The 56,203-nt window shown below is 70.6% G+C and carries 48 protein-coding genes and 4 pseudogenes (1 of these 52 running past the window's edge); 29 read left to right on the top strand and 23 right to left on the bottom strand.

The window, feature by feature from the left end; translation table 11 throughout:
• Positions 1-129: 129 nt before the first annotated feature.
• Together OG510_RS03100 and OG510_RS03095 are read left to right on the top strand one after the other, a co-directional pair.
• On the top strand, positions 130-348 hold the full coding sequence (locus OG510_RS03100; RefSeq protein WP_406135090.1) for a hypothetical protein: 219 nt from the start codon (positions 130-132) through the stop codon (positions 346-348).
• Positions 349-414: 66 nt separating this feature from the next.
• Complete coding sequence (locus OG510_RS03095; RefSeq protein ID WP_406135089.1) at positions 415-924, top strand: tetratricopeptide repeat protein; 510 nt, start codon at positions 415-417, stop codon at positions 922-924.
• A gap of 366 nt (positions 925-1,290) precedes the next feature.
• Here OG510_RS03095 and OG510_RS03090 read toward each other — a convergent pair whose 3' ends face one another.
• Entirely contained in the window at positions 1,291-2,286 is a 996-nt protein-coding gene (locus OG510_RS03090) for a zinc-dependent alcohol dehydrogenase family protein (protein WP_406135088.1), read from the bottom strand.
• A gap of 122 nt (positions 2,287-2,408) precedes the next feature.
• Between OG510_RS03090 and OG510_RS03085 the strand changes: the two genes are divergently transcribed.
• On the top strand, positions 2,409-3,020 hold the full coding sequence (locus OG510_RS03085) for a TetR/AcrR family transcriptional regulator (protein WP_406135087.1): 612 nt from the start codon (positions 2,409-2,411) through the stop codon (positions 3,018-3,020).
• Between the two features lie 140 nt (positions 3,021-3,160).
• Here the strand turns inward: OG510_RS03085 and OG510_RS03080 are convergent, their stop codons facing one another.
• Complete coding sequence (locus OG510_RS03080) at positions 3,161-4,936, bottom strand: hypothetical protein (RefSeq protein ID WP_406135086.1); 1,776 nt, start codon at positions 4,934-4,936, stop codon at positions 3,161-3,163.
• A gap of 877 nt (positions 4,937-5,813) precedes the next feature.
• Between OG510_RS03080 and OG510_RS03075 the strand changes: the two genes are divergently transcribed.
• Positions 5,814-7,244, top strand: coding sequence for an alpha/beta hydrolase (locus OG510_RS03075; protein ID WP_406142286.1), 1,431 nt, complete (start codon positions 5,814-5,816; stop codon positions 7,242-7,244).
• Positions 7,245-7,560: 316 nt separating this feature from the next.
• Here OG510_RS03075 and OG510_RS03070 read toward each other — a convergent pair whose 3' ends face one another.
• On the bottom strand, positions 7,561-8,076 hold the full coding sequence (locus OG510_RS03070; RefSeq protein WP_406135085.1) for a lytic polysaccharide monooxygenase auxiliary activity family 9 protein: 516 nt from the start codon (positions 8,074-8,076) through the stop codon (positions 7,561-7,563).
• 471 nt (positions 8,077-8,547) lie between these two features.
• On the opposite strand from OG510_RS03070, the gene OG510_RS03065 reads away from it, so the two are divergent.
• The 3 genes from OG510_RS03065 (at position 8,548) to OG510_RS03055 (ending at position 10,936) form a co-directional block, all read left to right on the top strand.
• Positions 8,548-9,360, top strand: coding sequence for an MIP/aquaporin family protein (locus OG510_RS03065; protein ID WP_406135084.1), 813 nt, complete (start codon positions 8,548-8,550; stop codon positions 9,358-9,360).
• A 294-nt stretch (positions 9,361-9,654) separates the two neighbouring features.
• A complete protein-coding gene (locus tag OG510_RS03060; protein WP_406135083.1) occupies positions 9,655-10,311 on the top strand; it encodes an ATP-dependent Clp protease proteolytic subunit in 657 nt (218 codons plus the stop codon).
• 22 nt (positions 10,312-10,333) lie between these two features.
• Positions 10,334-10,936, top strand: coding sequence for a ClpP family protease (locus OG510_RS03055; protein ID WP_164260611.1), 603 nt, complete (start codon positions 10,334-10,336; stop codon positions 10,934-10,936).
• Positions 10,937-11,314: 378 nt separating this feature from the next.
• Here the strand turns inward: OG510_RS03055 and OG510_RS03050 are convergent.
• Positions 11,315-11,689, bottom strand: a pseudogene (locus tag OG510_RS03050) (helix-turn-helix domain-containing protein); the annotation flags it as partial.
• Positions 11,690-11,890: 201 nt separating this feature from the next.
• Here OG510_RS03050 and OG510_RS03045 point away from each other — a divergent pair.
• On the top strand, positions 11,891-12,955 hold the full coding sequence (locus OG510_RS03045) for a cyclase family protein (protein WP_406135082.1): 1,065 nt from the start codon (positions 11,891-11,893) through the stop codon (positions 12,953-12,955).
• Between the two features lie 27 nt (positions 12,956-12,982).
• Here OG510_RS03045 and OG510_RS03040 read toward each other — a convergent pair whose 3' ends face one another.
• The 5 genes and pseudogenes from OG510_RS03040 to pcaH form a co-directional block, all read right to left on the bottom strand.
• Positions 12,983-14,158 carry a 4-hydroxybenzoate 3-monooxygenase gene (locus OG510_RS03040; RefSeq protein WP_406135080.1) on the bottom strand — a complete coding sequence of 392 codons (1,176 nt, stop codon included), beginning with the start codon at positions 14,156-14,158 and terminating at the stop codon, positions 12,983-12,985.
• Between the two features lie 50 nt (positions 14,159-14,208).
• Positions 14,209-15,369 (bottom strand): 4-carboxymuconolactone decarboxylase, encoded by a 1,161-nt coding sequence (gene pcaC / locus OG510_RS03035; RefSeq protein WP_406142285.1) that lies wholly within the window; start codon positions 15,367-15,369, stop codon positions 14,209-14,211.
• A gap of 90 nt (positions 15,370-15,459) precedes the next feature.
• A pseudogene (gene pcaB, locus OG510_RS03030) lies at positions 15,460-16,851 on the bottom strand (3-carboxy-cis,cis-muconate cycloisomerase); the annotation flags it as partial.
• 43 nt (positions 16,852-16,894) lie between these two features.
• Positions 16,895-17,455, bottom strand: coding sequence for a protocatechuate 3,4-dioxygenase subunit alpha (gene pcaG, locus OG510_RS03025; protein WP_406135079.1), 561 nt, complete (start codon positions 17,453-17,455; stop codon positions 16,895-16,897).
• Positions 17,452-18,204: a protocatechuate 3,4-dioxygenase subunit beta gene (gene pcaH / locus OG510_RS03020; protein ID WP_406135078.1), complete on the bottom strand. Its 753-nt coding sequence runs from the start codon at positions 18,202-18,204 to the stop codon at positions 17,452-17,454. The genes pcaG and pcaH overlap by 4 nt, the downstream gene beginning before the upstream one ends.
• A gap of 225 nt (positions 18,205-18,429) precedes the next feature.
• Between pcaH and OG510_RS03015 the strand changes: the two genes are divergently transcribed.
• The gene (locus tag OG510_RS03015) at positions 18,430-20,124 is read left to right on the top strand and encodes an IclR family transcriptional regulator C-terminal domain-containing protein (protein WP_406135077.1); all 1,695 of its coding nucleotides are present in this window, start codon (positions 18,430-18,432) and stop codon (positions 20,122-20,124) included.
• 88 nt (positions 20,125-20,212) lie between these two features.
• Here the strand turns inward: OG510_RS03015 and OG510_RS03010 are convergent, their stop codons facing one another.
• Both OG510_RS03010 and OG510_RS03005 read right to left on the bottom strand, forming a co-directional pair.
• Positions 20,213-22,468, bottom strand: coding sequence for a heavy metal translocating P-type ATPase (locus OG510_RS03010; RefSeq protein ID WP_406135076.1), 2,256 nt, complete (start codon positions 22,466-22,468; stop codon positions 20,213-20,215).
• A 455-nt stretch (positions 22,469-22,923) separates the two neighbouring features.
• A complete protein-coding gene (locus OG510_RS03005) occupies positions 22,924-23,778 on the bottom strand; it encodes a trypsin-like serine peptidase (RefSeq protein ID WP_406135075.1) in 855 nt (284 codons plus the stop codon).
• 353 nt (positions 23,779-24,131) lie between these two features.
• Here OG510_RS03005 and OG510_RS03000 point away from each other — a divergent pair, with 353 nt between their 5' ends.
• The 7 genes from OG510_RS03000 to OG510_RS02970 all read left to right on the top strand — a co-directional run bounded on the left by OG510_RS03000 (position 24,132) and on the right by OG510_RS02970 (position 32,661).
• Positions 24,132-24,974, top strand: a complete 843-nt coding sequence (locus OG510_RS03000) for a heparin lyase I family protein (protein ID WP_406135074.1) — start codon at positions 24,132-24,134, stop codon at positions 24,972-24,974.
• A gap of 36 nt (positions 24,975-25,010) precedes the next feature.
• A complete protein-coding gene (locus tag OG510_RS02995) occupies positions 25,011-27,032 on the top strand; it encodes a PQQ-binding-like beta-propeller repeat protein (protein WP_406135073.1) in 2,022 nt (673 codons plus the stop codon).
• 91 nt (positions 27,033-27,123) lie between these two features.
• Positions 27,124-28,257 (top strand): LacI family DNA-binding transcriptional regulator, encoded by a 1,134-nt coding sequence (locus tag OG510_RS02990; protein WP_406135072.1) that lies wholly within the window; start codon positions 27,124-27,126, stop codon positions 28,255-28,257.
• Between the two features lie 162 nt (positions 28,258-28,419).
• A complete protein-coding gene (locus OG510_RS02985) occupies positions 28,420-29,685 on the top strand; it encodes an ABC transporter substrate-binding protein (protein WP_406135071.1) in 1,266 nt (421 codons plus the stop codon).
• Positions 29,686-29,782: 97 nt separating this feature from the next.
• Positions 29,783-30,679, top strand: coding sequence for a carbohydrate ABC transporter permease (locus OG510_RS02980; RefSeq protein WP_406135070.1), 897 nt, complete (start codon positions 29,783-29,785; stop codon positions 30,677-30,679).
• Complete coding sequence (locus OG510_RS02975) at positions 30,676-31,629, top strand: carbohydrate ABC transporter permease (protein WP_406135069.1); 954 nt, start codon at positions 30,676-30,678, stop codon at positions 31,627-31,629. The genes OG510_RS02980 and OG510_RS02975 overlap by 4 nt, the downstream gene beginning before the upstream one ends.
• A gap of 9 nt (positions 31,630-31,638) precedes the next feature.
• On the top strand, positions 31,639-32,661 hold the full coding sequence (locus OG510_RS02970) for a hydroxyacid dehydrogenase (protein WP_406135068.1): 1,023 nt from the start codon (positions 31,639-31,641) through the stop codon (positions 32,659-32,661).
• Positions 32,662-32,718: 57 nt separating this feature from the next.
• Here OG510_RS02970 and OG510_RS02965 read toward each other — a convergent pair whose 3' ends face one another.
• On the bottom strand, positions 32,719-34,677 hold the full coding sequence (locus OG510_RS02965; protein ID WP_406135067.1) for an aconitate hydratase: 1,959 nt from the start codon (positions 34,675-34,677) through the stop codon (positions 32,719-32,721).
• A 574-nt stretch (positions 34,678-35,251) separates the two neighbouring features.
• A complete protein-coding gene (locus OG510_RS02960) occupies positions 35,252-37,240 on the bottom strand; it encodes a helix-turn-helix domain-containing protein (RefSeq protein ID WP_406135066.1) in 1,989 nt (662 codons plus the stop codon).
• A 318-nt stretch (positions 37,241-37,558) separates the two neighbouring features.
• Here OG510_RS02960 and OG510_RS02955 point away from each other — a divergent pair, with 318 nt between their 5' ends.
• Positions 37,559-37,777: a hypothetical protein gene (locus tag OG510_RS02955; protein WP_406135065.1), complete on the top strand. Its 219-nt coding sequence runs from the start codon at positions 37,559-37,561 to the stop codon at positions 37,775-37,777.
• Positions 37,778-37,839: 62 nt separating this feature from the next.
• Here OG510_RS02955 and OG510_RS02950 read toward each other — a convergent pair whose 3' ends face one another.
• Entirely contained in the window at positions 37,840-38,211 is a 372-nt protein-coding gene (locus OG510_RS02950) for a toxin Doc (protein ID WP_164263198.1), read from the bottom strand.
• 1 nt (position 38,212) lies between these two features.
• Positions 38,213-38,461 carry a ribbon-helix-helix protein, CopG family gene (locus tag OG510_RS02945; RefSeq protein ID WP_164263200.1) on the bottom strand — a complete coding sequence of 83 codons (249 nt, stop codon included), beginning with the start codon at positions 38,459-38,461 and terminating at the stop codon, positions 38,213-38,215.
• Positions 38,462-38,589: 128 nt separating this feature from the next.
• Between OG510_RS02945 and OG510_RS02940 the strand changes: the two genes are divergently transcribed.
• From OG510_RS02940 to OG510_RS02930, 3 genes are all read left to right on the top strand, one after another.
• On the top strand, positions 38,590-39,486 hold the full coding sequence (locus tag OG510_RS02940; RefSeq protein WP_406135063.1) for a helix-turn-helix domain-containing protein: 897 nt from the start codon (positions 38,590-38,592) through the stop codon (positions 39,484-39,486).
• A gap of 242 nt (positions 39,487-39,728) precedes the next feature.
• Positions 39,729-40,094 carry a peptidase M23 gene (locus OG510_RS02935; protein ID WP_164263202.1) on the top strand — a complete coding sequence of 122 codons (366 nt, stop codon included), beginning with the start codon at positions 39,729-39,731 and terminating at the stop codon, positions 40,092-40,094.
• A gap of 59 nt (positions 40,095-40,153) precedes the next feature.
• Entirely contained in the window at positions 40,154-40,501 is a 348-nt protein-coding gene (locus OG510_RS02930) for a peptidoglycan-binding protein (protein WP_406135062.1), read from the top strand.
• A 61-nt stretch (positions 40,502-40,562) separates the two neighbouring features.
• Here the strand turns inward: OG510_RS02930 and OG510_RS02925 are convergent, their stop codons facing one another.
• Positions 40,563-41,078, bottom strand: coding sequence for a nuclear transport factor 2 family protein (locus tag OG510_RS02925; RefSeq protein ID WP_406135061.1), 516 nt, complete (start codon positions 41,076-41,078; stop codon positions 40,563-40,565).
• A 100-nt stretch (positions 41,079-41,178) separates the two neighbouring features.
• Between OG510_RS02925 and OG510_RS02920 the strand changes: the two genes are divergently transcribed.
• Positions 41,179-41,871, top strand: coding sequence for a PhzF family phenazine biosynthesis protein (locus OG510_RS02920; RefSeq protein ID WP_406135060.1), 693 nt, complete (start codon positions 41,179-41,181; stop codon positions 41,869-41,871).
• 248 nt (positions 41,872-42,119) lie between these two features.
• A complete protein-coding gene (locus tag OG510_RS02915) occupies positions 42,120-42,758 on the top strand; it encodes a DUF1345 domain-containing protein (protein ID WP_406135059.1) in 639 nt (212 codons plus the stop codon).
• Here the strand turns inward: OG510_RS02915 and OG510_RS02910 are convergent.
• Positions 42,692-42,946 carry a hypothetical protein gene (locus tag OG510_RS02910; protein ID WP_406135058.1) on the bottom strand — a complete coding sequence of 85 codons (255 nt, stop codon included), beginning with the start codon at positions 42,944-42,946 and terminating at the stop codon, positions 42,692-42,694. The genes OG510_RS02915 and OG510_RS02910 overlap by 67 nt on opposite strands.
• A 399-nt stretch (positions 42,947-43,345) precedes the next feature.
• On the opposite strand from OG510_RS02910, the gene OG510_RS02905 reads away from it, so the two are divergent.
• The 3 genes from OG510_RS02905 (at position 43,346) to OG510_RS02895 (ending at position 45,822) form a co-directional block, all read left to right on the top strand.
• Complete coding sequence (locus OG510_RS02905) at positions 43,346-44,329, top strand: Dyp-type peroxidase (protein ID WP_406135057.1); 984 nt, start codon at positions 43,346-43,348, stop codon at positions 44,327-44,329.
• A gap of 4 nt (positions 44,330-44,333) precedes the next feature.
• Positions 44,334-45,149, top strand: a complete 816-nt coding sequence (locus tag OG510_RS02900) for a family 1 encapsulin nanocompartment shell protein (protein ID WP_406135056.1) — start codon at positions 44,334-44,336, stop codon at positions 45,147-45,149.
• A gap of 67 nt (positions 45,150-45,216) precedes the next feature.
• Complete coding sequence (locus OG510_RS02895) at positions 45,217-45,822, top strand: hypothetical protein (protein WP_406135055.1); 606 nt, start codon at positions 45,217-45,219, stop codon at positions 45,820-45,822.
• A gap of 52 nt (positions 45,823-45,874) precedes the next feature.
• Here the strand turns inward: OG510_RS02895 and OG510_RS02890 are convergent, their stop codons facing one another.
• A complete protein-coding gene (locus tag OG510_RS02890) occupies positions 45,875-48,070 on the bottom strand; it encodes an MGH1-like glycoside hydrolase domain-containing protein (protein WP_406135054.1) in 2,196 nt (731 codons plus the stop codon).
• Between the two features lie 279 nt (positions 48,071-48,349).
• On the opposite strand from OG510_RS02890, the gene OG510_RS02885 reads away from it, so the two are divergent.
• The 3 genes from OG510_RS02885 (at position 48,350) to OG510_RS02875 (ending at position 51,097) form a co-directional block, all read left to right on the top strand.
• Entirely contained in the window at positions 48,350-49,330 is a 981-nt protein-coding gene (locus tag OG510_RS02885; protein ID WP_406135053.1) for a TIGR03557 family F420-dependent LLM class oxidoreductase, read from the top strand.
• A 90-nt stretch (positions 49,331-49,420) separates the two neighbouring features.
• Positions 49,421-50,347: a phosphotransferase gene (locus tag OG510_RS02880; RefSeq protein ID WP_406135052.1), complete on the top strand. Its 927-nt coding sequence runs from the start codon at positions 49,421-49,423 to the stop codon at positions 50,345-50,347.
• Positions 50,348-50,575: 228 nt separating this feature from the next.
• Entirely contained in the window at positions 50,576-51,097 is a 522-nt protein-coding gene (locus OG510_RS02875; protein WP_406135051.1) for a hypothetical protein, read from the top strand.
• Positions 51,098-51,228: 131 nt separating this feature from the next.
• Here the strand turns inward: OG510_RS02875 and OG510_RS02870 are convergent, their stop codons facing one another.
• Both OG510_RS02870 and OG510_RS02865 read right to left on the bottom strand, forming a co-directional pair.
• Positions 51,229-51,528, bottom strand: a complete 300-nt coding sequence (locus OG510_RS02870) for a hypothetical protein (protein WP_406135050.1) — start codon at positions 51,526-51,528, stop codon at positions 51,229-51,231.
• Positions 51,529-51,619: 91 nt separating this feature from the next.
• A pseudogene (locus OG510_RS02865) lies at positions 51,620-52,237 on the bottom strand (zinc-binding alcohol dehydrogenase family protein); the annotation flags it as partial.
• Positions 52,238-52,496: 259 nt separating this feature from the next.
• On the opposite strand from OG510_RS02865, the gene OG510_RS02860 reads away from it, so the two are divergent.
• Complete coding sequence (locus tag OG510_RS02860) at positions 52,497-53,396, top strand: universal stress protein (RefSeq protein ID WP_406135049.1); 900 nt, start codon at positions 52,497-52,499, stop codon at positions 53,394-53,396.
• Here OG510_RS02860 and OG510_RS02855 read toward each other — a convergent pair.
• From OG510_RS02855 to OG510_RS02845, 3 genes and pseudogenes are all read right to left on the bottom strand, one after another.
• Positions 53,354-53,905: pseudogene (locus OG510_RS02855) on the bottom strand (ABC transporter permease); the annotation flags it as partial. The gene OG510_RS02860 and the pseudogene OG510_RS02855 sit on opposite strands and share 43 nt — an antisense overlap.
• A gap of 121 nt (positions 53,906-54,026) precedes the next feature.
• A complete protein-coding gene (locus OG510_RS02850) occupies positions 54,027-55,241 on the bottom strand; it encodes a cytochrome P450 (protein WP_406135048.1) in 1,215 nt (404 codons plus the stop codon).
• Positions 55,238-56,203: the 3' portion of an NAD(P)-binding domain-containing protein gene (locus OG510_RS02845; protein ID WP_406135047.1), read on the bottom strand. The gene runs 294 nt beyond the window's last position; the window shows 966 of its 1,260 coding nt (coding positions 295-1,260); the start codon falls outside the window, past its right edge; its stop codon occupies positions 55,238-55,240. The genes OG510_RS02850 and OG510_RS02845 overlap by 4 nt, the downstream gene beginning before the upstream one ends.

The following is a 56,203-nucleotide window of genomic DNA, read 5'->3' as shown; positions in this document are numbered from 1 at the left end:
CTGCGGCCGGACACGACTCCGGCCGACTGCGGGCCGATCCGATCCAGCAGCGCTCCGCGAGTAGCGGACCCGTGCGCCGCAGCGGCGCACACGCACCAATGAACGTACGCACGTAAAGGAGAGAAAAAAATGCGCAAGCTCCAGCGCGCAGCAGTCGCCGCCGCCGGCGTCCTGGCCTTCTCCGGCCTCCCCTATGTCGAAACGCAGGGCGACGCCGCGACGGACTGCTTCACCCAGGAGACCCAGCAGCAGATGGACCAGGGAGCGGGCCACCACGTCACGATCGTCCACCGCGAACGCGATTCCCAGAACCCGGGCAGCATGCTGGTCTTCGACTACCGGGGCTGAGTCACGGACGAGGCTGCGTTATGGTGAGCCGATTTTGGGACCCGCACGTATGGGGGCGCAGCAGGGATGACCGACGTGACGCCCGAACTGGCCGAGGCGATCCAGCGTGGCTACGACCGGCGCGACCGGGCGAACATGGCGCCGACGATCGCCTACTTCCAGACTCTGCTTGCCGAACACCCTGACCACCCAGTCCTCGTCTACGAGGTGGGTGGCGCCTACGACACGGCGGGCCAGGAGGAGACCGCCCGCGGCTACTACGAGCGGGCGCTCGCCCTCGGCCTCGACGGTGACGTGCTGCGCCGGTGCCTGTGCCAGTACGCCAGCACCCTGAGGTGGCTGGGCGAGCTGGGCGAGTCGCTGGCGGTACTCGACCGCGCCCGCAGGGAGTTCCCCGACTCGGACTCCGTACGCGTCTTCCGGGCGCTGACCCTCAACGACGCCCGGCAGTCGGACAAGGCGGTGGCCGAGTTGCTGACCGTTGTCACCGGGCACGCCGAGGTCACCGACCTCGGACGGTGGGCGGTCGGGCTGCGTGGCCTCGCCCAGTGGCTCGCCGACGGCCGGCCCGAGTAGGAAGCAGTTACCCCGTACCAGCCTGCGCGGAAGGGGCTTGGCCGGTGGGCGTGTCCGCGACCGGTATGGACACGGCAGTGTCCTATGGGCGATCGGTTTTCTGCGGCGATGAGCGTGGCTGTGAGGGCGAAAGCTTCTTTCGCACTCTGAGCAATGGTCGCTCCGCACGACGACGTGGCACACCCGAGGTGTCACACCGATCGTGCAGCCGTACGCGGCGGCGCACGGTGACCAAGTACGCCGACAACGCGGTCCTGAACCCCTGTGGCCGGTCCCAACGGGACCTGCACAAGCCGTGATGCCGTGATGCCGCGATGGCACCTGCGGGCAGTTGGAACGGTCCACTGCGAGCGGGCGTCCGGACGGTCAGGCAGCCGTGGCGGTGACTCCGACGATTTTCCCGAGAGCCTGTTGGCCGCTCTCCAGATACCGGTGAGCCTCGCCGATCTCGTCCAGCGCGAACACCTTGTCGACCGTGGGGTTCAGCGCACCGGTGCGGAGCCCGGCGAAGAGGAACGCCGCGATGCGCCGCACGGCCGCGGGGTCGAGGGTGTGCTCGAAGCTCATGTAGCGGTGGGTGGTGATCGCGTTCGACGGATAGGGGGCGGGGCGCGGGTCGAGCCAGCCGACGGTGACGAGGGTGCCGGTGATGCGCTTGGCGGCCTTGGCCAGGTCGGCGAGGCCGGGGCCCATGACGGAGTCGAGGATGATGTCGACGCCCGTGCCGTTGGTGTGCGAGTAGGCGGCCTCGGCGATCTTCTCCGAGTCGGTGGCGACAACGGCGTGGGCGCCCGCGGCAAGGAGTTCAGCCTTCTTCGCCGTGTGCCGGGTCACCGCGATGGGCACGGCGCCGATCTGGTTGGCGATCTGGATGGCGGCGAGGCCCACAGTGCCGGACGCAGCGGTGATCAGCACGTGGTCGCCCGGCCTCATCCCGGCCTTCTCCGCGAGGGCGCCGTAGGCGGTGGAGTAGGCGACCCACAGAGCTGCCGCCTTGACGGGGTCCAGGCCCGCCGGGCGCTTGATGACCCGGGCGGCGGGCAGAACGGTGAAGTCGGCGTAGGTGCCGTTGGACGTCATGTCCGGCACGGCGGTGATCAGAACGGCGTCGCCGACGCCGAGGCCCTCGACGCCGGAGCCGACCGCGTCAATGATCCCCGTCCCCTCGCAGCCCAGCCGGGCGTGCGGGAGACGGATCGGCGCGGGGGAGACGCCGCGGCGCGTGAGTTCGTCGAGCCGGTTGACGGCGAACGCTTCGATCCTGACCCGCACTTCCCCGGGCCCCGGGTCGCCGGCCGACTCCTCGACGACGCGCAGAACCTGCGGGCCGCCGGTCTCGTCGAAAACAACTACTCGCGCCATAGGGCGACTCCTCCTCGAAACGGGGGCGGCGCCATCCCTGTGCGATGACGCGGTTTGCTCCTTACCACTATTCTTTGTACGGTCGTTCTATTAAGTCAAATCGGACCAGGCAGGAGACAGCGATGGCAGGGCGGCCCGTGGACCACGAGCGACGCGCCGAATTGCTCGACCGTGTGGTGGACTACACGGTCGAGCACGGCTTCAACGACCTGTCCTGGCGGCCTGTCGCCGCCGCTCTGGACGTATCGCCCACCACGCTGGTGCACCGCTTCGGATCGAAGGACCGGATGCTGCAGGCCGTGCTCGGGCGCCTGCGAGAGCGCATCCTCGAAGCCACCGGCACGACACCGGACGGGGGCGGGCTCGCCGGCGCGGCACGGGCGGTCTGGGAGCGAACCTCCGCCCCGGCGCGGGACGCCGAGTTCCGCCTGTTCTTCGCCGCCTACGGGCGCGCGCTGCAGTCAACCGAGTCGTACGCCGACTTCCTGAGCCACGTCGTCGACGACTGGATGACGTCCCTGCGCGACACCCAAGGACCGCACGTCGACCCGGCGACAGCCGAGCGCGAAGCCACCCTCGTCATCGCGACCATCCGCGGCCTGCTCCTCGACCTTCTGGCCACAGGCGACCGCGCCAGAGTGCAGGACGCAGCGGAACACTTCCTGTCGAAGCTCCCCGGCAACCCCGGACAGTCCACCGCCGGCATCACCCCGCCGAGCCCGGAGACCGGCTGACGCACCAGAGCCGGCCTCTCTCGCGTCGGAGCGCTACGTCCGGGCCGGGGCGGGATGGGGGGCTATCGCGTCGATGGCGGGCCCGAGCGGTCCGCTCGAGGAGTAGGACAGGGAGCCCCCAGCCTTCAAGGGGGTCTGTCCTACAGCGAATTACTGGGTGGCTCTGTCTCGGTGAAAAGACGGGCGCCGCGGGTGAGGAGATCCACGTCAGCTTCGGTCAGCCCGTTGGGAGGAAGACCGAGTTCCCCAGCCGTGTCGAAGTGCTCGTGGGCCACTTTTTCGTTCCCTGCCTCCAGCGCTATCAGACCGAGCACGACATGGCCGCGGGCATCTTCGGCCGAGCCTGCGTTTGCCAGGAAAGTGGCCCAGCCGGGATCGGTCTGGTGGTACTCCATGGCCATGATGACGAGTTCATTCGCGTGGCCGGCTGTTACGGCCGCAGCAGCCATACGCGAGGCGCCGGGAAGATCCCCGGCGATCAGCGCGAGCCGTACCAGTGGCGGCAGTGCCGTCGTGTCCCCCGATTCGGCGAGTTCCAGGTAGAGGCGTTGTGCTCCATAGAGATCACCCGCTTCCATCCGCAGCCGCGCGAGAAACCGGCGTGCCTCCGGCTGCGCTGCGGCAGCAGACTCAGCGAGCGACTGAGCGTGATGAAGGCTGCCTTGGGCCCTGGCTGTCGACGCCAGATGGAGTTGATCCGTAGGAGCGGCGTGGCGGGCGGCGGCCTGCCAGAAGACCTCAGGGACCGAAGCGGAGTCGAACCCGCCGGATTCATCCAGGTATTCACTGAGCCTGTAGTAGGTACGGCCGTCCTGCTTGCCGCCGCGCGTGCGCATCAGCAGTCCGGGAACTCCGCGGCACGGCTGCGCGCAGTACGAGAAAGCTTCCTGTGCCCAGTCTTCGGTCAGGTAGGCCGTCTCTCGATCGGTCAGCAACTCCAGTGCGGTCTCCTCCAGCATGACTGCGGAGAGCAAGGTGCTGTGGCCGAGCCGACGGTAGGTCTGGGCAGCACGGATGAGACAGGCCGCTGGTGGGGGAGCGGCGCGGTGGCGGGACTTGAGTTCCGGGAAGCCTGCCAGTAGTTGGGTGATCTCCCCATCGCGGGCCGTGCGCGCCGCGAGAGCCAACCGAGGATCATCCGAGTGCGCTGCCGCTTCGATCTCCTCTGGGAGAAATGCTCGTGGGACAAACCAGTGGTGCCCGATCGACGTGAGGAGCTCCCGTTGTTGTGCGTAGCAGTCCGAGCGCCAGGCCTCGGGGCGGGTCGTGAGCTTCTCCCAGATGTGCGGCCATAGCGTCGCCAGGACGAGCACGGGGCCGCGGCGGGGATCACACAGCAGTGTGCGGATACCCGCGGTGACGCGTTCGGCGGTTTCGGCGCCCGGATCGTGGAGGTAGTGATGCGCGTCATCGAGCCAGACGACCGTTCTGGGTCCGACTTGTGCCATGTGCTCCAGGGCCGCTTGCGGTCGGGTCGGGTCGTAGGGATGCCACAGACGCCACCCTGTGGGAAGCCGGCGTAAGAACTCCTGTAGGGACCGGGACTTGCCGAGCCCTGAACTTCCGACCAACGTCACCATGGCGCTGTGTCCGCGCTCTGTGCCGTCCGCGAACCCACCGAGCCACTGGTCCTGGGCGCGCTTCACGAAGTAGGGCAGTGACGGAAGTGGCGGGCTCTGTTCCATGCTGATGGAACGGCTCACGCCCAGCGCAAAGGGGTCGAGGCTCTCGATCTCATCGCCCAGAGGGGCAACGAGCTGTGCGGCCACCCACAGTGCGCGGACGCGCATCACCGTATCGTCGATGTCCCAGCCGGCCTGCCGCGCCAGAACCGCTGCGACGGCGACGGTATCGGGCTGGCTCGGCGGAACATCGGAGCCGCCGATGATGCGATGCACTGTGTCCTTCGATGGCATGCCGGGGAGGTCACTGTCGGCTATCAACCCGGCAATTCGGGCAACAGGCGGTGCCATGGCCTCTACGTACAGTCGATAGAGCATGTCCTTGAGGTCCCGTAAGGCGCCCGGGGGTGTCGCCGGCCGCTCGATACGCCGTTGGCTACCTCTTGGCACGTCTTTCGTCACAACTCATCGCATCATCATCACTCAGCCCGCTGCCCCGCCCGACGAGTTGCGACGAGCCCGTCGGGGCGGGCTGCCGGAGGCGTCATCGCAACTCGTCGTCAGGCCCCAGCCCACGAGCACGGTAGTGAGCGCGTCATCTGATGCGTCACCACTATCCCTGGAGCTCTCGTGCCCAATCGCCCGCTCACCCGACGCGAACGACTGGCCCTGATCGGCATCACCGTCAGCAGCCTGATCACTGGCTTGGTCAGCCAGACCACTGACTACCTTCTGCGCACGCTGTTCTGATCTTGACCCGCGACGGTCTACTGCCCGGCACCTCACCACCCCCTGAATCCGAGGACGATGCCCTCCCACGCAGCCCCCGCCAATCCGAACCCGAGGAAACATCACCGTGCCGTTCCCAACGGTCGGTTCGCCGCCTTGTATGAGGCCAGGCTGCCACCGGCTACCGGCTCGCACGACGGATCCCTTCCCCTGACCCGGCCCTGACCGGTTTTCGCCGTGCACCCCGGTCGCCCCTGAGTGGTCCCCGACCCGACCCGGAAAAACCCCTGACAGGGACACCACATGGGCGACAGCGCACCTAACGTGACGACGGTGCCCCGGCCGGCTCGCGCGTCTGACACAACCGCTCTCTTCACGAGGAGGATCCGTGCCGTTAAGGGGCAGATCCGCACTGCGGCGCATCGCCGCGCCGGGCACGGCCATGGTGGTGGGAGCCGCCATGGCCGTCGTCACCGGCCTCGCCGCCGCTCCCGCGGTCCACGCGTCGCCGTCTGCCAGCGGGGCCCTGCGATGGGCACCGTGTGACGACCCGGCGAATCCGGGAGCCGAGTGCGCCACTCTTACGGTGCCGGTCGACTGGGCCCACCCGGACGGGCCGAGACTCGGCCTGGCCGTGGCCCGCCGCAAGGCCACCGACCCCGGCGCACGCGTCGGCTCGATGGTGTTCGGGCCCGGCGGGCCGGGCGACTCGGGTGTGGAGATGGTGGTGCGCGGTATCAGCCGGTTCAGCCCCGAGGTCCGCCGCAGCTTCGACATCGTCAGCTTCGACCCGCGCGGCGTGGGCGGCAGCAACCCGGTGACCTGCTCCGGCGACCTGCTTGCCGAGCGGCCGTCACCGGAGTTGAAGAGCCAGGCGGACCTCGACGCCACCATGGCGTACAACAGGCGGCTCCGTGCCGACTGCCGGGCCCGTACCGGACCGGTGTTCGACCACCTTGACACCGGCCAGACGGTCCGGGACTTGGACGCCCTCCGGGCCGCCCTCGGCGAGCGGAAACTGACCTTCCACGGCAGCTCGTACGGCACGTTGCTCGGGGCACAGTACGCCGAGACCTATCCGCGCCGCGTGCGCGCGATGGTGCTGGAGAGCGTCATGGACCACAGCGTCCCGACCACCCGTGACTTCCTGCAGTCAGAGGCGGCCACCGCAGAGGATTCATTCCAGGAGTTCGTGAAGTGGTGCGACGGTGCCGCGGAGTGCGCGCTGCACGCCCGCGACGTCCGCGCCGTCTGGCAGGGCCTGTTGGCCCGGGCCGGGCGCGGCGAGCTGGAGGACCCGGCGAAGCCGGGCAGCTCGCTGTCTTCTTCGGACCTGGTCAACAAGATCGCGTTCCGGAATTTCTACCAGGCCGGCTACGCGGGTCTGGCCACGGCGATCGCGGGGATGGACGCGAGCAAGCCGCTGCCCGCGTCGCCCACCTCGATAGCGTCGCTGCCTTCGGCCACCCCGGTCTTCTGCTCCGACTGGCACCTGCCGGTGCGCGACTACCAGGAGTACGCCTCACTCGTCGCCACGATGAACACGACCGCGCCTGACCTGCCCTACCTGCTGCCGATACACATGGCAGCGGCGTGTCTGGGCGCGCCGACCGCCAACCCGCAGCACCGCCTGGACCCACACGGTGCCCCGCCGGTCCTGGTCTCCAACGCGCTGCACGACCCCGCCACCGGCTACCCGTGGGCGGTCTCGGTGGCCCGGCAGCTCGGCCGCAGCGGCGTGCTCCTCACCTACGAGGGTCATGGCCACGGCAGCGTCACCAGCGGCCCGTGTATGGAGGACGCCGTGGACAGCTACCTCATCGACCTTGCAGTGCCACGCCGGGGCACCAGCTGCCCCGCCGTGCCGTCCTGACAGCCTGCCGATCCGGATCCGCCTGGGGGCGGATCCGGTAGGAAGACGATCGTGACCCGCAGGCAGCTCACCGACGACCAGGAAGCGCTGGCAGTTCGCCACCATCGCAGCAGCTGGCCGAGCCCGCCCCGCCCCGCGCGGTCTCGCTTGTACTTCACGTTCACGGCATCGGTCCCTCCGCTGCCTTTGTACCCAGCGGCGGCCGCGGGAGATGTACCGGTGCTCACAGCTCCCGGCGGATCACGTACGCCGTCCGGCGCGGGCGGGCCCCGGACCGTCCTGGACTGGGCCCGCCCGCGCCGGTGCGGTGTCCGTGTCAGCCGACGTTCACGTCGATGCAGGTGTAGAAGGCGTTACTGGTGTCCGCGATGTTCCAGACCGCCAGGACCTTCTGCTGGCCCTTGAGGCCGCCGAAATTCACCGAGTGGGTGACGGTCGCGCCGGGCTTCGCCCCGTGGTCGTCGAACTCGGCGATCTTCTGGCCGCCGACGAAGTACTGCCAGGTACTGGTGGCGTGCTGGGCGGTCAGCGTCCACTTGAACTCCGTGGTGGAGGAGACCGGTGTGACGGCCCAGCCCTTGGAGTCGTCGTCCAGCTCGGCGTACTGGGCGTTCCCGCCGCTGCAGCTCTGCAGGCCCTTGGGCCCCTCCACGCTCTGGGGCTCATAGGTGATGGCACCGCAGCTGACGGTGTGTGCGGCGCACTGTGCCTGCCTGCTCGGCGGCGACGAGATGTATCCGTGGGCGCTCGCGGAGCCGACGGGCAGGCTGAGCGCGAGTACGGGCGCGAGGATCGCGCCGAGGATCGCGGCTGTCTTCCTTTTCGCGTGCATGAGAACTCCTTCACATCAGGTCTTCCCGACGCGCCCGGCCTGTGGGGGGCCGGGCACGTACAGGCCGGCCTCTCGCGGGTGGGGCCGAGAGGCGCGAAGGGGAGCGGTGCCGACCGCCTTGTGGCGGAGGGAACCGCGGGGTGCAACGGCGTCAGTGGTCTCCACCAACTTGGTCCAGACCATTTCAGCTCGACGTGTTCGCGTCAAGAGTGGGTAAGTGTGGGCTCGGTGGGTGCCGTCGGTGCCGCTGGTGCCGTCGACGCCGGACCGGAGGCACCCGTCCGGGTGATGCCCCTTCGGGGGCCGTCACACCCGGTCGCGCGCCACAGCTTGCGCCGGTGCGCTGCTGCACGTCGTATGGGGTATGCCGGTGTGCGTCCTTCGGTCGTACGGTGCGTCAGTCTGCCGCCCCCTGCCCCTGCGTGCCGCCGGCCGTACGTCTCAGCCCGCATTGTCTGGAGGCAGGTGTCCATGTCAAAAGGCGCAAAGAGAACGGGTCTGGTCGCTGAACTGTCCGCCGAGTTCGCAGGCACCCTGATCCTCATCCTGTTCGGATGCGGGGTAGTGGCGCAGGTCGTGGCCGCCGGCCTCGGGGACCACGACAGCATCGCCTGGGCCTGGGGCCTCGGCGTCACCCTGGGTGTCTATGTCGCCGGCCGGATCAGCGGGGCCCACATCAATCCCGCGGTCACCCTCGCCTTCGCCCTCTTCCGCGGCTTCTCCTGGGCGAAGGTCGCCCCCTACATCGTGGCGCAGACCGCCGGTGCCTTCGCCGCCGCGCTGCTCGTACGGTGGAACTACACCGAAGTGCTGGCCAAGTTCGACCCCGGCCACACGTTCAAGTCGCAGTTCGTCTTCTCCACGCTGCCAGGCAACGGAAACCTGCCGGTCAGCGAGTGGGGGGCGCTGCGCGACCAGATCCTCGGCACGGCGATCCTGCTGTTCGTGCTGTTCGCACTGACCGACCTGCTCAACGACCCGCCCGGCGCCAACCTGGGGCCGCTGCTCATCGGTCTGCTCATCGTCGCCATCGGGATGGCGTTCGGCGCCGACGCCGGGTACGCCATCAACCCCGCCCGCGACTTCGGCCCCCGGCTGGCGAGCTTCATCACCGGCTATCACACGGCATGGCGAGATCAGTACGGCAACTTCTACTTCTGGGTGCCGATCGTCGGGCCGCTCATCGGCGGTGCGCTCGGCGCGGGTCTGTACAAGCTGCTGATCGGGCGTTACCTGCCGTCGCTCGGCCAGCAGGAGGCCGGGAGGATTCCGGCAGCCGACTGACCGACTGGCCGGAGGCCCGGCGGTCCGGAAGGGTATCGATCGCTCGACTCGTGGCCGGTACCGGTGGCGGGGACCCACGGCACATACGTGGGTCCCCGCCACCGTGCGTTCCGCCACCGCGTGCGAGTCCGGGTCCCGTGCACCCCCGGGCCCGCAGCCGACCGCGGGCCCGGGGGCGGGCTCTGCCGTCAGCGAATCTGCTGCGGGCCGAGAAACCCCGGCAGGCGCCGCCATCGGGCCGACAGTGGGGGCAGAGCGCGGAGCAGGAGTCCCGCGCCCCGACAAGGAGGACCGATGCCAACTCCCCCTACTGGCTGGGGCACCGCACTCGCCCCCCGCGCGACCGACGACGACAGCACACCCGCCACCCGCTTCGACGACCACCTGGCCGCACAGCTCCTGATGCAGCGCATCGTCCTCCTGGGCACCCAGGTCGACGAGGTGTCGGCCAACCGGGTCTGCGCCCAGCTGCTCCTGCTGTCGGCCGAGGACCCCAAGACCGACATCAGCCTGTACATCAACAGCCCCGGCGGCTCGGTGACGGCAGGACTGGCGATCTACGACACCATGCAGCTCATCCCGAACGACGTCTCCACGCTCGCGATGGGATTCGCCGCCAGCATGGGCCAGTTCCTGCTCACCGTCGGTACCAGCGGCAAGCGCTTCGCCCTGCCGAACGCGCGGATCATGATGCACCAGCCGTCGGCCGGCATCGGCGGGACCGCCGCCGACATCGCCATCCAGGCCGAGAACCTCGAATTCACCAAGAAGGCCATCGAGCGGATCACCGCGGAGCACACCGGCCGCAGCGAGGAGACGATCTCCCGCGACGGTGACCGCGACCGCTGGTTCACCGCGGTGCAGGCCCAGGAGTACGGCATGGTGGACCGGGTCGTGGAGTCGCTCGACGACGTCCGCCCGGCCGGCCCCCGGCGACGGACGGGGCTCTGAAATGGACCGGTACGCACTGGACATGGGCCAGTACACGATTCCGAACGTCGTCGAGCGCACCCCGCAGGGGGAGCGGTCCTACGACGTCTTCAGCCGGCTGCTCTCCGAGCGGATCATCTTCATCGGCACCGAGATCGACGACGGTGTGGCCAACGTCGTCATCGCGCAGTTGCTGCACCTGGAGTCGTCCAGCCAGGAGACCGAGATCTCCCTCTATCTCAACTCACCCGGCGGATCGGTCACTTCGCTGATGGCCATCTACGACACGATGACCTTCGTCAGCTCACCCATCTCGACCTTCTGCGTCGGACAGGCGGCCTCGACCGCCGCGGTGCTGCTCGCCGGCGGGGACCCCGGGCGGCGGTTCGTCCTCGACCACGCACGGGTCCTGCTGGGGCAGCCTGCGAGCGGCGGCCAGCAGGGCACCGTGTCCGACCTCAGCCTGCGGGCGAAGGAGATGCTCCGGATCCGCTCGGAGGTCGAGGAGGTGCTCGCCCGGCACACCCACCACGAACTCGCCCAGCTGCGCGCCGACATGGACCGCGACAAGGTCTTCACCGCCCGCGAAGCCGTCGCGTACGGGCTCGCCGACCAGGTGCTCAGCCGCCGGAACGCAGTCGCGTAACAGGGAGCGGGGCGGGGGCAGGGACCCGGGGCCTGCGGGCAGGGAGGGCCGTACGGGGCGTGAGCCGCGCTCCGTACGGCCCTCTCGGGCTCCTTCGGGCCGGGTGCTGAACCCTCAGGCAGCCAGCCGCACTTCACCCTGCCGCGAGACCGGGGACGCAACCGGCGACACGGTCTGCGACACGGCCGGGGACGAAACCGACGAAGCGACCGAGGAAGCGACCGAGGAAGCCACCGAGGCTGTGGCCGGGGTCTCGGCCAGGGACACGGCCGGGGACGCCGCCGTGCGGCGGGGACTCAGCTCCGCCACCGGCACCCCTGCACCGTTCTCGTCGGCACCGTTCTCGCCGGTGCGCGCGGGAGGCCGTCCCGAGCCCGGACCGCGCGCCGGGGACGCGGGCGCGGTCCGTGGCCCGCCCGGCCGCGGCGGGCTGAGCCGGGCGAGTTCGCGCTGGCCGAGGGCGAGCAGATCGCCTAGGCCGAGACCGAGTGCGCGGGCGGCGGCCGCCAGGACCTCGGACGAGGCTTCCTTGCGGCCGCGCTCCAGCTCCGAGAGGTAGGGCATCGAGATTCTGGCCGTGTCGGCCACATCCTTCAGCGTGCGCTCCTGCGCGAGGCGCTCGCGGCGCAGGACGTCTCCCACGACATCCCGCCACAGGGGCTCTTTCGTCCCGTCCCCCGGAGCCGGCGCGGCAACGGCCGCCACCGGGCGCAGGGGAAGGACACGGGCTTGGTTCGGCGCGTGGCTGCTCACCTCTTCACCCTAGGAGCCCGGCGCCGGGCAGGCTGCCGGTGGCGTTCTGCCATGGGCGAATTCATCCGTCGGCGGACGCCGGTACGGCCCCGGCGCCCGCAGGGCCGGGCGGGGCAGGAGGCCGGTGTACGGCGGCGGGGCCGGGGACGGGACCATATGGATGACCGGTGCACAGCGCACCTTCCGTATGGCCCAGGAGGCATGAGAGTGATCAACCGCGAGGACCCCGGGACAGCGATAGCCGAGGCCGCCGAGGTCTGCTCCAACTGGGGCCGTTGGGGCGAGGACGACGTTCTCGGCACGCTGAACTTCCTCGACCCGGCCAAGCGGCGCGAAGGCGCGGGACTCGTACGCAGGGGAGTCAGCTTCTCGCTCTCGCAGTCCTTCGACATGGACGGCCCGCAGCAGGGCTGGCGCCGGCGGACCAACCCGGTCCACACCATGCTGGAGACCGGCACCGACGCCGCGCTGGGCAACCAGGGCTTCCCGCACGGATTCGGCGGTGCCGACGACGCGATCGCCATGCCGTTGCAGTGCTCCACCCAGTGGGACGGGCTGGGGCACATCTTCGACCACGGCAGGGCGTGGAACGGGCGCGCGGCCGAGAAGGTCGTCACATCGGCCGGCGACATGGTCACGGGGATCGAGCACATGGCGCCCCATGTGGCGGGGCGCGGCGTCCTGCTCGACGTCGGCCGCGTCGTCGGACACGAGGCCCGACGCGAGGCCGGACACGAGGCCCGACGCGAGGCCGGACACGGGGCCCGACGCGAGGCCGGACACGGGGCCGGACGCGGGGCAGGACAGCCGGACGATGAGCTGCCCGACGGTTTCGCCATCACCGAGGACCACCTGGCCGCGACCGCCGAGGCGCACGGTGTGACGGTCGGCCGCGGTGACATCGTGCTCGTACGGACAGGACAGCTGACCCGGGCCCGCCGGGAGGGCTGGGGCGATTACGCGGGTGGCGCGTCCCCGGGCCTGTCCTTCACCACCGCGGGCTGGCTGCACCGTACCGAGATCGCCGCCATCGCCACCGACACCTGGGGCTTCGAGGTCCGCCCCAACGAGTTCGACAACGCTTTCCAGCCGCTCCACCAGGTCGTGATTCCCCATATGGGGCTGCTGGTCGGTGAGATGTGGGACCTGGACGCGCTGGCCGACGACTGCTCGCGGGACGGGGTGTACGAGTTCTGGCTGACCGCCGCCCCGCTGCCCATCACCGGGGCCGTCGGCTCACCGGTCAACCCGGTCGCCGTCAAGTAGCCCCGCACCGCTCCCACCTGCGCGGGGTCAGACGACGGGCAGCCCGGTGTAGTTCTCGGCGAGTGAGGCCGACGCCGCGGCGGACGAGGTCAGGTAGCGCAGGTGGGAGAGTTGGAGCCGCCGGTCGAAGCCGGTGGCCGCGGGGTCGGTGTGCAGCAGGCCGGTCATCGTGTACGAGAAGTGCTCGGCCCGCCAGACGCGGCGCAGCGCGGTCTCTGAATAGGCGTCGAGCAGGGCCTCGTCCCGCCGGGTGTGCCAGTGGGCGAGGGCCCGCGCCAGCAGCGTCACGTCGGCGACGGCGAGGTTGAGGCCCTTGGCGCCGGTCGGCGGAACGATGTGGGCCGCGTCCCCGGCCAGGAAGAGCCGGCCGTGGCGCATGGGCTCCGCCACGAAGCTGCGCATCGGTGTGATGCCCTTCTCGGTGATCGGCCCGCGCGCGAGCTTCCAGCCGTCGTCGGTCTCGAAGCGGGTGTCGAGTTCGTCCCAGATCCGCTCGTCCGGCCAGTTCTCCGTGCTGTCGGCCGGATCCACTTGGAGATAGAGGCGGCTGACCTGTGGGGACCGCATGCTGTGCAGGGCGAAACCGCGCTCGTGATGGGCGTAGATCAACTCGTCGCAGGAGGGCGGCACATCGGCCAGGATGCCGAGCCAGGCGAAGGGATAGGCGCGCTCCGTCACGGTGAGGACGCCGTCCGGCATCGCGCGGCGGCCGATGCCGTGGAAGCCGTCGCAGGCGACCACGATGTCGCAGTCCAGGGTCTGTTCGGCCCCTCCGTGGCGGAAGCGGATCGACGGGGCCGTCGTGTCGATCCCGTCGACGGAGAGCGCCTCGGCCTCGAAGAGCACGGCGCCACCGGCCTGTTCGCGCAGCGCGATGAGGTCCTTGACCACCTCGGTCTGCGCGTAGACCAGCACCGACCGCCCACCGGTGCCCGCGGTGAGGTCGATGCGGTGGGAGCGGCGGTCGAACCGCAGCTCGATGCCCCGGTGCGGGTTGCCCTGACGGTCCATCCGCTCTCCAGCCCCCGAGGCCCGCAGCACCTCGACGGTGCCGTGTTCGAGGATTCCGGCCCGCTGGCGCTGTTCGACGTACTCCCGGGTGCGCAGTTCCAGTACGACGTTGTCGATGCCCTGGCGGTGGAGCAGATGGGACAGCAGCAGACCGGCCGGGCCTGCGCCGATGATGCCGACGCGTGTGCGCATACGGACTCCTGGGACGGAGAGAGAAGCAGGACGGGGGATCGCGGCGGGTCTCAGCCGGTTCTGTCGAGCTCGTCGAAGACGCGCTGGGCGGTGGCGAAGGCCGCGTTCGCGGCGGGAACGCCGCAGTAGACCGCGCTCTGCAGCAGCACCTCGCCGATCTCGTCGCGGGTCAGCCCGTTGCGGATCGCCGCGTCGACGTGCATGGCCAGCTCGTCCAACTGCCCGTGGGCGACCAGCGCGGTGAGCGTGACGCAGCTGCGCGTCCGGCGGTCGAGGCCGGGCCGGGTCCAGATCTCGCCCCACGCGTAGCGGGTGATGAGGTCCTGGAAGGCGGCGGTGAAGGGCGTACCGCGTGCGGTGGCGCGGCCCACATGGGCGTCGCCCAGCACGGCCCTGCGCACAGCCATCCCCGCGGCACGGCGCGATGCGTCGTCGTCGGCCCGGGCGGCGAAGTGTGCCTGGAGCGCGGCGAGTACGGGCTCCGGCTGCTCGACCGGGGCGAGATGGGAGACGCCGGGCAGTTCGAGCAGGGCGGCACCGGGGATACCGTCGGCGAGTTCCCTGGCGTGGGCCGGGGGAGTGACGGGGTCATCGCGCCCGGCGACCACCAGAGTGGGTGCGTGGATACGGTGGAGCGCGTCCCGGAGGTCGTACGCGGCCAGCGCGTCGCAGCAGGCCGCGTATCCGCCCGAGTCGGCGGCGCACAGGTCCGCGACCATACCGGCGGCGGCAGGTGAGCCCGCGAAGCCGGGCGTGAACCAGCGCCCCGGCGCACCCGGCGCGAGGGCCGCGGTCCCTTCGGCCCTGGCGAGTGCGGCGCGCTCACGCCAGCCGGCCGGGTCGCCGAAGCGGGCGGACGAGCAGACCACCGCGAGCGCGGTGACCCGTTCCGGGTGGTGCGCCGCGAGGTACGCGCCGACGGCCCCGCCGAGCGAGATCCCCGCGTACCCGAACCGGTCCCAGCCCCGGGCATCGGCCAGCCGCAGGACGAGCCCCGCCAGGCCGGCGACGGTCGCCGAGCCGTCCTGCGGGAGCAGCCCGGCGGGCGAGCCGCCGTGGCCGGGCAGATCGAAGCGGAGCACCCGGTGGGTGCGGCCGAGGGCGGTGGCCTGGGCCGCCCAGACCGACACCGACGTACCCAGGGAAGGCCCGAGGATCAGCGGGGGGCCGTCGTCCGGGCCGTCGAGCAGATGGTGGGGGAGAGAGGTCACGGCTGGCGCCCTTCGTCGGGGTCGGACGGTTCGAGTCCCGCGGGCCCGGCCCGACCGGGGCGGGGGGGCACGCGGCCTGTCGGCCGGCATGCGCAGCAGGGCGTGGTCGGTCAGGGCGGCGGCCGAGCCCGAGTACCGGGCCGGGTCGGTGAGTTCGCGGAGTTCGTCGTGGGTGATCAGGCCGTCCAGGGCGGGCTCCGCCCGCAGCGCGTCGGCCAGAGCGAGCGAATCGGCGGCGGCCCGCCGGGCGGCCCGGGTGAGCAGTTCCCGGGCCGGGCCACGGCCGAGCAGACGGCCCAGCTCGGCGGCGATCCGTTCGCTGACCACGAGGCCCTGGGTGAGCCCCAGATTGGCGGCCATCCGGTCGGTGAACACCGTGAGCCCGTCGCTGAGTCCGGCCGCGAGCAGGGCCGCCCCGCCGGTGATCCTGAGCAGATCGCGCAGCGGCTGCCACTCGGCGTGCCAGGCACCGGAGGGCCGTTCGTCCTCGGCGGCCAGCGAGCCCAGCAGCACGGAGGCGAGCGCGGGTGCTCGGCGGGCCGCGCTCGCGATCAGGGTCGCCCGTACGGGGTTGCTCTTGTGGGGCATCGCGGACGAGCCGCCTCCGCCGCCCTCGGCCAGTTCGCCGATCTCGGTACGGGAGAGTACGAGCACGTCGGCGGCGAACTTACCGAGCGCGCCCGAGGTGAAGGCGAGGGCCCCGCCCGCGTCGGCGACCGGGGTACGCAGGGTGTGCCAGGGCAAGTCGGGTGCGGAAAGGCCGAGTTCACGCGCGAAGGCGGCGAGCAGCCGGGGTCCGCTGCCGGGCTCATCGGCCAGCACGTCGAAGGCCGCCAGGGTCCCGGCGGCGCCGCCGAGCTGAGCCGGCGGCCGCAGCGCGGACAGCCGGTCGGCGGCGTCCAGTACGAGACTGCGCCAGCCCGCCGCCTTGAGCCCGAAAGTCGTGGGGACGGCGTGCTGGGTGAGGGTGCGCCCCGCCATCGGGGTCGCCCGGTGCCGGGCGGCCAGCTGCTCCAGGGCCCCGGCCGTCCGGTGCAGATCCCCGACGATGCCCGGCAGACTGCGGGCCACGGCCAGCATGACCGCGGTGTCGACGATGTCCTGGCTGGTGGCGCCCCGGTGCACATACGGTGCGGCCTCGGCGGACACGGCGGCGGTGAGGTCGGCGACGAGCGGGATCACCGGGTTGCCGCCCCGGCGGGCGCGCAGCGCGAGATCACGTACGTCGAACCGCTCGGCGCGGGCGGCGCCCGAGATCTCGGCCGCCGCCCACGGCGGGATCTGGCCGAGCGCCGCCTGCGCGCGGGCCAGGGCGGCTTCGGCGTCGAGCATCGCCTGCAGCAGGGCGCGGTCGCCGGTGGCCGCTTCGACGGCCGACCCGGCCCGTACCGGATCGAGCAGACCGACATCGGCCGCTGCCCGCTCGCCGTCTGCGGGATGTCCGGCGGGATCTTCGGTGCCGAATGCGGCGACGGATTCCATGGGCCGGTCGGCGGGCTGCTTGGCGGGCCGGCCGGTGGGGTGTTCAGCGGAAGTCAAGGAAGACCGTTTCCTCGGCGCCCTGCAGGCGGATGTCGAAGCGGTAGGTGCGCGGCGCCGTTTCGGCGGCGACCAGAGTCCGCCGGCGGTCCGGGTCGAGCGAGGCGAGCAGCGGGTCGCTCCCGGTGGAGTCCCCGGGGAGGTAGATCCGAGTGTAGAGGTGGTGCAGCAGTCCGCGGGCGAAGACACAGACCGACAGATACGGCACGCCACCGGGCGGCAGGGTGCGCACAGCCCACCGGCCGTCCGTGTCGGTGGCGACCCGGCCGAAGCTGGTGAAGGTGAGGCCGTCGCGGCCGAGATGGCCTCCGGTCACCGGGTCGCGACGCATCGAGCCCGGCGCCCCGGTCCTGGAACCGTCCGGGGCCGGCTGCCAGAACTCCAGTACCGCGTCGGGGACCGGCTCGCCCGCGCCGTCGACGACCAAGCCGTGCACGGTGAGGGTGCCGGGGTGCCCGGCCGGGGCGATCTCGGGGCCGCCGGGGAACGGCAGCGCGTATCCGTAGAAGGGGCCCACGGTCTGGGAGGGGGTGGGGAGCGGGGTCATCGGCCTTCCTCGATCCAGGTGGCGGCGGGGCCGTCGAGGACGATGTCCCAGTGGTAGCCCAGCGACTGCTCGGGGCACGACAGTTCGTGCTCGTAACGGGCGACCAGCCGCTCCCGGGCGTCGTCGTCGGTGACGGACTGCAGGATGGGGTCGTAGGCGAAGAGCGGGTCGCCGGGGAAGTACATCTGGGTCACCAGCCGCTGGGTGAAGGCCGTGCCGAAGAGCGAGAAGTGGATGTGGGCCGGGCGCCAGGCGTTGGCGTGGTTCCGCCAGGGATAGGCGCCGGGTTTGACGGTGGTGAAGGAGTACCGGCCCTGATCACCCGTCAGGCAGCGGCCCGCGCCGGTGAAGTGGGGGTCGAGCGGCGCCGGGTGCTGGTCGCCCTGGTGGGCGTAGCGTCCCGACGCGTTGGCCTGCCATATCTCCACCAGCTGGCCGCGCACCGGGCGGCCGGAGCGGTCCAGGACACGGCCGGTGACGGTGATCCGCTCGCCCAGCGGCTCGCCCGGGTGCTGCCGTGTCAGGTCGGCGTCCAGTGCGGTGACATCCGTGCTGCCGAAGGCGGGACCCGACAGCTCCACCGCCTCCGGGTCCCGGACGACGGCCAGGGGCTGCCGGGGGTGGCGGAGCACGGTGCTGCGGTAGGGCGCGTAGCCACGGGACGGATGGTGGCGGACCGCGCCGGAGCTGACGTACGCCTCGTGCTCCTGGGCGATCTCGCGCGAAATGTCGGGCTGGGTGAGCGGCATGGTGGACGGCTGCCTTTCCGGTACCGGGGGTTACGGAGAGCGTGCGGGCCGGTACCCGGCAGCGGGTGCCGCGAACGTGCCCATGAAAGCCTCTGTTCGCCCAGTGAACTTTCGTTCATAATTGCCTGGGCTTGAGTGTCCGCCGAGCTTTCGGCTCTGTCAACGCCTCCGGGTACGGTTTTCCCAGCGTCACCGGCCCGGTGACCGCTCCAAGGAGGTAAGGCGATGCCGCAGGCCACGCGGGAGTCCGCAGCGGCACTCGCCGCACCCGGCGAGGCGCTCGGCCCGCTGGAGCGCGGCCTGACCGTGCTGCGTGTGATGGCCGCCGACCCGGACCCCCGCAGGCGCGCCGGCGACCTGGCCCGCACGACCGGACTCGCGCGTTCCACCGTCGACCGGATCGCGGTCACACTGGCCAGGCTCGGCCATCTCCGCACCGAGGGCCGCGATCTGCTGCTCGCCCCCCGGCTGATGGAACTCGGCAACGCCTACCTGACCTCGTGCGGACTGCCGGACGCCCTGGAGCCGTACGCGGTCGCCCTCGCCGACGAGCTGGACGAGTCCGTCTCGATCGCCGTACCCGACGGCGACGGGGTCCGCTTCATCACGCAGGCCACCCGCAGGCGCGCCATGTCACTCGCCTTCCGGATCGGCGACCTGCTGCCGGCCGAGCGCTGCGCGCCCGGGGCCGTCTTCGCCGCCGGATGGGACGAGACCGACCGCGAGCGGTGGCTGGCCCGCCGTCGGGAGGACCCGCTGGACACCGGATTTCCCGCCGTGCCGCCCCGTGTCGCGCCGTCCGCGCCCGGCGTGACCGAAGCGGCGTTCGGTACGCGGGTCCGCGAGGCGGCCACCACCGGCTGGTCGCTCGACGACCAGCTGATCGAACCCGGCCTGGTCGCCGTGGCGCACGCCGTCCGCGATCCGTCCGGGGCCACCGTCTGCGCCCTGAGCGTCGTCAGCCACACCAGCCGCCACACCGCGCGGACACTCCGCGAGCACGCCCTGCCGCGCCTTCGGCGGGCCGCCGCGGTCATGGAGGAGGCGCTGCGTACGCAGTCCGCCGGCTCCGCGCCGCAGTCCGCCGCTCCCGCCCCCGCTGACGGAGCGGTGGACAGCGGGCTCAAGGCGGAGCTGGGTCCGGAGTTCCTCCAGTCGCTGGCCAGGGGGCTCACCGTGCTGCGGGCACTCGGCTCGGCCCGCGGCGGCATGAGCCTGACCGCCGTCGCCGGAGCCGCCGCCCTCCCGCGTGCCAGCGCGCGCCGCGCCCTCATCACCCTCCAGTACCTCGGCTATGTGCGCGCCGACGGCGGCCTCTTCACCCTGCTCCCGCGCGTACTCGAACTCGGCTACGCCCGGCTGTCCCGGCTGTCCTTCGGTGAGATCGTCCGGCCGCACCTCGCCGAACTCGCGGGCCGGGTAAGGGAGTCGGCGTCCATCGCGGTCCTCGACGGCGACGAGATCCGCTATGTGGAGCGGGTGCCGACGGCCCGGATCATGAGTGTGGACATCACCGTCGGCACCCGGTTCGCCGCCTACGCGACCTCGATGGGCCGGGTCCTCCTCGCGGACCTGCCCGCCGAGGAACAGGCAGCCCGGCTGGCGCGCATCAGATTCGAGCCGTTCACCCGGCACACCGTACGGTCCGCCGTGGCCCTGGCCGACATCCTCCAATCCGTCGGGCGCGAGGGTCACGCCCTGGTCGACGAGGAGCTGGAGGAGGGGCTGCGCTCCGTCGCGATGCCGCTCCGAGACCGACTGGGGCGCGCCGTGGCGGCCGTCAACGTCTCGCAGCACGCGGGCCGCGCCACCCGGCAGCAGTTCCTCGAAACCGTTCTGCCCGCCCTGGCGGCGGCGGTCGCCCGGATCGAGGCGGACCTGGCGGTCGCGTCCGAGCGGCAGCACATCGCCGCGGGCTGAACCGCCCGGCGGGCGGGCGGTCCCTCTCGTATCGCAATGAGACGAGAGCCGGCCGCTGAGCGTGGCCATCTCGTCCGTCACGCCCCGTTCACGCGGCCTGGAAGCGGCGCAGCCGCAGGGAGTTGCCGACGACGAAGACGGAGGAGAAGGCCATGGCGGCTCCGGCGATCATCGGGTTGAGGAGGCCGCTCGCGGCCAGCGGGATGGCTGCCACGTTGTAGGCGAAGGCCCAGAACAGGTTGGACCTGATGGTTCCCAGTGTGCGGCGGGAGAGCCGGATGGCGTCGGCAGCGGCGGTGAGATCACCCCGTACGAGGGTGAGATCGCCCGCCTCGATCGCGGCGTCCGTACCGGTGCCCATGGCGAGGCCCAGATCGGCCTGGGCGAGGGCGGCGGCGTCGTTCACGCCGTCACCCACCATGGCGACGCTGCGGCCCTCCGCCTGCAGTCTCTTGACGACGGCCACCTTGTCCTCGGGCATGACCTCGGCGATGATCTCGTCGATCCCGACCTCGGCGGCCACGGACCTGGCGACGGCCGTGTTGTCGCCGGTGAGCAGGATCGGGGTGAGACCGAGCGCACGCAGCCTGCGGATCGCCTCGGCGCTGGTCTCCTTGACGGCGTCGGCCACTTCGAGGACGGCCCTGGCCTCGCCGTCCCAGGCGACCGTGATCGCCGTACGGCCCGCCGCCTCCGCCGCGTGCTTGGCGCGGCCCAGCCCGGTGGGCAGCTCCATGGCCCAGTCCTTGAGCAGCTGCTCGCGGCCGACGACGACGGCATGGCCGTCCACGACGCCCTGCACACCGAGGCCGGGGACGTTCGCGAAGTCCTCGGGGGTGGCCAGGGGGCCGGTCCGCTCGGTGGCTCCGGTGGCGACGGCCTGGGCGATCGGGTGCTCGGACGCGTTCTCCAGCGCCCCCGCCAGCCTCAGCACTTCGGACTCGGTGGTGCTGTCCGCGGTGTGCACGGCGAGCAGGGTCATCCGGCCGGTGGTGACGGTGCCGGTCTTGTCGAGGACGATCGTGTCGACCTTGCGGGTGGTCTCCAGGACTTCGGGTCCCTTGATCAGGATGCCGAGCTGGGCGCCACGCCCCGTACCCACCATGAGCGCGGTCGGGGTCGCGAGCCCCAGGGCGCAGGGGCAGGCGATGATCAGCACGGCGACCGCCGCGGTGAACGCGGCTGTCAGGCCGGAGCCGGTGCCCAGCCAGAAGCCGAGGGTGCCGAGCGCGAGTGCGATCACGACCGGGACGAAGACGGCGGAGATCTTGTCGGCGAGGCGCTGGGCCGCTGCCTTGCCGTTCTGCGCGTCCTCGACCAGCCTCGCCATCCGGGCGAGCTGGGTGTCGGCGCCGACCCGCGTGGCCTCGACGACGAGCCGGCCGCCCGCGTTCAGCGTCGCGCCGGTGACGGTGTCGCCGACCGCGACCTCGACCGGGACGGACTCACCGGTGAGCATCGACGCGTCAACGGCCGACGCGCCCTCCACGACCGTACCGTCCGTGGCGATCTTCTCGCCCGGCCGGACCAGGAACCGGTCCCCAGCCTGCAGTTCGGCGGTCGGGATGGTTTCCTGCCGGCCGTTGCGCAGGACGGTGACCTCCTTGGCGCCGAGTTCGAGGAGGGCCTTCAGCGCGGCACCGGCCCTGCGCTTGGAGCGTGCCTCGAAATACCGCCCGGCGAGGATGAACGCGGTGACGCCCGCGGCGGCCTCCAGATAGATGTTCCCGGCGCCGTCGCCCCGGGCGATCGTGAATTCGAAGGAGTGCCGCATTCCGGGGGTTCCGGCGGTGCCGAAGAACAGCGCCCACAGCGACCACAGGAATGCCGCCGATGTGCCGACCGAGATCAGTGTGTCCATGGTCGCGGCGCCGTGCCGTGCGTTGGTGAACGCGGCGCGGTGGAAGGGCCAGGCCGCGTAGGTGACCACCGGCGCGGCCAGGGTGAGGCTCAGCCACTGCCAGTAGTCGAACTGCAGGGCCGGGACCATCGCCATGGCGATCACCGGGACCGCGAGCACCACGGCCGTGACCAGCCGCTGACGCAGCGGGGCCAGAGTGTCGCTCTCCTGCTCGGCCGGTCCGGCGGACTCGCCGGAGGCCGAGGGCCGAGGGGGTTCCTGGGCGGTGTAGCCGGTCGCCTCGACGGTGGCGATGAGGTCCGTGACGTCGACGTGCTCGGCGAAGGTGACCTTCGCCTTCTCGGTCGCGTAGTTGACGGTCGCCTCGACGCCGTCCATGCGGTTGAGCTTCTTCTCGATCCGGGCCGCGCATGAGGCGCAGGTCATCCCGCCGATCGCGAGCTCGACCGCGGCGGTGCCCGCCGTAGTCGTTGGGGTCCCCATGGCTTGCTCCTCGGGCTTGAAAGCGGTCCATACCCCTGGGGGGTATAAATAACGCCTCCATATATACCCCCCAGGTGTATGTGATGCAAGGGGTGACCGGCGCAGGGCGGAGGGGAGGGGAGATCCCGACGCCGAAGGGGCGGACCGAGTCGGTCCGCCCCTTCGGAGGTGCTGGGCGCTGCCTGGCGAGGCGCGGGGCCCGGCGCTGCTTACCGCTCCCCGCTGCTGCTCACCGTCTGCTCTCGATGGGATTGTGCGGTGGCTTTACGGAGCTTCCGCATGCGCGGTCGGGCCACGCGGGGCGCGGGGCGGGCTCCGCCAGCCGTGCGGCGAGGTGTTGCAGAAGTGCCACCGCGACGACCCTGACCAGCGGATGCGCCGCGGCGGTTCCGGGTTCCGGTCCGACGGCCCCAGCCCCGCCGAGTCCCGCCGAGTCCAGTCCGTATCAGCTTGTCTCAGTCCTGGGCCCTGGCCTGCTGGTAGAGCTGGGCGACGCTGTTGCCGAAGTACGCGGCGTAGGACACGTCGTCCTCGTCGCCGCCGCGTTCGTACCCGCCGAGGACACCGATCACCGTGCCCGTGCCGGCGCTCGACGCGCCGTCGACGACCCAGGGGCTGCCACTCGTGCCACCGGCGAAGTTGGTGCAGTGGATCCGCATCTGTGTGCTGCTGAACCGGGTGGTGCGGTTGCGGCAAGAGATCGGCGTATCCCGGTTGTTGGGGTAGCCGGTCACCTTGACCTTGTTCTGGAAGCCCCGGTTGATCCCGAGTGCGTTGCCGCCGAGGACGTCCTGGATCCGCTTGCCGTCGTTGTTGCCGAGGATCAGGAAGGCGACATCGAGGTCCGGGTTCCCGTTCTGGGCCCAGCGGTCGTCAGCGACGACCTTGCGGACTTTCCACAGCCCGGCGGGCTTCTCGCCGGACCGGTAGGCGGGGGCGAAGACGAGATCGTCCCTGGGTGTCCCGTCACTGTCGAAAGCACAGTGCGCGGCGGTGACCAGCATGTTCCGGCCCGGACTGGTCACGACGCTCGCGGTGCAGAAGTGATCACCGCTGTCGTCCTTCTCGAACAGCGCGCCCACCCGGGCGTTCTGCTGCGTTCTCAGAGGGGTGTACGCGGTGCCGTCAGCGGTCCGCGCCGCCCGCGGCTGGTCCTGCTCGCGCGCCGCGGCACCGGGCATCCCGGGGCTGGTGTCGGCATGCCGTTGCGCACTGCTGGTCTCGGCCTGGGAGGCGTAACCCAGCAGTGCGAGCGCCCCGATGACGGCGAACGTCAGGGGCGCCAGAAGTTTCCTGTCCTTCGGAGCCACGGCGCCATTATCGGCGGGCCCGAGCTCCCGCGTGTGGATTGGATGGATCGCGCCGCGCGGTGCGCACGCATCATTCTGCTTCGTAAATCTTCGAACGAAGCGTGCCGTGTGGACAGGCGGGATCCGCTTCGATGGTCATGAGGGGCGACAAGCCGTCAATTACATGGTCAACAAGGAGTGACGCGCAGGGATTTGACGGATTGATGTCGCCTGTCTTTCGGTATCGTTCGTAACCGTGCCAGCATGCACGAGCGCGAACGCCGTCATTCGACGTTCAAGTGCTGTCGTTTCACCCCCTGTGTGACGACTACTTGTCCAGGTTCATGCGCAATACCACGATGTCGAGGAGCAGAATGACCAAGCTTCGCCAGGTATCGATCTCCCTCTGTGCGGCAGCGCTGACAGTTCCCTTCCTGCTGTCCCAGTCTCAGGCGGCAGCCCAGCAAGGGACCTTGCGCACCAGGCCGGTGGCCGCGCAGACCGCCAAGCAGGTTCTGGGGGTGGACTATGAGAGCGGCACCCTGGACTCGGGAGTGAAGGGACTGACCACCACCCATGCGACGGCCCCGGACGCCTCGGGCGTCGTACGGCCAGGACGGGCGAGCTCGTACGCGGTCCAGCACAAGGTGACGCTCGGCGACCCCGGATACGAGTCGAACGGCGCACCGCGCAGCGAGACCGCGACGGACCTGCTCAAGAACGGGCAGTTCAACGTGGGTGACACGCAGCGCTACGAGTTCAGCGTTCTGCTGAAGGACTGGCAGCCGTTCAAGCCGGGGGACAGCGAGTCGGGCGACATCATCTTCCAGGGCAAATACGCGGGCGGCAACGTCCCGGCCTTCTATCTGATGACGAAGCGCAACGAGGTGGCGTTCCGCTCCCCGCACCTGAACCGCCAGACGACGGTGGTGGCGGATCTCCGTCCCAGTATCGACAAGTGGATGAACTTCCGCATCGACGCGCGCTGGACCACCGACAACACCGGGTACTTCCGGGTCTCCGTGCAGCTTCCCGGGCAGTCCGACTACAAGTCGGCCGCTTCGTACGAGAACGTGCGGACCTATCAGCCCGGGAACCCGGCCGACCACGGCTACATCAAGTGGGGGCTCTACCGGCCCTCGCAGTCGATCGACAAAGGCGACGTCCCCACGCGGATCGTCCAGCACGACGACATCCGCATCTTCAACCTGTCCTGACGCCGTCCCGCAGAACCCATACCCCCAGGAGTACACATGACGGATCATCCGTTTCTCAGCAGGCGCCGGCTGATCCAGGCCGGTGGTGCGCTCGGGCTGGCGACGGCGGCCGAATCCCTCGTCACCTCCCCGGCACTTGCCGCCACCGGCCGGCCTCCCCGGACGGCGGTGACCGATCTGGGGCCGGGCCTGGTCCAGATCTCACTGATGAGCGGGCTGCTGGTCGCTGACACCGTCTACATAGGCTCCCGCAATGTGAGTCCCGCAGGAGTGAGCGGCTTCCATCTGCCGAGCCGGAAGGTGGTGTCGCACACCGCCCTCGGTGCGGGGCCCGAGCCCTCCATCCAGGCGCTCGCCGCTGACTCCACGGGCCAATACCTCTACATCGGCGTCCTGGTCAAGGCGGATGAGGGCAAACCCAACCTCTTCCGCTGGGACTTGAAGACGCCCGACAAGCCCGCGGTGGCCGTCGGCAGAACCGGGGACCGCGACATCCGTGATCTGGCGGTCGCACCCGACGGCACGGTGTACGCCGTGGGCGGTCTCCCGGACAAGGCGCCCATTCTGTGGGAGTACGACCCGGCCACCGGCGCCGTCACCGACCGGGGCGTCCCCGACCCGAAGGCGACCCTGGCCAGGGCGGTCGCGGCCACGGATACCACCGTCTTCTTCGGGGCGGGCAGTATCCTCTCCGGCGGGGGCGGCGCGAGCAAGGCATCGCTGTTCGCCTTCGACCGGAAGAAGCACACGTTCACCTCGGTCGTGCCCAAGGAGATGGAAAAGGACCCCAGTCTGCGCGAACTGGCCGTTCTGGACGGGCACTTGATCGTCGGCACTTCGGGCGGCGTCGATCCCGCGAAGCTCGCGGTGATGGACCTGGACGATCTCTCCTCGTACACCGTGCTGTCCACCACGGGCACCACCATCAAGTCGTTCACCGCCGATGACGACCGTATCTACTTCGCCTCCGAGTCGGGCGTGCAGGCTTACTCGAAGGCGGACAAGAAGGTCTCCCCGCTGGAGTTCGACGGGACGGATCTCGGTGAGATCTGGGGCCTGGACCAACTCGACGGAAAGCTTGAGGTCGTCTCGGGCTACGGCTTCGTCGCCGAGATCGATCTGTCGGCGGGTACCTCGGTGGTCACCCAACTGGACAAGGCAGGCGCGCCCGCCAGTCCGCAAGCCGGTATGGGGGTTGCCGCCGGACGCGGTTACGTCTACCTCGGAGGCAACGGCGCCATCTCCCGGCGCAATCTGAAGACCGGCGAGGTTGTGAACCTGCAGGCACCCGGTGAGGCGAAGGACGCCGAGGTGATCGAAGGCTGCCTGTACACCGGCCAGTACGACGCTCAGGGCATCTGGCGGTACGACCCTGCCGGGCGACGCCAGCCGCAGCAGGCCGCGCACTTCCCCAGTGAGCAGAACCGGCCGCTGGACACCTCGTGGGACCCGGACAATCAACTGCTCCTGGTGGGTGTGCAGTCCGACACCGAGGGAGGCGGCGCGCTGTGGACGTACTCGCCGAGGAGCGGCACATCGGCCTCCTACGTCAATCCGATCGATGACGTCCAGCTCGTGCGAGCGGTGGCCAACCGGAACGGTGTCGCCTATCTGGGCGGCGACAGCGCCTCCGAGCAGGGACCGCGCGCCACTGTCGTCGCCGTCGATCCGGTCACGGGCAAGGAGAAGTGGCGGGTCGATCCGAAGCAGGAGGCGGGTGTTGCGGCCCTGGCGGTGCAGGGCCGCAACCTCTACGGACTCACCACGGGGGGCGGGTTGTTCGTCATCGATGTGCGGACCCGCAAGGTGGTGCACACCGCTGATGTGGGAGATGTCAGCAAGGGGTTCGCCGCGATGGTCACCAACCGTGGCGTGGTCTACGGCGTCTCGGACACCACGCTCTTCCGTTTCCACCCGAGGACATTCGCCGTGAGTACCGTAGTCGCCGACATCAATGGCGTCTGGTACAGCGGTCCGCACCTCAACGTATACAAGGGCATGCTCTACACACTGCGCGACCACAACCTCGTCGAGGTCGACGACAGGCCGTCGTACTGACACGACAGCCGTCGTACTGAACAGCCGCCGGCCAGCACATCTGTCGATCCAAGCCAGTACCTGCCTTTGATTGATATCTTTCGGTTGTCGAGTGAAAGCGGATGACTCACTCGTTACCGAGAGGGGACCCAAGGTGTTGGCCGACGAGCGGCGGCAAGCGATCCTGAGCGCTGTGGAGCGCCAGGGTTCGATCACAGTCAAGGAACTGGCGGCGGAGATGGGCGTCTCCGCCGTCACCCTGCGCCAGGACGTGCGGGAGCTGGCCGACCGCGGACTGCTGGCCCGTGTGCACGGCGGGGCGAGGGCCCTGACCCCGACCGCGGTCCCGGCAGCGGCCGAGGTCCGTGCCCCCGCTCTGCCGGACGCGGGGGAACGGCACAGCATCGGCCTGGTAGTGCCTCCGGGCGGGTACTACTACGCGGAGGTGATCCGCGGTGTCCAGAGCGCGGCACGGGGGCGCGGTGTCCGTGTCGTACTGGCCGTATCGGGGGAGTCGCTGTCGGAGCACCAGGAGCAGGTCCGCCAGCTCATGGCCGGTGGTATCGACAGCCTGCTGCTGATGCCGCACCCGGGTCTGAGCCCTCTGGACGAGGCCGAACAGTGGCTGAGCGGTCTCGATGTGCCGGTCGTGCTGGTGGAGCGCCGGGCCGGGCTGATGGCCGGCCGGCTGGAGCAGGTGGCCTCGGACCATGCCTACGGTGCGGCGCTCGCGGTACGGCACCTGGCCGGGCTCGGACACGACAGGGTGGCCCTGGTCGCCAGGGTGGAGAGCCCCAACACGGCTCTCCTCAGCGCCGGATACGCCGACGCCGTGGAAACCATGGGACTCACGCCGGGGCCCGAGTACCGCATCACCACCAGCGGCGATGCGGCTCCGGTCGACGGGCGCTTCGAGGAGGTGGTCCGGGCCGTGGAAGCAGGAGAGGTCCGGGCGGCGCTGGTGCACAACGACATCGACGCGATTGCCCTCGTCGGCATCCTGCGGGCCCGGGGTGTGCGGGTGCCGGAGGACCTGGCCCTGGTCACCTACGACGACGAGGTCGCCGAGCTGAGCGAGGTCCCGCTGACCGCGGTGGCGCCGCCCAAGCAGGCGGTGGGTGCGTGGGCCCTCGATCTGGCGGTGCGCCGGCTGGCCGACCCTGCCACACCGCTGGCGGAGATGCTGCTCAGGCCGGAGCTGCGAGTGCGTGCGTCCTGTGGCGCCGACCGCCGGACCGGCGTCTGAGAGCGACCAGCATGTGATGCCGTATTGCTTTCGTGTCAAGCAAACGAAAGCAGATGTATTGACTGTCTGTCGTCTGTATCGAATGATTGCGGTGACACCCCAGCGAACGATCGGTGACACCGCATGTTTTATAGACGTCTGCCAGCTCTGGTCTGTTCCGTCGTGGCACTCGGCCTGCTCGGTACGGGATGCGGAGGCGCGGACAACGGGGGGTCCGCGTCGGACAAGAAGACCGGTGAGGTCACTTTCTGGTCCTTCGTCAAGGGCTCCGACAAGGTGGCTGAGGCATTCAACCGGACCCACCCCGGTATCAAAGTGCACTTCGAGTCGGTGCCTTCGGGCCAGGAGTACTACTCGAAGCTCACCAACGCCGTGAAGGCCGGCACGGTCCCGGACGTCGCGGTGATCGAGTACCCGCAGCTGCCGGAGTTCGCCACCCAGGGCGAGTTGGAGAGCCTGGACAAGCCCCTCGGCTCCCTGGTCAAATCCCATTTCCCGGCGTCGGTAAGCCGGTTGGTCGAGCTGGGGGGCCGGACGTGGGGCGTTCCTCGTGATGCCGCGCCGCTGATGCTGTACTACCGCAAGGATTTCTTCAAGAAGAACAACATCGACGTCCCCAAGACGTGGGACGAGTACCGGGACATGACCGTCCAGGTGAAGAAGGCCGATTCGAAGGCCCGCGGCGGGGTCATGTACACCGACAACCCCGGACTGCTGAGTGCACTGTCCTGGCAGGCCGGAGCGCGGTGGTTCGGTACGCAGAAGGACGCATGGAAGGTATCGCTCGACGATGCCCCGTCCCGCAAGGTGGCCGACTACTGGGGTGGTCTCGCCCGGCAGGGGCTCGTCCGGTCGCTGAGCACGCTCGACCCGTTCTGGACCAGCGTCCAGCAGAACCGCACCGTCGCCTATGTCTGTGCGAGCTGGTGCGCCGGATCCCAGCAGGCCACCGTCCCCGACCAGTCGGGCAAGTGGTCGGTGGCCCCGGTCCCGACCTGGGACGGCAAGCCGGCCTCCGCCATGTACGGCGGCTCGTCCTTCGTCATTCCCAAGGGTGCCAGGAACAGCGGAGCCGCCGCGGAGTTCATCAAGTGGATCACGACCGACCCTGCGGGGATGAAGGCGTGGGTATTCGACGGCACCAGCAGTATGTTCCCCGCCGACCCCCGGCTCGTCCCAGTCGCCAAAGCGGCTTTCCCCACGGGCTACTTCGGTGGCCAGGACGTCTATGCAGTGGGCAGCAAGTCCTACGGGGCGGTGGTGCCGGACTGGACCTGGGGCCCGGTCATGGGAACCACGAACACGGCCCTCACCGACGGGCTGCCGAAGGTGGCCGAGGGCAACGTGAAGCTCTCCGACGTCCTCACCGGCGCGCAACGGGCCACCGTCGAGGACATCAAGCACCGCGGTATGAAGGTCGCCCCGTAGACCGCGCACCCCTGCTGGGGCCCGATGCACGCCCCGTTGGGCGGGGTGTGCATCCGCCCTGCCCCGCACTTTTCCGTTCCCTATGAGGAAGGCCGGTATGGCAAGCCCGTCAGCCCGTGCACAGCGCCGTACTGCCGCGCTGCTCCTGGCACCGTTTTTCGTCCTCTTCACCGTGGTCACCCTCGCCCCGCTGGTCTACGCGGGCCGGCTGAGTCTGTTCACCACCCGTACGTCCGGTCTTGGCTTCGGCGGCAGCAAGGACGTCTTCGCCGGCCTGGACAACTACACCAAAGCACTGTCGGACCCGGCTTTCCGTGACGGGTTCATCACCATCGCCGCCTACGTCGCGGTGTACATCCCCGTGATGATCGGCGGCGCGCTCGTCCTGGCTCTCCTCCTGGACTCGGCACTCGTCAGGGCACGGGCCTTCTTCCAACTGGCCCTGTTCCTGCCGCACGCGGTGCCCGGCCTGATCGCGGCGCTCATCTGGGTCTACCTGTACACGCCGGGCCTGAGTCCGGTGATCGATCTCCTCAGCCACGGCGGCTTCGACATCAGCTTCCTGTCGGCGGACAACGCGGTGTTCTCCGCGGCGAACATCGCCGTCTGGGAGTGGATCGGGTACAGCATGGTCATCTTCTACGCCGCACTCCAGTCGGTACCGCGCGAGACCCTTGACGCGGCAACGATCGACGGGGCCGGCGGCATCCGTACCGCCCTGTCGATCAAGGTGCCCATGATCCGCCCGGCCATCGCGCTGTCCGTGCTGTTCACCGTCATCGGTTCGGTCCAGCTCTTCACGGAGCCCAAGGTGATCTACAGCGCCTCCAGCTCGATCGGCAGCAGCTGGACGCCCAATATGTACGTACAGACCGCGGCTTTCACCCACAACGACTTCGGCCTGGCCGCGGCTGCCTCGCTGCTCATCGCGGTGTTCGCCGCGGCGCTGTCGTTCCTCGTGACCCGCCTTTCGCGCAGCAGGAGCCAGCCGTGACCAAGTCCACGACACTCAGCGTCCCGGCGCCCGCTGCGGCCCCGGACTGCGACAACCGCGGGGGCGGCACCGCCAAGGACACCCCCCGGCGTCCCCGGAAGCGTCCCTCGGCTCTGCTGTCCAAGGCCGGCGTGACAGCGATGCTGGGGCTCGCCACCCTCTACACACTCCTGCCGATGCTCTGGCTGGTGCTTTCGTCCACCAAGAGCCGCCAGGACCTCTTCGCCACGAACGGCTTCGCACCGGGCCACCACTTCGCGCTCCTCGGCAACCTCGGGCACCTGTTCAAGGCCGACCACGGCATCTACGTGCGCTGGATGGCCAACACGGTCCTGTACGCCGGAGCCGGCGCGCTGCTGGCCACGGTGTTCAGCGTGGCCGCCGGGTACGCGTTCGACAAACTGGCCTTCCCCGCCAAGGAAAAGCTCTTCGCCTTCGTCCTGCTGGGCGTGATGGTGCCCGGAACGGCGATGGCCATACCGCTGTACCTGATCGCCGCCAAGGTCGGCCTGGTGAACACCTTCTGGGCCGTGTTCGTCCCCGGCCTGGTCTTCCCGTTCGGCGTGTACCTGGCCCGTGTCCTCAGCGCGGCCTACGTCCCCAACGAGGTTCTGGAGGCAGCCCGGATGGACGGCGCCGGCGAGTTCAAGGCATTCTGCCGCATCGCTTTCCCCATGCTCGCGCCCGCCTTCGTGACCATCTTCCTCTTCCAGTTCACCCAGATCTGGAACAGCTTCTTCCTGCCCTTGGTGATGCTGTCCAACCAGAAGCTCTACCCGGTCAACCTCGGACTGTATGTCTGGTACTCCTCCGCGCTCTCCCAGGGGCACCCGCAGGACTACCTCCTGGCAGTCGTCGGATCACTGGTGTCCGTGGCTCCGCTGGTCGTCCTCTTCCTGATGCTCCAGCGGTACTGGAAGTCCGGCATGACAGCCGGCGCCGTCAAGTAGGCCATAGCCATGAGGATCCCCATGCCCTTCACCCAGCCCCGCCCGCGCGCCCTGTTCGCCATGGGCCGCCCGCACCGCGACGCACTTTTCCCGCCGGCCGCAGTCCAGGAGCTGACCCGGCACGTCGACATCGTTCCGCAGTTCGTCGCCGAGGACTTCGACCGGGTACCGGACCTGGCAGCCGTGGAACTCCTGATCACATCCTGGGGGTGCCCCCCGCTCGACACCGCCGCACTGGCCCGCATGCCGGCACTGAAGGCGGTCGTGCACGCCGCAGGGAGCGTCAAACACCATGTGACGGAGGCGTGCTGGGACCGCGGACTCCTCGTCTCCACGGCAGCCGCGGCCAATGCCCTCCCCGTCGCCGAGTACACGGTCGCCGCCGTTCTCTTCGCCAACAAACGCGTACTGGAGATCGGCGGACTGTACCGTGAACATCGAGCCGCCCTGGACTGGGCAGCGCACTTCCCGGGCTTCGGCAATTACCGCAGGACGGTCGGCGTGGTGGGCGCGTCCCTGGTGGGGCGCAGGGTGCTGGAACTGCTGAGCCCCTACGACTTCGACCTCGTGGTGGCAGATCCCCACCTCGACCCGGTGCGGGCCCGGTCGCTGGGAGCCCGGCTCGCCGGACTGGACGAGATGATGACCGTCTGCGACGTCGTATCCCTGCACGCCCCCGCGCTGCCCGAGACCCACCATCTGATGGATGCCCGTCGGCTGTCGCTCCTGCGGGACGGCGCGACACTGATCAACACCGCGCGGGGCTCGCTCGTCGACACCCGGGCCCTCACCGCTGAGGCGTCGGCAGGGCGTATCCACGCGATCCTCGACGTCACAGACCCCGAGGTGCTGCCGGCGGCGTCGCCGCTGTACTCACTGCCCAACGTGCTCCTGACACCGCACATCGCCGGATCGCTGGGCGGCGAGCTCCAGCGCATCACCCGCAGTGCCCTGGACGAGATCGAACGCTACTGCGCCGGGAGGGGGTTCGCTCACGCTGTGACCCGTGACGTACTGACCACTTCGGCCTGAGCGGCTGATTCCTCCCTGCCGCGCCTCAAAGGCTTCGGGGTGGTACGTGAGGCCAGGTCAGTGCCCGGCCTCCTCCCCCGCCACGGCCGGGATGATGCCGCCCAGCAGCACCGTCCGGCGCCGGTGGGCCGGCAGCCTGTGGTGCACCGGGTAGCTCTCGTCCCGGGTGGTGTTGACGGCCAGCAGGGACGGTTCGGCGTCCGGTGCGAGCGCCGCGTGCAGACCCTCCAGGAGGATCTCGTCGCCCTGTCCGACCCGGTCGTAGTCGGCCGGGTCGTCGAATTCGAGCGCCAGGACACCGAAGTTGGCGAGGTTCTGCCAGTGGATCCGCGCGTACGACTTCGCGATCACCACCCGCAGCCCCAGATACCGGGGTGTCAGTGCCGCGTGCTCGCGCGAGGATCCCTGCCCGTAGTTGTCCCCGCCGACGACGAGGTGTCCGCCCGCGTCCCGGCACTCCGCGGCGCGGGACGGGTAGTCCGGGTCGATGCGGGTGAAGGTGAACTCCGCGAGGCGCGGGATGTTGGAGCGGTACGGCAGCGCCTTGGCGCCCGCCGGTGAGATCTCGTCGGTCGACACGTTGTCGCCCATCTTCAGCAGCACCGGCAGACGTACGGTGTCCGGCAGCGGGTCCAGGTCGGGCAGCGCGGAGACCCCGGGGCCGCGCTCCAGCTCCACGCGGGCAGCCTCGTCGGGCGGGAGCGGGGGCTCCAGCATCGCGGTGTTGACCGGCTCCGCCCGCAGCGCCGGGACCTTCGGGTACGCCAGCCCGGTCTCCGCCGCCCAGTCGCGCGGATCGGTGATGACACCGGTCAGCGCGGATGCGGTCGCCGTCTCCGGCGAGCAGAGCCACACGGCGTCGTCCTGGGTGCCCGAACGGCCGGGGAAGTTGCGCGGGAACGTACGCAGTGAGTTGCGGCCCACCGCCGGTGCCTGGCCCATGCCGATGCACCCCAGGCAGCCCGCCTGGTGGATCCGGGCTCCCGCCGCGATCAGGTCGAAGACCGCACCGGAGTGACTGAGGTCCTGGAGGATCTCCCGGGAGGTCGGGTTGACGTCGAAACTCACCCCGGGCGGGGTCTGCCGCCCGCGCACCATCTCCGCCGCCATGGCGAAGTCGCGCAGACCGGGATTGGCCGAGGAACCGATCACCGCCTGGCCCACCGGCTCGCCCGCCACCTCACGTACGGGCATCACATTGCCCGGCGAAGTGGGCCGGGCGATCAGCGGTTCGAGCGCCGCGAGGTCGATTTCCTCGTCCAGGTCGTAGACCGCGTCGTCCGCCGCCCACAGCGGCGTCCAGGCGTCTTCGCGGCCCTCGCTGCGCAGAAAGGCCCGTACGGCGTCGTCGGAGGGGAACACCGTGGTGGTGGCGCCCAGTTCCGCGCCCATGTTGGCGATCACATGCCGGTCCATCGCCGACAGCGACGCCAGTCCGGGACCGTGGTACTCCAGCACCCGGTTCACCGCGCCCTTCACCCCGTGCCGGCGCAGCATCTCCAGGACGACGTCCTTGGCGCTCACCCACTCCGGCAGGGCTCCGGTCAGCCGGACGCCCCAGATGTGCGGCATGGTGATGCGCAGCGGGCGGCCCGCCATGGCCAGCGCGACCTCCAGGCCGCCGGTGCCGACCGCGAACATCCCGAGTGATCCGGCGGCGCAGGTGTGCGAGTCGGAACCGGCGAGTGTCCGGCCCGGAACACCGAAGTGCTGCATGTGGACGGGGTGCGACACCCCGTTGCCCGGTTTCGAGTACCAGACACCGAGGCGGCGGGCCGCCGAGCGCAGGAACGCGTGGTCCTCGGCGTTCCGCTCGTCGGTCTGGATGATGTTGTGGTCCACGTACTGCACACTCGCCTCGGTGCGCACCCGGTCAAGACCGAGTGCCTCCAGCTCCTGCATGACCAGTGTGCCGGTGGCGTCCTGGGTGAGGGTCTGGTCCACGCGCAGCCCGATCTCGGTGCCCGGGGCCATCCGGCCCTCGACCAGGTGATCTTCGATCAGCTGTTGGGTCACCGTGCCGTGCGCGTTCCGGCCGGGCCGCCCGGCCGGTCCTGCCTCTGCCGCCTCTGTTGTCTGCGCTGTGTGTGGTGTCCGGGCCGTCCGTGCTGTCTGAGCCGTGTCGCCGGTGGCTCGCTCCGGCTGTCCGCTCGCCTCCATGCCGCACCTCCGACAGTGTGCCGCGTGCCCGGATGCCGTGTCCTGGCCTCTCCGGGCCCGAGTACCCCATTGTCCGTGGACATGGCGCTTCCTGCTCCCCGGAGCGGCTGCGGGAAGGCTGCGCGGGCGGCTGCACGGGCAGCTGCGGGGCGGCTGTGCGGGCGGCTGTGCGGGGTGGCCCACCGGCAGACCCTGACCGAACCCCTGTACCGGTCAGGGCCGGGCCGGTGGCCCAAGTGCGATGCGCTCGTCCGCCCCAAGCGGTCATGACGTCAAAACCGCAGGCGGGAGGCCATCTCCCGGAGGACGCTAGCCCGCGGCCGCGGACGCGCGGAACGGTGCCGGTGCACAAGTTTTCCCCGTCACCTGTCACAGCTGCACAAGCCGGCGCGCGCCCCGGCCCTTCAGCCACCCGTCAGCCACCCTTCGGTCAGCCGTCGAGCAGCCTGCTGTCGATGATGCCCAGCTCGGGGGAGGCGACATGGAGCGCGAGTACGACGTCGTGCGGCCCGTTGAATCCGTTGGCGCTGTCGTCACCCTCTGTGACGCGCCGATGGGTTTCGATGAGGGGGCGCTGCAGCACCTGCTCCGCCGTGGCCAGATGGGCGAGCACGGTCTTGTAGTGCAGCCGGAGCCGGCCCGCGGTCTCCTCCGTCCTGGCCCCGCAGAGGACCCATGTGGTGACCGTGCGCCGCAGACTCCGGCGCCCGGCCGTATCGAGCGGGGCCAGGAAGCGGGCGGCCCACTCACGGCAGGGCGGCTGCTGCAGCAGCTCGCGCAGACCCGTGTCCGGTACGGATGAGGCCGCGCTGTCCGCCGCCAGGTCGTCCTGGACGCGCAGCGCCAGACTCAGTACGGCCCGGTCGCCCAGGCGTCGCAGATCGAGCCCGAGCAGCTGAGCGGTGCGTGCGAGATGCGCCCGTACCGTATTGCGATGCTGCCCGCTCAGCTTCGCGGCGCCACCGATACCGAAAGCGAGACCCAGGCGTACGGAGTGCGCGATCTCCGGCCTTCTGCCCGCCGGAAGCCGGGCGAGCGGCTGGAGGAAACGCTCGGCCCAGGGGCACGCGCCCGGCGGGAGCAGCCGTGTCAGGTCGGCCTCCTCCTCGTACTCGGCGACCCGGCCCGTCCGGTTGCGCGCCACGGCGAGCGCCTGGGTCGCCTCCTCGTACGCGCCCGCGGTCGCCGCCAGAGGGGCCCGGCGGCTGGTGCCCAGCCGGTATTCGGGAGCTTCGGCGACGAGCGTCATCAGCGCGTCGCGGGCCGGGTCCACCGCCGCATGACCGCCGGGCGCTTCGGAGATGACGATCACCTGACCGTCGTCGACCGGGCACCGCACCACAAGGCCCGTCTCGCGCAGCCGCTGCCTGCACTGGCCCGCGGCGGTGTCACGCAGCCCCGGCGGGCACTGGAGGATATGGACCCGCACCGCGGACGCCGCCATGGCGGTACGGCTCAGCCGCAGCGCATGAGCCGTTCTCCTCGCCCAGGTGACCAGCCCGCCCATCAGGAGCTGCAGCACCGCGACTTGGGCGCTCTCCAGGCCCTCGGGGCCGGTCAGCGGATGCCGTACGGCGCCCTCCAGGAAAGGGAGCACCCGTCGCACCGACTCCACCGCCCCGGGCGGGAAGTCCCCCGGCCGGGTCACCACGAGCACCGGGTGCGGCCTCGACGCCCCGAGCGCGTACATCCGGATCTGGGCGGGGCCGCTGCTCGCCGCGGAGGCCGAGGCGTGTCCCGTACGGAGCGCATCGACGGCGCCGGGATCGGGTATCCGCGCAGCGTCCTCGTGGGGTGCGAGGATCTCGGCTGTGCCCTCCACCGCGGTGGACAACCAGCCGAGGAGCAGCCCGGCATCGCCGCCCCTGTCCGGCCGGGCGGCCTCCAGCAGGTCACTGAGCGAAGCCGCCTTGCCCTCGGCTGCCCGGAGGCGGAGATCGCTGATGATCCGGGCGGCGCGGAGCCAGGGCAGACCCGAGGCGAAGAGCACCGGTACTGAGCTGTGCCGGGCGGCCGATGTCACCGAGGCGTGCGCGGCCGTGCCGAGCGGCCCGTTCACCAGGAGCCCGGTGGCGCCCGCTCCGGCGAGTGCGCGCAGCCGGCGGGCGGCGGCGTGCCGGTCCCGCAGCCAGGGCTCTGCGGCATCCGCGACGACCAGCAGATCCCGGATGTCGTCGCCGGAGTACGGCTCACTCGCGGGCACCGCACCGGTCACGGCCCGGCTCGCGTACCCCGCCAGGTCCGTCGTGTCGGCCGGAGCCGTCGTGTCGGCCGGATCCGTCTGCCCCGTCTGCCCCGCTGGATTCGCGAGACCTGTGTGGCCCGCCGGGTCATCGTGGCCGGCGGCTTCTCGTCCGACGTACCTCAGGAACTCACCCAGCGTGGGCAGGGCGGCCGCCCCGCCCCCTGTTCTCTCCACAGCTATCACCATGATCGTCGGTCTTCGTCCCCGCGGGCTTCATTCTCGGGCGTACGCCGTCAGGTGCAAGGGGGCATATGCGTGGGGACGCCGGTGGCCGTGCACTGATCACACGTCCCCGTTCGAGTGAACGGAGCGCCGAGACCAATCCCAGCGGCGGATCCTGACGAAATACGCGCACACACTGGGAGACAGACCGCGGGCGAAAGGACGCCTGCGGGCGTCCGTGGAGGCGCTGTTGTAGGTCTCCCCGCGGGCAGCGGCGGGCCACGGGCCGTGCCCCGCCGTCCGGACCCTCTGCCGAGAAAGGCGTGTCGCATGCGAACGTTCCCCAAGCTCCTGGCCGCAAGTGCACTGATCGCTCAGGCCGTTCTGGGCAGCGCAGGCGCGGCGGCCGCCGAGTCGGGTCCGGCGTCCGGACACCACGAGCCGTCCGGTTCGGCGGACCAGGCCGGGCACCGGCTCGTCACCGAGATCCTGGGCACGGACCTGACGTCGTACGTGACCGGGAACGGCAGGCAGGGGACTGCTGCCTGAACCGAACTCGGGCACGGCGGCCATGGGACGCGGGAGCAGCGGGACACGGTTCGCTGTCGTGGTCAGATCCGCCAGGACCTGATGCGGTCGGCCGCGTCGTACGCGTCACAGCGCCCGGTGTCGATGTCACGGGCGAGATCGATCAGCGCTCCGTAGGGTGCGTCGATGCCTTCACCTGCGGCGTCCATGTACGCGACCACCAGGCCCACGCCGAACAGCGCGTTGCGGGCGGGCAGGGGGCGCAGCCGGATGACGGCGTGCATCAGAGCGGCGGCGCGCCAGGAGTTGTCGACCGTGGCGCCGACCCGGGGGGTGTTGACGCGATGCCTGCCGACCGCGGCCACCAGGCTGGAGAAGTCGTGGATGTGCGGATGCTTCGGCAGGGCCTCCGCCTGTCGCTCCAGGAGCCAGCGGATGTCGACATGGAGCTCCACGTCAGGCGGCCCGCCCCGGTGCGTCGAGCAAGGACGGGGCGTCCTCGGGGAAGGCGCTGTCGAACGCGGCCGCGTTGTCGGTGACGAACGTGCGGAAGACCTCGGCTGCGCCTTCGAGACGGGGGTCGCGGACGGCGTCGTGCGCGGCCCGGGTGATCAGCGCGGTCACCGTGGTGCCCTCGGCTTCGGCCCGTTCCTTGAGCAGTGCGTGCAGCTCGTCATCGACCCTGATCGTCACTGGCTTCGACATACCCCGACCGTACAGCAAGGTGTACAGCACCGGTACGGCCCCGGCAGAACCGGTGGGGCTCCCGTACCGCCAAGTTCCGGACGGGAATCGGAAGGAACCGGTCCGCGGGGCCTGGCGTCGCCTTCGACATGACAACCAGAGACATGGACCTCCGGGCCTGTCCGATGGGCACCTGGGAGGCCGCCGACGCACTTCCGCACCCCCGATTACGGCCCGGGGTGCTCGCCTACCGGGGTTTCCGGCTGGCGCTCGACCACCCCCGCCTGCGCCTCGAGGCGCCGATCAGCGCCGCGACCCTGCTGCTCGCCTTCGAGGAACACCCGATCACGCTCATCCGCTCCGACCGTCCGGAGCGCCGGCTGCGCCGGACGTCTCTCCTCTCCGGGTTACGGACCTGCGCCACCCGGGCCGAACACGCGGGACGGCTGTACGGGATGGAGGTGAGCCTCGCCCCGTGGATGGCGTTCGCGCTCTTCGACGCGGACCAGCACGACCTGGCCGCCGAATCGGTCGATCCGCTTCAGCTGCCGGGTGGCCGGATCGCTGCCCTGACGGACGCACTGGCCGAAACTCCTTGCTGGCAGCGGAGGTTCGGACTGCTGGACGCGGCACTGGCGTCCTGGGCCGCCACCGGGCCGCGGCCCGCCCCGCAGGTCGTACGCGCCTGGGCCCTGCTCAACCGCTCCGGCGGGACGCTGCCCATTCCCCGGCTGGCGGACGATGTGGGCTGGGGAGTACGGCAGTTGGAGCACCGGTTCCAGCAGCAGATCGGTCAGTGCCCCAAGGCGGCGGCGCGGGTGCTGCGTATGCAGCGGGCCCGCCGCCAGCTCGCCCTGGGGCGGCCGTCCGGAGCGGTCGCCGCGGCCTGCGGTTTCTACGACCAGGCCCATCTGTGCCGCGAGTTCAAGGCCATGACGGGGCTGACGGCGACCGCCTTCATCGGCGGCCGCTCGCCGGTCAGGCCCGGCGGACCGCCGGTGGACCGGCTGCCGGGGGAGACCACCAGCCTCGTCCTCGCCGGATGAGACCGACCGGACGACCGGTGAGCGGGGGAGAGGAGTAAGCGGAGGAGAGGAGGAAGCGGGGGAGAGGCATCGGGTTTTCGCCGTTCGGCGGCGGTGCGCGATTTTCTCCAATACGCGGGGCCGGACCAGCAGCACCGTGGAAGGGCAAGGGGCCGCGACCAGGCGGCCATGAGCGCGAACCAGCGCGGAGCCGGCTCCGCTCAGTTCGACTCAGTACCACTCAGCTCTACGGGGGTTCAACCATGCTGTACCGACGTGCACTGATAGCGGCGGGGGCCGTCACGCTCACAGCGGGAGCGCTGCTCGTGGCGCCCACCGCGCAGGCGGCCGACGCGCAGCTGGCGTCCAAGACGGTCTACGTCTACGCCACCAGCGTCCACCTGCGCGAGGCACCGCGTACCAGCGCGACCGTTCTCGCCACCGTCTCGCACATCCACCTCACCGACTGGTGCCAGACCGACAAGAACACGACGCCGGTCGCCGACCCCAGTGGCGGGACCAACAAGTGGTGGAGCAAGGTCACGCTGACGACAGGCAGTGACGACGCCTGGGTCAGCAACGTCTTCCTGCAGGGCGGGCGCAAGATCGCCGGCGTTCCCGACTGCTGAGAATGCCGGGCACCGGGGGCGTCCGGGGGCGCCCCCGGACGCAGACAGGAGGACGGACCATGACTCGAATACGGCGCACGGTGACGGCTTTCGCTGCTGCGGGGCTGCTCACGTTCACCGGCGCGGCCACCGCGCACAGCGCCTCGGCCGCGCCGTCGGACGGCATGTCGCCGCAGGCGGCGTGTGCCTACTACAGCGGTAGGGCACTGACCGTGTACGGCGACCACGGATCGCATGTCTCCCAGGCCCAGTGCCTGCTCGCCAACTGGCACTATCTGCCGTGGAGCGGCGTGGACGGCGCGTTCGGGAAGACGACGCTGGCGGCGGTCAAGAAGTTCCAGAGGGCGCACGGCCTCAGCGTGGACGGAGAGGTGGGCGCCCACACCTGGGCGAAGCTCTACGCGTGAACCGGCCGGAACCGGCGCCGTCCGGGAGGACGGCGCCGGGGGCGTCAGAACGCTGCGGGCGTCAGGACGCGTCGGCCGGCCGGACCGTGGCCCGCTCGGTCGGTCCGGCGAAGGCCAGGAACGTGGACCGCGTACTGAGCAGCCACTCCCCGCCGACCTTGCGGAACGCGTCCTCGTAATGCCCCACCTGTGTGGGGATGCGCGGGGGCGCCATGCCGCCGGTGTGGCCGTCCATGCGGTACGTCGTGAAGTACGTGGTCGCCGTCGCCTCCGACCCGGAGACGACGGTCACCAGAATGTTCGTACAGACGCGCCGTGACAGCCGGTCGGCTGGCCGGGAACCGAAATAGGCGCGGAGTGCTTCACGGCCCTGGATCCTGCGGTCGCCCTCGGCCCACTCCCAGACCCCGTCGACGGTGAACAGCTCGGCCACGCCGCCCGGTTCACCCAGGTCGAGCCGGCGGACGAACTCGGTGATCAGCCGCTCGCAGGCTCGCTCGGCGAGCAGACGGTCCAGCGGATCGAGCGGAGCAGGTGGGGAAGGCGGGCTGAGTGAGTCACGTGGTTCAGCTGTCATGCCACTTCCTATCAGTGGCGCGGTGGATCCCACGACCGGTTTTCGCCCTGCGAGGGCCGGACGTACTCCATCGCGGCCGGCCGCGTGTTTTAGTTCCCGTATGACTGATCTTGACGTGGTGCGCGTGTTCGTACGCCAGGACGGGACCGGCGGGAGCCCGCTGGGTGTGGTGTGTGACGGAGCTGCCGTGCCGGGTGCGGCCGAGCGTCAGCAGGTCGCCCGGCAACTCGGTTTCTCCGAGACCGTGTTCGTGGATGACACGGCCCGGGGCCAGGTCGACATCTATACGCCCAGCGCGCGGCTGCCCTTCGCCGGCTATCCGCTGATCGGGACCGCGTGGCTGCTGGGGGCCCAGGGCACACCGGTCGACGTCCTGCGGACGGTGGCGGGAGACGTGGCCACCTGGACCGAGGGCGAGTTCACCTGGATCCGCGGCCGGGCGGAATGGGTGTCGGGCAAGCGCACCCAGCGGTTCCCGTCCGTGGCGGCCGTCGACGCCCTGCCCACGCCTCCCGAGGGCGACGGCTGGTTGTACGCGTGGGCCTGGGCGGACGAGGCCGCGGGCACGATCCGTGCGCGGGGGTTTCCCCGGCGGGGTGACGCCATCGCCGAGGACGAGGCGACGGGCGCGGCGGCGATGCTGCTGGCGGGGGAGCTGGGGCGTGACGTACGGATCAGCCAGGGCCGGGGTTCCGAGATCCTGGCGCGGGTCTCCGACGGGGGCTGGATCGAGATCGGCGGTCGTGTCACGGCGGCCGAGGTCCGCCCGCTGCACCAGCGGCCCGAGGGCTGAGCGCTCAGGGCTCAGGGCTCAGGGCTGAGATCTGGGGGTTGGGGCTGAGATCTGAGGGTTGGGGGCTGGGGGTTGAGGACTGGGGGCGCTGAGGGGCGGCCCCCCCCGATGAACCTCCCGTGGTGACGGGCGCATGTCCGGCCCGCGTGCACGGGCGGCACCGGGACGTGGCGGGCGAGGTGCGGGGAGGCCCGGCGATCTGCCCGTAACCTGGGCGGAACGTCACGCCAGTTGCGAGGTCATTCACCGTGAGGTCCCACTTTTCACTGTCCGCGGTGCCGCGGCTGGTCGTCGCTCTGTTCGCCGGGACGGTGGCCGGGCTGCTCATCGGCTGTCTGATCGACGCGCGGCTGGGCCTGCTCGCCGGGATCACCGTGACCGAGCTGGCCTTCGTGGTGGTGGGCTGGCTGGCGCTGTGGCCGATGGACGCCGCCGGGACCCGGCTCAATGTGCGCCGCGAGGATTTCCGCCCCGTCACGGAGGAAGTGGCGATCGTCGTGACCGCGCTGGCCGGACTCGTCGCGATCGTCCTGCTGCTCCTGATCGGCGGCTCACCCGGGAAGAGCCGAACCGCCGCGGCGCTCGCACTCGCCGGGGTCTTCACCTGCTGGGCGGCGCTGCACCTGATGTACGCCGCCCGGTACGCGTACCTGTACTACCGGTCGCCCACCGGAGGGATCGACTTCAACTCCGAAGAGCCGCCCGCCTACCGCGACTTCCTGTACTTCAGCTACAACCTGGGCATGACCTACCAGGTGTCCGACACGAGTGTCTCGAACTCGATGATCCGTGCCGTCGCGCTGCGCCACTGCCTGCTGTCCTACCTCTTCGGCACCAGCATCCTCGCCACCACCATCAACCTCGTGACCGGAATCGTCACCGGCTGACGCACCTTCGCCCCCGTCGCCGTGCTGGTTCGCGCGGCCGCCTCCGCCGGGGCGGAGTCCTTCTTCCCCGGGGCGGCGGCGGAGTCGTCGCCGCCGATCTGGCAGGCGGTCAGCGAGAACGCCGCAGCGGCCGCGAGGGCCACCAGGGCGGCGGAACGGACGGTACGGCGAGCACGGCGCGTGGTCATCAGTGAAGCCCCAGGGGATATCAGGATCCGGCCCTTCCGTCTGTTCCCGCAGGCCGGGCGGCCGGATCTGTTTTTCGCTACACCCTGTGAGATGGCACCCGGACAGAATTTGTTCGCGCGGATCTGCCTGTAGTCCGAATAGCGCCGTGCTATTCGATGTGGAAACGTGGAAACGCCGGAAACGGAGTGTCTGCCGCGCTTCCCCAGGTCAGGTGCTCCGTGAGACCTGCTACGCGGGAGGTGACCCATGTCGTCGAAACGACGCCGTAAGAAGAAGGCGCGCCGCAAGCACGCCGCGAACCACGGACGACGACCGCAGTCCTGAAGACCGTAGTCGTGATGACCGCAGTCCCGGGCGGCTGTAGGGTGCCATGATCCGACAGCTAGGAGGCAGGTTCTGTGGTCGAGTCGCAGTCCGTGATCGCCCTACCGGCCAAATCCGCTCTCTTCCTCGTGTGCACCATCGTGCCCGGTGGCGAATCCGCGGTCCGCGATCTGCTGCCCGATGTGGCCGGGCTGAAGCGGTCGGTGGGGTTCCGCGTACCGGACGCCGGGCTCACCTGCGTCGTGGGCATCGGCTCCACGGCGTGGGACCGGCTCTTCGACGGGCCGCGCCCCCGCGATCTGCATCCCTTCGTGCCTCTGGCGGGCTCCCGCCACGGTGCACCGTCCACCCCCGGCGATCTCATCTTCCATCTGCGGGCCCGCCAGATGGATCTCTGTTTTGAGCTGGCCCGGCTGATCGGGGAGCGGCTCCGGGGAGCGGTCACCGTGGTGGACGAGGTGCACGGCTTCAAGTCCTTCGACGAACGCGACCTCCTCGGCTTCGTGGACGGCAGCGAGAACCCGGAAGGCGCACTCGCGGCCGACTCGGTGTTCATCGGTGACGAGGATCCCGATTTCGAAGGCGGCAGCTATGTCACCGTGCAGAAGTACATCCACGATCTCTCGGCCTGGGACGCACTTCCCACCCGCGAGCAGGAACTGATCATCGGTCGCACCAAGCTCAACAACGTCGAACTGTCCGACGACGACAAGCCCGTGGACTCCCACGTGGCTCTCAACACCGTCACGGACGAGGACGGCAACGAGCAGAAGATCGTGCGGGACAACATGCCGTTCGGCCGTATCGGACAGCAGGAGTTCGGCACGTATTTCATCGGCTACGCGCGCACCCCCGCGGTCATCGAGCAGATGCTGCGCAATATGTTCCTCGGAGACCGGCCCAGCGTTCATGACCGGATTCTCGACTTCTCCACAGCAGTCACCGGCTGTCTCTTCCATGTACCGAGCGCCGACTTCCTCGACGACCCACCGGGACCGCCCGCCGGCGCCACGGCGACCGAAGGTTCTCTCGGTATCGGCAGCCTCAAAGGAGTCTGATTCCATGTCCGTGCCCACCGGTATGAACAACCTCTACCGCGACCTCGCCCCGATCACCCCTCTGGCGTGGGCACAGATCGAGGAGGAGGCCCGACGCACGTTCCAGCGCAACGTCGGGGGCCGCCGTGTCGTGGACGTGACAGGACCCGACGATCCCGCACTGGCCGCCGTCGGCACGGGCCACCTCACCCCCATCGACGCCCCGGCGACCGGTGTCATCGCGCGACTGCGCCAGGTGCGGCCCCTGGTCGAGCTCCGCGTTCCCTTCAAGGTCACCCGCGCGGCGGTGGACGACGTCGAACGCGGCGCGCAGGATTCCGACTGGCAGCCCGTCAAGGACGCGGCCCGGGCCATGGCGTTCGCCGAGGACCGAGCCATCTTCGAGGGGTACGCCGCAGCGGGCATCGAGGGGCTGCGCGAGCGTACGACCAACCCGGTGCTCAGCCTGCCGTCGGAGGTACGTGAATACCCGGACACCGTCAGCCGGGCCCTGACGACGCTGCGTCTCGCCGGAGTCGCCGGCCCGTACTCACTGCTGCTGGGTGCCGACGCGTACACCGAGGTGAGCGAGACGTCCGACCACGGGTACCCGATCGCCGCGCATATCGGCCGGCTCCTGGACGCACCGCCCATCTGGGCACCCGCGCTCAACGGCGCCTTCCTGGTCTCCACCCGGGGCGGTGACTTCGAACTGCGCCTCAGCGAGGACCTCTCCATCGGCTACACCGCGCACGACACGGACGAGATCGAGCTGTACTTCCGCCAGACGCTGACCTTCCTGGTCCATACCGACGAGGCCGTGGTCGCGCTCACCTCCTGAGCGGGCCTGCGGATGCGTGGGACGCGCACTGCTGCCCCCGGGGCCGGCCGTTCCTACAATGCGGCCCATGGACAGCTCAGCCGCACGCCTGGACCGTGCCCGCAGGCGCCGCGCCGCCGCACTCGACATCCTCGGCGAACTGGATCTGGTCCGCCGCTGGCGGACCTGCGGCGACCCCGTCGTCGTCGGCTCCGTGGCCCTGGACCTGGTGGTCGAAGCTGACATCGATCTGGAGATCTACTCCGAAGTGCCATCGGTGGCACAAGGATTCGCAGCACTCACACCGTGCGCCGAGCTGCCCGGTGTGCGGCGGCTGCGGTTCACCAACGCCCTCGATCTCGCCGACCAGGGCCTGTACTGGCGTCTGGACTACGAGGCCGCGGGAGGAGAGACCTGGCAGGTCGACATGTGGTGGCTCCCGTCCGGCCACCCGGGCCCCCGCGCGGCAGATCTGGTCGGGCCCCTGCGCGACGCGCTGACGGACGAGACCCGGAACGCCGTCCTCACGGTCAAGGAGGGAGCCGCCGAGGCGGGCGAGTCCCTCGCGGGTGTCTGGGTCTACCAGGCGGTCCTGGACCACGGCGTCCGTACGTACCCCGAGTTCGTCGCCTGGCGCGCCCGCACGCCCACGGACCGGCTCACGACCTGGCTGCCCGGGCGGCAGCACAGCTGAGGAGGCGAGGGGCCCGTCCGTCCGGGCCCCTCAACCACCATCCCCGGGCCCCTCAGCCGTCGCGCAGCATCTCCAGGACGAACGCCGCCGACCAGGAGAAGTTCGTGGAGTTCCGTCCCTCGCCCGTCAGCGGATGGTAGTTCTCCCGGATCGGCCCGTCACCGAGCAGGCCCTCCGCCTGCCGGAGCAGCTGTTCACGGATGGCGCGGGCGTCCCGGTCGTAGCCGTAGTCGGACAGGCCGCGGATGGCGAAGTACGCCTGGTCGAGCCAGACCAGACCGCGCCAGTAGCCGGTCGGGTCGAACTCCGGGTTGTTGCGCGCGACCGTCGGCAGCGGCATGGGGGTGGCGAACTGCGCGGGGTCGGTGAGCGCGGCGCGGGCCCCGGCCGCCTGCCGGGCGGACGCGACACCCGCCCACAGCGGGACAGCTCCTTCGATGCCCTTGCCGTCCGCCGTGCGCGGTCCGCCGCCGTCCGGCCCGCAGTCGTAGAAGAATCCGGTGGCCGGGTCGTAGGTGTGGGCCCCGATCCGGTCCCGCAGGGCATCCGCCTCGTGGTCGAGGTCCTTCGCCTCGCCCGGCCAGCCGAGTTCGGCTGCCATCCGTGCGAGGAAGCGCTTCTCCGCGTACAGGAAGCAGTTGAGATCCACCGACTGCTGGGCCAGCGAATAGCCGACCGTGTGTCCCGACCGGTCGGTGTTGGCCAGTACCTGCGCGCCGTCGAACCTCGGAGCGTTGTCCATCCCGCTCTCCCAGGCCGCCGCCAGCCGCCGCTGCTCGGTGCTGTCGTTGGCCGGGTCCACCGTGGCGCCGTACTCGGCCAGGCCGTTCCCGTCGTGGTCCCGGTCGCGGTACCACCACGCGTGGTACGCCCTGAGCTTCGGATACATCCTGCGCAGGAATGTCCTGCCGCCGCCGCGCCCGTACACCTCCCAGACCGCCCAGGCGGCCAGCGGCGGCTTGGAGTTGCGTTCGTTCCAGTTCAGGCCGCCGTTCCGGATGTCGTTGTAGAACAGCGCGTCCGGCACCATCCCGGCGTCCTGCGGACGGTCCGTGGAGTCCGCCGTGATCTGGTGGTCGAACATCGACTCAAGGGTGGAGACGGCCAGTTCGGGGTCGAAGACCGCCGTCGCGACGGCCTCCTTCCACGAGTCCCAGGCCCAGAAGCCACCGGCGAACGAGGTGTTGGTGAGGGAGGGAGTGATCCCGTCCTTGCGCAGCTCCCCTGCCGGGCTGCGCCAGTTGGTCACCAGGGTCTGTACCGCCTTCGCGGCGACCCGGCGGCGGCCGTCGGCCACGGTGTCCAGGGCGCGGGACAAGTAGAGCTGCCAGCGCCGGTCCGCACGGTCCGCGACACGGTCCGGGTGCGCCAGCGCCTCTCGTACGGCCGGGCCGCCCGCGCGGCGCTCCGCGTCCGTGAAGGTGTACGACTCGGCCCAGGCGAACGTGGCCGTCGCCCCCGGCGCCAGCCGCACGGGCCGGTCCGCGGTGGTGCGGTACGCGTCGCCGTGGACGGTCGTCCGCACACGGGCCGCGTGTGCCACAACGAACCGGGTCTGCGCGGTGGTCAGGAAGTCCTTGTACGAGCGGACCTCGGCGAACCGGACCGCGACGCCGTCAGCGGTCGCGTGCAGGCTCGGCGCGCTGCGCACCGGCTCGCTGGTGTGGCGCAGCAGCGAGCCCGTCCAGTGGGCGCGCAGCTCGCGGTCGCGTGTGCCGCGGTGGTGGACCGTCGCCCGGACCAGGGCGGTGCGGTTGTCGGCGTACCGCAGCTCCAGGGTCACGTACAGACCGTCCACGGCGTACGACTGCGTCAGGACGCCCGGCCGGGCCTCCAGCAGGGGCGAGGGGTCCGCCGACAGGTCGACGGCCCGCGCCGACCGCTCGTCGTCGAGTCCGAACCGGGTGAAGGCACGGCTCAAATACCAGGGGTACTCCTCCGCCACGTACAGGGGGCCGCTGAACCCTCCGAGGTACGCGTGGTCAGCCGCGGACGGCAGCCCGTAGGCGTGCCAGGCCCCGAGGTCGGCGAAGACGTTGAGGGGATTGTCCCCGGGGGGCTGCGCCGCATCGGGCAGGCCGTGCAGATCGAGTACGTCGGACAGCCCGTCCCGGAAGGATTCTCCGGAGCCGTGCGAGGGCGCCGGCGCCGCTCTGTCCTGGGCATGTGCGGGAACCGCGGGCAGTATCGCGGCCCCGAGCGGTACGAGCGACGAAGCGGCGAACTGCCTCCGCGAGAGGTGTTTCATCGAGAGCCTCGGAACATGATCGGAACATGCAGGGTGACGGAATCCGGCCACGCTAACAGCTTGTTGACAGCCCGTTCAGAGTCCCGGCCTGCTCACATTCGCCGCACCCCGCCGAGGCTGGAGCGGATCGGCCCGGCCGCCCGCCCCCTGGGGGAGGAGGCCGGTCACGGGCCATATGGCGCGTATCCGCCTATCCTGATGTGGGGGGAGACCCGGCCGGCACGGAGGGTTCGGTGCCGGTGTGGATTCCGCTGCCCGCGTGGATGAGGAGCAGAGCAGATGCAGATCGGCTACAAGCTCGCCTCCGAGGCGTACGGCCCCCACGAACTGATCCGGCAGGCGGTACAGGCCGAGCGGGCCGGATTCGACTTCGTGGAGATCAGCGACCACTACCACCCCTGGCTGGACAACCAGGGCCACTCGCCGTTCGCGTGGACGGTACTGGGCGCCATCGCCGCCAGGACCGAGCGCATCGGGCTCGCCACGGGCGTCACCTGCCCCACCGTGCGCTACCACCCGGCCGTCATCGCCCAGGCCGCCGCGACACTCGCGCTGGTGTCGGACGGCCGCTTCACCCTGGGCGTCGGATCGGGCGAGCGGCTCAACGAGCACGTGACCGGCCGGGGATTCCCCAACTCGGTGCCCGAGCGCCATGCCCTGCTGCGTGAGGCGCTGGACATCATCAGGCTGCTGTGGCAGGGCGGTTACCGCTCGTACGAGGGCCGTCATCTGCGGCTGGACGACGCCCGGGTCTTCGACCTGCCGGAGCGACTCCCGCCGATCGCGGTCGCGGCCGGTGGCCCGCTCGCCGCGCGTATCGCCGCCGAACTGGGGGACGGGCTCTTCGCGACCCAGCCCGACGGCGACCTCGTCCGGGCCTACGGGAAGGCCGGAGGCAGCGGCCCGCGGTACGCGGAGGTGCCGCTGGCCTGGGCGCCCGACGCGCACACCGCCGCACAGGCCGCGCTGGACACCTCGCGCTGGGCCGTCACCGGGTGGAAGGTGATGAGTGAACTGCCCAACCCCGCCAACTTCGCGGCGGCCACCACCACCGTGCGGCACGAGGACATCCTGGAACTGTTCGCCTGCGGCCCCGATCCGGCCCGCTGCCTGGAAGTGGCCCAGCCGTTCGTGAACGCGGGATTCGACCGGCTGGTGATGCAGAACGCCGGCCCCGACCCGGACGGGTTCATCGAGTTCTACCGCGCCGAACTGGACCACCGTCTGCGGGCGTTGACCCCGCAGAACGTACCGGGCTGACCGCCGCCGTATCCCCTTGCGGATCACTGCTCCGTACAGCGATGATCGTCGGGCGTACCAGCAGGATCACCGAGTACGGCTGGAGAACCGATGCCCGACGTGCGGCGGGACCACGATGCCGCTCGCGCGATCGCCGAAGCCGCCCTGGGACACGACCCCGGCCCCCTGGCCGCCGTCGAGAGCCGCTCTCACCACGTCTACGTCGGCTCGGACACCGTCGTGAAGATCATCGATGCCGGCGGCCACACCCGGCTGAACCGGGAGATCGCCCTCGCGCCCCACCTGCCCGCCGGGCTGGCCGCGCCCCTGCTCGGCAGCGGCGTTCACCGGCTGGGGACCGACGACATCCGCTACGCCTGTTACGTCCGGGTGCCGGGGGCCGCGCCCGGCATGGGGCTGCCCGGTGTGGACGGTGAGACCGCGCGGCTGCTGGCGCGGGAGGCGGTCCAGCGGCTCGGCGCCCTGCACGACTGGGTGCCGTCGGGTGACGTCGAAGAGCTCCTGCGGGAACCTCTCGACCACGGCGGTTTCGTCAGCGGGCCCGCGCTCATCGGTGAGGTCGAGAACCTCGCGGCCCTGGACGGGCAGGGGGCCGTTCCCCGGCGTGTGCTCGACGGCCTGACGGCCATCGCGGAACGGGCGCCGCTGCCCGCGCGGGCGGTCGTCCCGGTCCACGCGGACTGCCACTGGGACAACTGGCTGGTACGCGACCGGAGTGTGACGGCCCTGCTGGACTTCGAATGGGCCCGCTTCGGCGAACCGGCCGACGACTGGTTCTTCCTGGCCCGGTTCAGCGGCCCGCACCTGGAGACCGTTCTCGACGTCATTGCCGGGGCGACGGGGACTCCTGCGGAGACCCTCCGGGGGCAGTGCGAGGCCCGGGAGGCCGCCCACCTCGTCGCCGACCTCCGTATCGCGTTCGAAAACCCCGGAAGCCACGAGGAGATGGCCGCTGACCGGCTCCGTGACCTGGAGGAACTCACCGTCGGACGTTACTGGTGGCACCACGCCCGGTGACGTACGGCCGTGTGGCCCCTCATGATTCCGCCTGGCCGGGCGGGCTGATCGGCGCCACCATGGAGGGGGAAGAGGTTCAAGGGCTCTGGCCGGGGGCCAACTGCGCAGCATCCGGTGAGTTCCGGAGGCCGGACCATGACAACGCGGGATCACCAAGGGCGGAGCGGCCCTCCATCACGTCTTCGGACCGCGTGGAACTGTATCGCCCCACCGTGGCCGTACGACCGTGTGCACTACGTCTGCAGCCTTCTGTTGCTGCTGGTACTGGTGGTGGGGAGCCCGCTCGCGGGGTGGGCGGCGGGCAGCACCGCCTATGACCACAGCCTGCACGAGACCCGGGCCAGGAGCGCGGGACGGCACCTGGTGACAGCGCATCTGACCGCCGACACGAAACGGGTCGTGCCCGGCGCGGCTCCGGGAGGCGCGGTGGGGTCCGCCCCCGTCCGGTGGACCGACCGGAGCGGGTCGCACACGGGCGTGGTGGCGGCCACGGAGAACCAGAAGAAGGGAAGCCGGGTGCTCATCTGGGTGGACCGCTCGGAGAAGGCCACACCCGTCAACTCGGCGGAGGTGCAACCGGGGCTCCTCACCGGAAGCGTTGTGGGCGTCGCGACCGGCGCGGGGGCGGCGGCCCTCGCGGGCGGCGCCCGGGCAGGGCTCTGGCGATGGCACGACCGGCAGTGCGGGGTCCGCTGGGAGAAGGAGTGGGCAGAGGTCGAACCGCGGTGGTCCCACCGCAGCGAACCGTGAAACCGCGGCCCGAGGCTGACGCACCCGCGGCCCGAGGCCGAGGAGCCCGCAAACCCGAGGACCAGGACCGGCAGGCGCCGGGCCCCGTTCGTCCGCAGGCCGACTTCCGGGTGGGGCCAACTTCCGGGTGCTCAGCCGGGTACGAGCACGGCGGCGCCACGGACACGGCCGGCCGCCAGGTCGGCGAGTGCACGGTCGGCACCGCTCAGCGGGTAACGGCTCACGGTGACCCGCACTCCGACGCGCTGGGCCAGCGCCAGGAAGTCCCTTCCGTCCTGGCGGGTGTTGGAGGTGACGCTGCGCAGATCGCGCTCCTGGAAGAGATGGCGCCGGTAGTTCAGTACGGGCACATCCGTGAGGTGGATGCCGGCGATCGCGAGTGTGCCGGAGCGGTCCAGCGCCTCGAGCGCCACCGGAACCAGATCGCCCACGGGAGCGAACAGGATCGCCGAGTCCAGCGGCTCGGGGCGGGGGTTCGTACGTCTCGCCCGCCGAAGCGGCACCGAGTTCCAGCGCCAGCGCACGTGCCTGCGCGGACCGGGTCCGTACGTGGACGGTGGCCCCCTCGGCCATGGCCACCTGTGCCGTGAGGTGGGCCGACGCCCCGAAGCCGTAGATACCCAGCCGTCCTCCGGCGGGCAGCGCGCTGCGGCGAAGCGCCCGGTAGCCGATGATCCCGGCACAGAGGAGCGGAGCCAGGGAAGTGGCATCCGCCGCGTCCGGAAGGCGGTAGGCGAAGGACGCGGGGACGAGCGTCAGCTCGGCGAATCCGCCGTCCGCGTCCCACCCCGTGTACGTGGACCGTGGGCACAGGTTCTCCTGCCCCGCACGGCAGTAGCGGCACCTCCCGCAGGTGCCGCGCAGCCACGCCCCGCCCGCTCGGTCACCGGTACGGAACGCTGTCACCGCATCGCCCACGGCGACCACCCGGCCCACGATCTCATGGCCGGGAACGGTCGACGGCCGGTGCGGCGGGAGGTCACCCTCGGCCAGGTGCAGATCGGTGCGGCAGACACCGCACGCCTCCACCCGGAGCAACAGATCACCCGGGCCCGGAACCGGTACGGGCTGCCGGCGCCGGACCAGGGGGCCGGAGCCGATCGGCCTTCTCCACGGCCCAGGCCGGCTGAGTCTCCGCACCGGGGGCGGCGAACGTCATGCCACCAGCTTGCGTTTGCTCTCCAGTCGGCGCAAACGGGCCCGGACGGCCCAGGGGGACCGGGCCGGCCTGTTCCGGGTCCCGTACGCGAGGAGCATGCTTGAGGGAGAAGGGATGTGTTCGGGGGAGAGGATTGCGTTCGGGGAGAGGATTGCGTTCGGGAAGAGGATTGCGTTCGACGTTGGATGTGCTCGGGGAGCTGGATGTACTCGGGGAGATGGACGCGCTCAGGAGGCCGCCATGAACACCCCCGTCACCGTAGGGTTCGATGGCTCCCCCGAGGCCGAGGCCGCTGTCGACTGGGCCGCGCAGGAGGCCGTCCACCGAAAACGGCCGCTGCGGATCGTGTACGCGTGGGAGTGGCAGCCGTACCGGCTCACGCTGATGGACGCCCGCACCGAGCGCCACTGGATCAGACATGTGCCGCACCAGGCCGCTTCCGCTCTCGCCGGGCGCTACCCCGGGCTCGAAGTCACCGCTGAGGTGCTCGGCGGGGCGCCGGTCCCGACACTCCTCTCGGAGAGCAACGGATCCGAGCTGCTGATTCTCGGCTCCAGAGCGCTGAGCGCCTGGCACGGATTCGTCATCGGGTCGGTGGCGCAGTCGATCGTGGCCCACTCCACCGGTCCTGTGGCCCTCGTACGCGCCTCCGCCGGGCCGGGCGACGCCGCGGCCGGGGCAGCGACCGGACCCGCGCCGGAGCCCGCCGGGCGCGAAGTGGTCCTTGGCGTTGATCTGGACAATCCCAGCGACGACCTGATGAGTTTCTCGTTCGCCACGGCCGCCAGGCGTGGCGCACCCCTGCATGTGGTGCACGGGTGGAAGGCGCTCGCCCCGATCCTGCCGGACACCGCCCACCTGGGGCGTGAGCACAAGGAGCACCTGGTCGAGAAGGAGAAGGAACGCCTCGGCGAGGCACTGCGGCCGTGGGCCGAGAAGTACCCGGACGTGACGGTACGCGAGGACTCGCACGCCGGAAGCACCGCCGACCACCTGGTGAACTGCTCCCGCGGCGCCCAGCTCCTCCTGGTCGGCCGCCGTGCGCCGGGCCTCCACCTGGGGGCGCGCATCGGCCATGTGACCCACGCGGCCATGCATCACTCCGCGGCCCCGGTGATCGTCGTACCCCACAACGAGTAGCGCCGGCGGCGCTCGACGGCCGAGCGGTGGAGCCGGCTGCGGGCGATGAGCTCGACCGTCATGGCCACCGACAGGGCCTGTAGGGCCATGAGGGCGACGAGTACGAAGAGTTGTACGGCGCCGGCGGTCAGCGGGGACGCGCCACCCAGCAGCATTCCGACGAACGCCCCGGGCAGGGTCACGAGCCCCACGGTGCGGGTCTGGTCGAGACCGGGCAGCAGGGCCTCCGAAGCGGCGGGGCGGGCCACTTCCAGCCGGGCCTCCCGCGGCAGGAGACCCAGAGCCAGGTATGCCTCGAACTCGCCATGGCGGCTGTGGAGTTCGTCCAGCGCGTGGCGGCCGGCCGACACGGCCGCGGTCAGCGTGCCACCGATGAGGATGCCCGTCGCCGGGACCATGGCGATCCCGTGCACCGGCAGCAGCCCGGTCAGGGGCAGGTCCACGACGACCGGCACCACGGGCGTCACGATCGGCAGGGCCGCCCACCACCAGGTGGAGTTGGGGGTGATGGGTACGGGTGGTGCCCGGCGGGGCGTCCGGTGCGGCGCAGCGGGTGGCCGGGGCCGCCCGGGCGGCGTACGCGGCCGGAAGGGGGCCGGCCTCGCGCACCGCGCCGGGCGGTGGGAGTGGTCAGCGGGTGACCATCAGCTTCCGTACGCCGTAGTTGGTGCCGGTGAAGTCCATCGGGACCTCCTCCAGCGGGGTGGCGAGGCGCAGATTCGGGAAGCGGGCGAACAGCCTGGGCAGTACGGTCCGCAGTTCGGCCCGGGCGACGTTCTGGCCGAGACAGGCGTGGACGCCGTAGCCGAAGCCGATGTGCCGGGTCATCCTGCGGTCGAAATCAAGTGCGTCAGGGTCCTGGAACACGCGGGGGTCGCGGTTGGCCGCGTTCATGGCGACGACCACCAGCTCACCCTGCTTGATCCGGGCACCACCGATCTCGAGGTCTTCCTTGGCCACCCGGCCCAGGCCGAACTGGACGATGGTGAGGAAGCGCATCAGCTCCTCGACGGCGCCGCCGATCTTGTCCGGGGCCTCCATCAGACTGTGGCGCTGCTCGTCGTGGGTGAGCAGGGTGAGGGTGGACAGACCCATCATGGCGGCGGTGGTGTCGTGCCCGGCGAAGAGCAACAGCACACCGAGACCGATCAGTTGACGGTCGGTCAGTGCCGCGTTCTCACCCTCGGTCCTGTTGATGAGTTCCGCCAGGATGCCGTCGGTGTCGCCGGTGCGGCGCTTCTCGGCGACCAGGCCGGTGATGTAGTCGATCAGCCAGTGCGCGCCCCGGTCGCGCTCCTCGCGGCCGCGGCCCATGTCCATCATGGCCTCGGTGGCGTGATGGAACCCGTCGCGGTCCGCGTAGGGGACGCCGAGCAGTTCGCAGATGACCAGGCAGGGGATGGGCAGTGCCATGGCCTCGACGAAGTCGAAGGTCTCGGGCCCTGCGGCGATGGCGTCCAGATGCTGATCGACGATCTTGTCGAGGTAGGGCTGGAGTCTGGTCTGTACGGCCTTGGGCGTGAAGTGACGGGTCAGAAGCCGCCGGTAGGCCCCGTGTTCGGGCTCGTCCATGAAGACGAAGCCCACATCGAACGGCGAGTCGTCGCCGGGTTCGGCCACTTCGCCCTCCGGGGTGTCGTGGCGCCACCGCCTGGCGCTCATCCGCGGGTCGCTGAAGACCTGGCTCCCCTCTTCGAAGCGGGTGGCCAGCCAGCCGGTCGACCCGTTGGGGAAGCGGACCTTCAGGATGGGCTGTTCCTCGCGCAGCTCCGTGAACTCCGCAGGAGGATCCAGGGGTTTCGCGGGGTCACGGTTGACGGGCTGGCTGACGAGTCGCTCGGTCATTTCTGCTCCTGGCGGTCGGAAGCGCCTTGTGATCGGGGAGTGTTGGCAGCGATGGCGGCGGTGACACCGGCATGGGTGGCGGTGGCGTTGCACCAGCCGGTGTAGACGGCCAGGTGGAGGACGGCCTCGCGGAGCTGATCCGCGGTCAGTTCGCCGTTGACCAGACCGCCATTGGCGATGATCTCGATCAGCTCGGCCCGGCCGGTGGAGGCGGCGACACCGAGGGTGAGCAGACGGCGGTCGCGTACGGACAGTCCGGCCCGGCCCCACACCTGGGCGAAGAGATAGCCGACGGTCTCGTCCAGGAACGGATCCGCCGGCCTGTCCCGCAGCGTGGAACTGAAGCCGGGGCCATAGACCTGGTCCATCATCTCCAGACCGAAGTCGTGCAGTTGGTCCTCTTCGGGAGGCGGCTGCTCGCCCACTTCCAGGGTCCGCCCGGCCTCGGCCCTGGCGATGTCCACCAGCGGCACCGGCACCCCGAGGGCGGCGCCCAGGTCGTGGGCGGCGTCGAGGTCCTTGGTCATCAGCGGTTCGATCTGCCGGCCGACGGCCTCGGGCAGGGCGCCGTCGGGGCCGTGCAGGCGCAGAAGCTGGAGCAGCGTACGGCCGTCGGGGTCGGCGCTGTCGACGACCTCGGCCAGCCGGGCCGGGTCGACGCCTGCACCACGCGCCAGAGCGGCGGCCTCGAAGACGGCGCGCCAGCTGCCGTACGTGATGACATTGCGCGCGATCTTGGTGGCCATACCGGCGCCGACCGGCCCGCAGTGGACGACCTTCCTCGCCCAGCCGTCCAGGACGGGACGCGCCGCGTCCACGGCGTCCCGCGCTCCGCCGACGATGGCGACCATGCCGTTCTCGGCGGCCTTGTCGCCCGGCGTCACCCCGCAGTCGAGGAAGGCGACCTCGCTGTCCGCGCACAGCTGGGCGAGCTCCCGGACCACCGGCAGCGCGACCGTGGA

The sequence above is a fragment of the Streptomyces sp. NBC_01089 genome (assembly GCF_045162975.1).
GTDB lineage: Bacteria > Actinomycetota > Actinomycetes > Streptomycetales > Streptomycetaceae > Streptomyces.
The sequence above is the reverse complement of the archived record's forward strand: the minus strand, read 5'-3'. Positions and strand labels throughout refer to the sequence as shown.

What these genes read in the sequence shown, in the direction of transcription:
- OG510_RS02880 (WP_406135052.1), top strand. Translation starts at nt 49,421, where the DNA reads ATGCCCGACGTGCGGCGGGACCACGATGCCGCTCGCGCGATCGCCGAA.
- OG510_RS03095 (WP_406135089.1), top strand. Translation starts at nt 415, where the DNA reads ATGACCGACGTGACGCCCGAACTGGCCGAGGCGATCCAGCGTGGCTAC.
- OG510_RS03085 (WP_406135087.1), top strand. Translation starts at nt 2,409, where the DNA reads ATGGCAGGGCGGCCCGTGGACCACGAGCGACGCGCCGAATTGCTCGAC.
- OG510_RS02940 (WP_406135063.1), top strand. Translation starts at nt 38,590, where the DNA reads ATGACAACCAGAGACATGGACCTCCGGGCCTGTCCGATGGGCACCTGG.
- OG510_RS03080 (WP_406135086.1), bottom strand. Translation starts at nt 4,936, where the DNA reads ATGCCATCGAAGGACACAGTGCATCGCATCATCGGCGGCTCCGATGTT.
- OG510_RS02920 (WP_406135060.1), top strand. Translation starts at nt 41,179, where the DNA reads ATGACTGATCTTGACGTGGTGCGCGTGTTCGTACGCCAGGACGGGACC.
- OG510_RS02900 (WP_406135056.1), top strand. Translation starts at nt 44,334, where the DNA reads ATGTCCGTGCCCACCGGTATGAACAACCTCTACCGCGACCTCGCCCCG.
- OG510_RS02860 (WP_406135049.1), top strand. Translation starts at nt 52,497, where the DNA reads ATGAACACCCCCGTCACCGTAGGGTTCGATGGCTCCCCCGAGGCCGAG.
- OG510_RS03090 (WP_406135088.1), bottom strand. Translation starts at nt 2,286, where the DNA reads ATGGCGCGAGTAGTTGTTTTCGACGAGACCGGCGGCCCGCAGGTTCTG.
- OG510_RS03060 (WP_406135083.1), top strand. Translation starts at nt 9,655, where the DNA reads ATGCCAACTCCCCCTACTGGCTGGGGCACCGCACTCGCCCCCCGCGCG.
- OG510_RS02970 (WP_406135068.1), top strand. Translation starts at nt 31,639, where the DNA reads ATGAGGATCCCCATGCCCTTCACCCAGCCCCGCCCGCGCGCCCTGTTC.
- OG510_RS03065 (WP_406135084.1), top strand. Translation starts at nt 8,548, where the DNA reads ATGTCAAAAGGCGCAAAGAGAACGGGTCTGGTCGCTGAACTGTCCGCC.
- OG510_RS02980 (WP_406135070.1), top strand. Translation starts at nt 29,783, where the DNA reads ATGGCAAGCCCGTCAGCCCGTGCACAGCGCCGTACTGCCGCGCTGCTC.
- OG510_RS02890 (WP_406135054.1), bottom strand. Translation starts at nt 48,070, where the DNA reads ATGAAACACCTCTCGCGGAGGCAGTTCGCCGCTTCGTCGCTCGTACCG.
- OG510_RS02885 (WP_406135053.1), top strand. Translation starts at nt 48,350, where the DNA reads ATGCAGATCGGCTACAAGCTCGCCTCCGAGGCGTACGGCCCCCACGAA.
- OG510_RS02895 (WP_406135055.1), top strand. Translation starts at nt 45,217, where the DNA reads ATGGACAGCTCAGCCGCACGCCTGGACCGTGCCCGCAGGCGCCGCGCC.
- OG510_RS02910 (WP_406135058.1), bottom strand. Translation starts at nt 42,946, where the DNA reads ATGACCACGCGCCGTGCTCGCCGTACCGTCCGTTCCGCCGCCCTGGTG.
- pcaH (WP_406135078.1), bottom strand. Translation starts at nt 18,204, where the DNA reads ATGCCGCTCACCCAGCCCGACATTTCGCGCGAGATCGCCCAGGAGCAC.
- OG510_RS02955 (WP_406135065.1), top strand. Translation starts at nt 37,559, where the DNA reads ATGCGAACGTTCCCCAAGCTCCTGGCCGCAAGTGCACTGATCGCTCAG.
- OG510_RS03015 (WP_406135077.1), top strand. Translation starts at nt 18,430, where the DNA reads ATGCCGCAGGCCACGCGGGAGTCCGCAGCGGCACTCGCCGCACCCGGC.
- OG510_RS02935 (WP_164263202.1), top strand. Translation starts at nt 39,729, where the DNA reads ATGCTGTACCGACGTGCACTGATAGCGGCGGGGGCCGTCACGCTCACA.
- OG510_RS03000 (WP_406135074.1), top strand. Translation starts at nt 24,132, where the DNA reads ATGACCAAGCTTCGCCAGGTATCGATCTCCCTCTGTGCGGCAGCGCTG.
- OG510_RS03040 (WP_406135080.1), bottom strand. Translation starts at nt 14,158, where the DNA reads ATGCGCACACGCGTCGGCATCATCGGCGCAGGCCCGGCCGGTCTGCTG.
- OG510_RS03010 (WP_406135076.1), bottom strand. Translation starts at nt 22,468, where the DNA reads ATGGGGACCCCAACGACTACGGCGGGCACCGCCGCGGTCGAGCTCGCG.
- OG510_RS02995 (WP_406135073.1), top strand. Translation starts at nt 25,011, where the DNA reads ATGACGGATCATCCGTTTCTCAGCAGGCGCCGGCTGATCCAGGCCGGT.
- OG510_RS03055 (WP_164260611.1), top strand. Translation starts at nt 10,334, where the DNA reads ATGGGCCAGTACACGATTCCGAACGTCGTCGAGCGCACCCCGCAGGGG.
- OG510_RS03100 (WP_406135090.1), top strand. Translation starts at nt 130, where the DNA reads ATGCGCAAGCTCCAGCGCGCAGCAGTCGCCGCCGCCGGCGTCCTGGCC.
- OG510_RS02925 (WP_406135061.1), bottom strand. Translation starts at nt 41,078, where the DNA reads ATGACAGCTGAACCACGTGACTCACTCAGCCCGCCTTCCCCACCTGCT.
- OG510_RS03070 (WP_406135085.1), bottom strand. Translation starts at nt 8,076, where the DNA reads ATGCACGCGAAAAGGAAGACAGCCGCGATCCTCGGCGCGATCCTCGCG.
- OG510_RS03045 (WP_406135082.1), top strand. Translation starts at nt 11,891, where the DNA reads ATGAGAGTGATCAACCGCGAGGACCCCGGGACAGCGATAGCCGAGGCC.
- OG510_RS03075 (WP_406142286.1), top strand. Translation starts at nt 5,814, where the DNA reads ATGGTGGTGGGAGCCGCCATGGCCGTCGTCACCGGCCTCGCCGCCGCT.
- OG510_RS02945 (WP_164263200.1), bottom strand. Translation starts at nt 38,461, where the DNA reads ATGTCGAAGCCAGTGACGATCAGGGTCGATGACGAGCTGCACGCACTG.
- pcaG (WP_406135079.1), bottom strand. Translation starts at nt 17,455, where the DNA reads ATGACCCCGCTCCCCACCCCCTCCCAGACCGTGGGCCCCTTCTACGGA.
- OG510_RS02930 (WP_406135062.1), top strand. Translation starts at nt 40,154, where the DNA reads ATGACTCGAATACGGCGCACGGTGACGGCTTTCGCTGCTGCGGGGCTG.
- OG510_RS02850 (WP_406135048.1), bottom strand. Translation starts at nt 55,241, where the DNA reads ATGACCGAGCGACTCGTCAGCCAGCCCGTCAACCGTGACCCCGCGAAA.